52 protein-coding genes and 6 pseudogenes (1 of these 58 running past the window's edge) are annotated in these 56,615 nt (G+C 60.8%); 30 read left to right on the top strand and 28 right to left on the bottom strand.

Annotation, left to right across the window (positions count from 1 at the left end; translation table 11 throughout):
• Together N2A41_RS10185 and N2A41_RS10180 are read left to right on the top strand one after the other, a co-directional pair.
• A protein-coding gene (locus N2A41_RS10185) for a mechanosensitive ion channel family protein (protein ID WP_260110855.1) crosses the window boundary here: on the top strand, positions 1-1,593 show its 3' portion. It extends 558 nt beyond the left edge of the window; 1,593 of the gene's 2,151 nt are visible here — the last part of the coding sequence; the start codon falls outside the window, past its left edge; it ends in the stop codon at positions 1,591-1,593.
• A 432-nt stretch (positions 1,594-2,025) separates the two neighbouring features.
• Positions 2,026-2,442, top strand: a pseudogene (locus tag N2A41_RS10180) (helix-turn-helix domain-containing protein); the annotation flags it as partial.
• On the opposite strand, the pseudogene N2A41_RS10175 reads toward N2A41_RS10180, so the two are convergent.
• The 4 genes and pseudogenes from N2A41_RS10175 to N2A41_RS10160 form a co-directional block, all read right to left on the bottom strand.
• A pseudogene (locus N2A41_RS10175) lies at positions 2,440-2,759 on the bottom strand (OB-fold nucleic acid binding domain-containing protein); the annotation flags it as partial. The pseudogenes N2A41_RS10180 and N2A41_RS10175 overlap by 3 nt on opposite strands.
• A 521-nt stretch (positions 2,760-3,280) precedes the next feature.
• Positions 3,281-4,306: an ABC transporter permease gene (locus N2A41_RS10170; RefSeq protein ID WP_260110854.1), complete on the bottom strand. Its 1,026-nt coding sequence runs from the start codon at positions 4,304-4,306 to the stop codon at positions 3,281-3,283.
• Between the two features lie 42 nt (positions 4,307-4,348).
• On the bottom strand, positions 4,349-5,890 hold the full coding sequence (locus tag N2A41_RS10165; RefSeq protein ID WP_260110853.1) for a sugar ABC transporter ATP-binding protein: 1,542 nt from the start codon (positions 5,888-5,890) through the stop codon (positions 4,349-4,351).
• A gap of 79 nt (positions 5,891-5,969) precedes the next feature.
• The gene (locus N2A41_RS10160) at positions 5,970-6,932 is read right to left on the bottom strand and encodes a sugar-binding protein (RefSeq protein WP_017964330.1); all 963 of its coding nucleotides are present in this window, start codon (positions 6,930-6,932) and stop codon (positions 5,970-5,972) included.
• A gap of 348 nt (positions 6,933-7,280) precedes the next feature.
• Between N2A41_RS10160 and N2A41_RS10155 the strand changes: the two genes are divergently transcribed.
• Both N2A41_RS10155 and ilvB read left to right on the top strand, forming a co-directional pair.
• Positions 7,281-8,369: a LacI family DNA-binding transcriptional regulator gene (locus N2A41_RS10155; protein ID WP_222383982.1), complete on the top strand. Its 1,089-nt coding sequence runs from the start codon at positions 7,281-7,283 to the stop codon at positions 8,367-8,369.
• 425 nt (positions 8,370-8,794) lie between these two features.
• A complete protein-coding gene (ilvB, locus tag N2A41_RS10150; RefSeq protein ID WP_260110852.1) occupies positions 8,795-10,498 on the top strand; it encodes a biosynthetic-type acetolactate synthase large subunit in 1,704 nt (567 codons plus the stop codon).
• 184 nt (positions 10,499-10,682) lie between these two features.
• On the opposite strand, the gene N2A41_RS10145 is transcribed toward ilvB, so the two are convergent.
• A complete protein-coding gene (locus tag N2A41_RS10145; protein ID WP_260110851.1) occupies positions 10,683-11,033 on the bottom strand; it encodes a type II toxin-antitoxin system RelE/ParE family toxin in 351 nt (116 codons plus the stop codon).
• A gap of 2 nt (positions 11,034-11,035) precedes the next feature.
• Entirely contained in the window at positions 11,036-11,287 is a 252-nt protein-coding gene (locus N2A41_RS10140; protein WP_162117165.1) for a ribbon-helix-helix domain-containing protein, read from the bottom strand.
• Positions 11,288-11,559: 272 nt separating this feature from the next.
• Between N2A41_RS10140 and N2A41_RS10135 the strand changes: the two genes are divergently transcribed.
• Entirely contained in the window at positions 11,560-14,805 is a 3,246-nt protein-coding gene (locus N2A41_RS10135; RefSeq protein ID WP_260110850.1) for an adenylate/guanylate cyclase domain-containing protein, read from the top strand.
• A gap of 74 nt (positions 14,806-14,879) precedes the next feature.
• The gene (locus tag N2A41_RS10130; protein ID WP_222383978.1) at positions 14,880-15,560 is read left to right on the top strand and encodes a peroxiredoxin-like family protein; all 681 of its coding nucleotides are present in this window, start codon (positions 14,880-14,882) and stop codon (positions 15,558-15,560) included.
• Between the two features lie 73 nt (positions 15,561-15,633).
• Here the strand turns inward: N2A41_RS10130 and N2A41_RS10125 are convergent, their stop codons facing one another.
• The 4 genes from N2A41_RS10125 to N2A41_RS10110 form a co-directional block, all read right to left on the bottom strand.
• Positions 15,634-16,206: a cytochrome c gene (locus N2A41_RS10125; RefSeq protein WP_260110849.1), complete on the bottom strand. Its 573-nt coding sequence runs from the start codon at positions 16,204-16,206 to the stop codon at positions 15,634-15,636.
• 113 nt (positions 16,207-16,319) lie between these two features.
• Positions 16,320-16,652, bottom strand: coding sequence for a four-helix bundle copper-binding protein (locus tag N2A41_RS10120; RefSeq protein WP_260110848.1), 333 nt, complete (start codon positions 16,650-16,652; stop codon positions 16,320-16,322).
• A gap of 11 nt (positions 16,653-16,663) precedes the next feature.
• Positions 16,664-17,098, bottom strand: a complete 435-nt coding sequence (copM, locus tag N2A41_RS10115) for a CopM family metallochaperone (RefSeq protein ID WP_260110847.1) — start codon at positions 17,096-17,098, stop codon at positions 16,664-16,666.
• A gap of 39 nt (positions 17,099-17,137) precedes the next feature.
• Entirely contained in the window at positions 17,138-17,467 is a 330-nt protein-coding gene (locus N2A41_RS10110; protein WP_162119665.1) for a hypothetical protein, read from the bottom strand.
• Positions 17,468-17,618: 151 nt separating this feature from the next.
• On the opposite strand from N2A41_RS10110, the gene N2A41_RS10105 reads away from it, so the two are divergent.
• A complete protein-coding gene (locus N2A41_RS10105) occupies positions 17,619-18,122 on the top strand; it encodes a cytochrome b (RefSeq protein WP_260110846.1) in 504 nt (167 codons plus the stop codon).
• Here the strand turns inward: N2A41_RS10105 and N2A41_RS10100 are convergent.
• Positions 18,105-18,383, bottom strand: a complete 279-nt coding sequence (locus N2A41_RS10100) for a hypothetical protein (protein WP_260111139.1) — start codon at positions 18,381-18,383, stop codon at positions 18,105-18,107. The genes N2A41_RS10105 and N2A41_RS10100 overlap by 18 nt on opposite strands.
• Here N2A41_RS10100 and N2A41_RS10095 point away from each other — a divergent pair.
• The 7 genes from N2A41_RS10095 (at position 18,277) to N2A41_RS10065 (ending at position 23,179) form a co-directional block, all read left to right on the top strand.
• On the top strand, positions 18,277-18,690 hold the full coding sequence (locus N2A41_RS10095) for a hypothetical protein (RefSeq protein ID WP_260110845.1): 414 nt from the start codon (positions 18,277-18,279) through the stop codon (positions 18,688-18,690). The two genes, N2A41_RS10100 and N2A41_RS10095, sit on opposite strands and share 107 nt — an antisense overlap.
• A 94-nt stretch (positions 18,691-18,784) precedes the next feature.
• A complete protein-coding gene (locus N2A41_RS10090; protein ID WP_260110844.1) occupies positions 18,785-19,012 on the top strand; it encodes a hypothetical protein in 228 nt (75 codons plus the stop codon).
• Entirely contained in the window at positions 19,009-20,475 is a 1,467-nt protein-coding gene (locus N2A41_RS10085) for a TolC family protein (RefSeq protein WP_260110843.1), read from the top strand. The genes N2A41_RS10090 and N2A41_RS10085 overlap by 4 nt, the downstream gene beginning before the upstream one ends.
• A gap of 13 nt (positions 20,476-20,488) precedes the next feature.
• Positions 20,489-21,835: a multicopper oxidase family protein gene (locus N2A41_RS10080; protein ID WP_260110842.1), complete on the top strand. Its 1,347-nt coding sequence runs from the start codon at positions 20,489-20,491 to the stop codon at positions 21,833-21,835.
• Between the two features lie 35 nt (positions 21,836-21,870).
• On the top strand, positions 21,871-22,350 hold the full coding sequence (locus tag N2A41_RS10075) for a cupredoxin domain-containing protein (protein ID WP_260110841.1): 480 nt from the start codon (positions 21,871-21,873) through the stop codon (positions 22,348-22,350).
• 23 nt (positions 22,351-22,373) lie between these two features.
• Positions 22,374-22,661, top strand: coding sequence for a copper-binding protein (locus tag N2A41_RS10070; RefSeq protein WP_017964313.1), 288 nt, complete (start codon positions 22,374-22,376; stop codon positions 22,659-22,661).
• A gap of 56 nt (positions 22,662-22,717) precedes the next feature.
• Positions 22,718-23,179, top strand: coding sequence for a DUF411 domain-containing protein (locus N2A41_RS10065; protein WP_260111125.1), 462 nt, complete (start codon positions 22,718-22,720; stop codon positions 23,177-23,179).
• A gap of 31 nt (positions 23,180-23,210) precedes the next feature.
• On the opposite strand, the gene N2A41_RS10060 is transcribed toward N2A41_RS10065, so the two are convergent.
• Together N2A41_RS10060 and N2A41_RS10055 are read right to left on the bottom strand one after the other, a co-directional pair.
• Positions 23,211-23,579, bottom strand: a complete 369-nt coding sequence (locus N2A41_RS10060; RefSeq protein WP_260110840.1) for a hypothetical protein — start codon at positions 23,577-23,579, stop codon at positions 23,211-23,213.
• A 134-nt stretch (positions 23,580-23,713) separates the two neighbouring features.
• Complete coding sequence (locus N2A41_RS10055; protein ID WP_260110839.1) at positions 23,714-25,222, bottom strand: winged helix-turn-helix domain-containing tetratricopeptide repeat protein; 1,509 nt, start codon at positions 25,220-25,222, stop codon at positions 23,714-23,716.
• Between the two features lie 68 nt (positions 25,223-25,290).
• Between N2A41_RS10055 and N2A41_RS10050 the strand changes: the two are divergent.
• Positions 25,291-25,374: pseudogene (locus tag N2A41_RS10050) on the top strand (glycerol-3-phosphate 1-O-acyltransferase PlsY); the annotation flags it as partial.
• Between the two features lie 47 nt (positions 25,375-25,421).
• On the opposite strand, the gene N2A41_RS10045 reads toward N2A41_RS10050, so the two are convergent.
• Positions 25,422-26,333 carry an agmatinase gene (locus tag N2A41_RS10045; protein WP_260110838.1) on the bottom strand — a complete coding sequence of 304 codons (912 nt, stop codon included), beginning with the start codon at positions 26,331-26,333 and terminating at the stop codon, positions 25,422-25,424.
• A gap of 215 nt (positions 26,334-26,548) precedes the next feature.
• Here N2A41_RS10045 and N2A41_RS10040 point away from each other — a divergent pair.
• From N2A41_RS10040 to N2A41_RS10030, 3 genes and pseudogenes are all read left to right on the top strand, one after another.
• Positions 26,549-27,715 (top strand): annotated as a pseudogene (locus N2A41_RS10040) (MFS transporter).
• A gap of 117 nt (positions 27,716-27,832) precedes the next feature.
• Positions 27,833-28,321 (top strand): MarR family winged helix-turn-helix transcriptional regulator, encoded by a 489-nt coding sequence (locus N2A41_RS10035; protein WP_260110837.1) that lies wholly within the window; start codon positions 27,833-27,835, stop codon positions 28,319-28,321.
• A complete protein-coding gene (locus N2A41_RS10030) occupies positions 28,321-29,001 on the top strand; it encodes a GNAT family N-acetyltransferase (protein ID WP_260111124.1) in 681 nt (226 codons plus the stop codon). The genes N2A41_RS10035 and N2A41_RS10030 overlap by 1 nt, the downstream gene beginning before the upstream one ends.
• 14 nt (positions 29,002-29,015) lie before the next feature.
• Here N2A41_RS10030 and N2A41_RS10025 read toward each other — a convergent pair whose 3' ends face one another.
• Positions 29,016-31,862 carry a M16 family metallopeptidase gene (locus tag N2A41_RS10025; RefSeq protein WP_260111123.1) on the bottom strand — a complete coding sequence of 949 codons (2,847 nt, stop codon included), beginning with the start codon at positions 31,860-31,862 and terminating at the stop codon, positions 29,016-29,018.
• A 311-nt stretch (positions 31,863-32,173) separates the two neighbouring features.
• Between N2A41_RS10025 and N2A41_RS10020 the strand changes: the two genes are divergently transcribed.
• On the top strand, positions 32,174-33,154 hold the full coding sequence (locus tag N2A41_RS10020) for a substrate-binding domain-containing protein (protein WP_260110836.1): 981 nt from the start codon (positions 32,174-32,176) through the stop codon (positions 33,152-33,154).
• Between the two features lie 73 nt (positions 33,155-33,227).
• Here N2A41_RS10020 and N2A41_RS10015 read toward each other — a convergent pair whose 3' ends face one another.
• From N2A41_RS10015 to N2A41_RS10005, 3 genes are read right to left on the bottom strand one after another with little or no spacing between them, the layout of a single operon-like run.
• Positions 33,228-34,493 (bottom strand): ABC transporter substrate-binding protein, encoded by a 1,266-nt coding sequence (locus tag N2A41_RS10015; RefSeq protein ID WP_260110835.1) that lies wholly within the window; start codon positions 34,491-34,493, stop codon positions 33,228-33,230.
• Positions 34,494-34,519: 26 nt separating this feature from the next.
• Positions 34,520-35,356: a carbohydrate ABC transporter permease gene (locus N2A41_RS10010; protein WP_260110834.1), complete on the bottom strand. Its 837-nt coding sequence runs from the start codon at positions 35,354-35,356 to the stop codon at positions 34,520-34,522.
• Positions 35,353-36,258, bottom strand: a complete 906-nt coding sequence (locus N2A41_RS10005) for a carbohydrate ABC transporter permease (RefSeq protein WP_260110833.1) — start codon at positions 36,256-36,258, stop codon at positions 35,353-35,355. Before N2A41_RS10005 ends, N2A41_RS10010 begins: the two co-directional genes overlap by 4 nt.
• Before the next feature lie 106 nt (positions 36,259-36,364).
• Here N2A41_RS10005 and N2A41_RS10000 point away from each other — a divergent pair.
• A protein-coding gene (locus N2A41_RS10000) for an IS630 family transposase (protein WP_222282285.1) occupies positions 36,365-37,311 on the top strand; the annotation gives its coding sequence in 2 pieces (ribosomal slippage) (positions 36,365-36,703 and positions 36,706-37,311; 945 coding nt in all).
• Between the two features lie 12 nt (positions 37,312-37,323).
• On the opposite strand, the gene N2A41_RS09995 is transcribed toward N2A41_RS10000, so the two are convergent.
• The 3 genes from N2A41_RS09995 to N2A41_RS09985 form a co-directional block, all read right to left on the bottom strand.
• The gene (locus N2A41_RS09995; RefSeq protein ID WP_260110832.1) at positions 37,324-38,508 is read right to left on the bottom strand and encodes an ABC transporter ATP-binding protein; all 1,185 of its coding nucleotides are present in this window, start codon (positions 38,506-38,508) and stop codon (positions 37,324-37,326) included.
• A complete protein-coding gene (locus tag N2A41_RS09990) occupies positions 38,505-39,335 on the bottom strand; it encodes a metallophosphoesterase family protein (RefSeq protein ID WP_260110831.1) in 831 nt (276 codons plus the stop codon). The genes N2A41_RS09995 and N2A41_RS09990 overlap by 4 nt, the downstream gene beginning before the upstream one ends.
• A gap of 218 nt (positions 39,336-39,553) precedes the next feature.
• Positions 39,554-39,949, bottom strand: coding sequence for a hypothetical protein (locus N2A41_RS09985; protein WP_260110830.1), 396 nt, complete (start codon positions 39,947-39,949; stop codon positions 39,554-39,556).
• Between the two features lie 146 nt (positions 39,950-40,095).
• Here N2A41_RS09985 and N2A41_RS09980 point away from each other — a divergent pair.
• Both N2A41_RS09980 and N2A41_RS09975 read left to right on the top strand, forming a co-directional pair.
• A pseudogene (locus N2A41_RS09980) lies at positions 40,096-40,384 on the top strand (hypothetical protein).
• Between the two features lie 156 nt (positions 40,385-40,540).
• Positions 40,541-40,729 (top strand): hypothetical protein, encoded by a 189-nt coding sequence (locus tag N2A41_RS09975; RefSeq protein WP_026154148.1) that lies wholly within the window; start codon positions 40,541-40,543, stop codon positions 40,727-40,729.
• A 21-nt stretch (positions 40,730-40,750) separates the two neighbouring features.
• On the opposite strand, the gene N2A41_RS09970 is transcribed toward N2A41_RS09975, so the two are convergent.
• Complete coding sequence (locus N2A41_RS09970; protein ID WP_222383959.1) at positions 40,751-43,123, bottom strand: alpha-amylase family glycosyl hydrolase; 2,373 nt, start codon at positions 43,121-43,123, stop codon at positions 40,751-40,753.
• Between the two features lie 261 nt (positions 43,124-43,384).
• Here N2A41_RS09970 and N2A41_RS09965 point away from each other — a divergent pair, with 261 nt between their 5' ends.
• The 6 genes and pseudogenes from N2A41_RS09965 to N2A41_RS09940 all read left to right on the top strand — a co-directional run.
• Positions 43,385-45,511, top strand: a complete 2,127-nt coding sequence (locus tag N2A41_RS09965) for a calcium-binding protein (RefSeq protein WP_260110829.1) — start codon at positions 43,385-43,387, stop codon at positions 45,509-45,511.
• 232 nt (positions 45,512-45,743) lie between these two features.
• Positions 45,744-46,046 (top strand): hypothetical protein, encoded by a 303-nt coding sequence (locus tag N2A41_RS09960; RefSeq protein WP_222335196.1) that lies wholly within the window; start codon positions 45,744-45,746, stop codon positions 46,044-46,046.
• A 41-nt stretch (positions 46,047-46,087) separates the two neighbouring features.
• A complete protein-coding gene (locus N2A41_RS09955) occupies positions 46,088-46,594 on the top strand; it encodes a winged helix-turn-helix transcriptional regulator (RefSeq protein WP_222383958.1) in 507 nt (168 codons plus the stop codon).
• A 13-nt stretch (positions 46,595-46,607) separates the two neighbouring features.
• Positions 46,608-47,873 (top strand): beta-ketoacyl-ACP synthase II, encoded by a 1,266-nt coding sequence (gene fabF / locus N2A41_RS09950; RefSeq protein WP_222383957.1) that lies wholly within the window; start codon positions 46,608-46,610, stop codon positions 47,871-47,873.
• An 82-nt stretch (positions 47,874-47,955) separates the two neighbouring features.
• Complete coding sequence (locus N2A41_RS09945; protein ID WP_222383956.1) at positions 47,956-48,384, top strand: DUF4864 domain-containing protein; 429 nt, start codon at positions 47,956-47,958, stop codon at positions 48,382-48,384.
• Between the two features lie 105 nt (positions 48,385-48,489).
• Positions 48,490-48,696 (top strand): annotated as a pseudogene (locus N2A41_RS09940) (acyltransferase family protein); the annotation flags it as partial.
• Between the two features lie 2 nt (positions 48,697-48,698).
• Here N2A41_RS09940 and tgt read toward each other — a convergent pair.
• The 5 genes from tgt to coaD all read right to left on the bottom strand — a co-directional run bounded on the left by tgt (position 48,699) and on the right by coaD (position 52,641).
• Positions 48,699-49,829, bottom strand: a complete 1,131-nt coding sequence (gene tgt, locus N2A41_RS09935; RefSeq protein ID WP_222383954.1) for a tRNA guanosine(34) transglycosylase Tgt — start codon at positions 49,827-49,829, stop codon at positions 48,699-48,701.
• Complete coding sequence (gene queA / locus N2A41_RS09930; protein ID WP_017964288.1) at positions 49,830-50,912, bottom strand: tRNA preQ1(34) S-adenosylmethionine ribosyltransferase-isomerase QueA; 1,083 nt, start codon at positions 50,910-50,912, stop codon at positions 49,830-49,832.
• Positions 50,913-50,987: 75 nt separating this feature from the next.
• Entirely contained in the window at positions 50,988-51,497 is a 510-nt protein-coding gene (locus N2A41_RS09925) for a peptidylprolyl isomerase (RefSeq protein WP_003559389.1), read from the bottom strand.
• A 29-nt stretch (positions 51,498-51,526) separates the two neighbouring features.
• Entirely contained in the window at positions 51,527-52,099 is a 573-nt protein-coding gene (locus tag N2A41_RS09920; protein ID WP_017964287.1) for a peptidylprolyl isomerase, read from the bottom strand.
• 47 nt (positions 52,100-52,146) lie between these two features.
• Positions 52,147-52,641: a pantetheine-phosphate adenylyltransferase gene (coaD, locus tag N2A41_RS09915; RefSeq protein ID WP_017964286.1), complete on the bottom strand. Its 495-nt coding sequence runs from the start codon at positions 52,639-52,641 to the stop codon at positions 52,147-52,149.
• A gap of 90 nt (positions 52,642-52,731) precedes the next feature.
• On the opposite strand from coaD, the gene N2A41_RS09910 reads away from it, so the two are divergent.
• Positions 52,732-53,013, top strand: a complete 282-nt coding sequence (locus N2A41_RS09910) for a hypothetical protein (protein WP_222383953.1) — start codon at positions 52,732-52,734, stop codon at positions 53,011-53,013.
• Between the two features lie 123 nt (positions 53,014-53,136).
• Entirely contained in the window at positions 53,137-53,292 is a 156-nt protein-coding gene (locus tag N2A41_RS09905; RefSeq protein ID WP_003539654.1) for a hypothetical protein, read from the top strand.
• A 345-nt stretch (positions 53,293-53,637) separates the two neighbouring features.
• Here N2A41_RS09905 and gyrA read toward each other — a convergent pair whose 3' ends face one another.
• On the bottom strand, positions 53,638-56,472 hold the full coding sequence (gene gyrA / locus N2A41_RS09900; RefSeq protein ID WP_017964284.1) for a DNA gyrase subunit A: 2,835 nt from the start codon (positions 56,470-56,472) through the stop codon (positions 53,638-53,640).
• Positions 56,473-56,615: the final 143 nt, after the last annotated feature.

Below are 56,615 nucleotides of genomic sequence, written 5' to 3'. Positions count from 1 at the left end.
CTGATCGGAAGCCTCGGCGCGTTTATCCTCTTTCCATGGCCTGCCGTATTTCGCGATATCGCGCTCATTCTGCTATCAGCCGCGCTCATGGTGCGCCTTGGCGTGCTTGTGGGCCGCATTGTCATCGCGCCAGGCGCCCGCCTGCCGCATATGCGGCTTCTGACGCTTGTTACCTCGCTTGCCTGGTTCTGGTACTACTGGCTCCTCGGAATCGTCGCAGTGCTGGCGGCTGGCTGGGCCACCATTGAAGTGATCGGGACGATCGGCGCTTCACCGATCTTGGCCGATCTCTTTGCCGCAGTATGGCTTGTTGTCGTTTCAATCGCTTTGATCGTTATGATCTGGCTGCGGCACTTTCGTTCTGACGGGCCGCCCGTCAACCGGCTTGTCTGTGTCGGCTTCAGCGCGAGCATCCTGCTATCGTGGCTGTTATGGGTATCCGGGCTCCGCGGGGCATTCTGGACAGTGGTCGTCGTCACGCTTCTGCCGCTCACCGTTTCGGTGGCTCATGATATCATTCGTCGCATCATACAATCCGGCGACGAGCAGGCGGTGGAAGATCCGGCCATCGTCGGATGGTCTGCTGTCATCATGCAAACGCTGCGGAACGGCCTCATTGTGGTCGCCGCGCTGCTCATTGCCCGCGCGTGGAATGTCAATCTCAGTGATCTCGCCGCAGCCGAAACGGTGACCACGCGTTTGATCCGCGCAGGAATCCGCATTGTTATCGTGCTGCTGGTGACCGACGTTATCTGGAAGCTCGCAAGCACGCTGATCGACAGCCAGGTGGCGGTGGCGTCGCGAAGCGAGCAGGGGGGACATCAGGACGGACCCGACGCGCGCCGGCGTCAGCGGTTGAATACCCTCCTTCCCATTCTTCGCAATGTGCTGTTCCTGGCGATCGGCGCTGTCGGCTTCCTGATGATCCTGGATGCCGTTGGCATCCAGATCGGACCACTGCTGGCGGGCGCTGGCGTCGTCGGTATAGCCGTCGGCTTCGGTGCGCAGACACTCGTCAAGGACATCATCTCCGGCGTCTTTTATCTGTTCGACGATGCCTTTCGCATCGGCGAATACATCCAGGCGGCGAAATATAAAGGCACGGTCGAAGGTTTCTCGCTGCGATCGATCCGCTTGCGCCATCACCGCGGTCCGGTCACCATCGTTCCCTTCGGCGAACTCGGAGCGGTGCAAAACCTCAGCCGTGACTGGGTCATCGACATCATCACGCTCACCCTGAATTATGACAGCGACCTTGAGGAGGTCCGTAAGACCATTAAACGCATCGGCGTTGAGCTTCTGGAGGATGCCGAACTCGGCCCCAACATCATCGAGCCCTTGAAAATGCAGGGGATCGAGCAGATGGCGGATTATGGTGTGCAGATACGTCTGAAGTTCATGACGAAACCCGGCGAACAGTTCGGCGTTCGCCGAAAGGCGCTCGCCATGCTCAAGAAGACATTCGCAGAAAAAGGCATCCAGTTTGCAACGCCGACCGTCCATGTTTCCGGCGGTCCCGCCGATGCAGCGGCAACCGCTGCCGCCTCGGAGCTGCAAAGACCATCGAAAGCCATCCCGACACTTGAGGAGTAGCAACGGCGAGCTTTCCGTCGAATCCCGTCAATGCCCAACAGTCTGACCCGGACGTTGTCACCAAGTGGGCGTCGTCCGAGACACGGGTTTCGAAAGAGTCTGCTGGCTGGGATCAGCTGTTCCATGAGGGCACGTCCGCAGATGAACTCGTCGATGTGCTGGATCGTCAAGATGCAAATTCGAGCAGGCCGATTTTAAAAGAGTGGGTGCATAAGATGGATGACGAAGGTATGACATTGTAATCAAAAGGCATTCTATGGTTCCATAATCTATCTTATGCGACAAAGCATTGTAAGGGCTATTTAGTAATGCGACAGTTGGGCCAGTTAGAGATGCGACAGTCTCGCCTCTCGACGCACTGGTCAAAGCCAACGTTGGGAGCAAGGATGACGATCTTCAGCCTGGTCGAGACCATGAGCGGTTGGAGTCGTCATGTCCTTTATGATCACCATGTCGCAGAAAGAGTTGCATCGCCTCGAAGTCATCCAGAAGATCCGTGACGAACGCCTGAGCGTTGTCCAGGCTGCCGAACTGCTCGACCTCAGTCGAAGTCAGGTCCATCGGCTGCTGCAGGCTTATGACCGGAATGGTCCAGCCGGCCTTGTTTCCAAGAAGCGATCGAGACCAAGCAATCGGCGCCACAGCGAGGAGTTTCGCAATGCGGCGCTGGATCTCATCCGCGAACGCTATCTGGATTTCGGTCCGACGCTGGCGCGCGAGAAGCTGATCGAACTGCATCATATTTCGGTCGCCAAGGAGACGCTGCGGCAATGGATGACCGAGGCCGGCATCTGGATCTCACGGCGCGAGCGCAAGAAGCGAGTTTTCCAGCCACGTGGCCGTCGCGATGCCGCGATCCGCCAAACCCGATAGTCACCGCTTAGATCGAAGAGCTGCTGAGCGACCAGATGAACGACGTCGCCTTCTCGTTGAATCTTTCCGTTGATCGCCATCATCGACGAGCCGAGCACAACGCGGCGTCTCTTTTCGAAAGGCGATGGCCAGACGACGACATTCGCCGGGCCGGTTTCGTCCTCGATCGTCAGGAACATGACGCCCTTGGCGGAGCCGGGCTTCTGGCGGACAAGGACGAGGCCGGCCGTCATGAGCCAGCGGCCGTCGCGGGCGTTCATCGCTTCCTGGCAGGTGACGATGTTCCGTTTCTGCTTTTGCCGTCCGCTTTACGCATCTCTTTCAGACCCCACCATCTGCCGAATTTTGCGTTTAAGAGAACCAGGTTCTTTTCCAATCACGGTTCGCCTCGTTAAATATCCGGAAACCTCATCAACTAACAAAGCAAATGAAACATAAAACAATATAACAACAGGCGAAAATACAAGAAGGACACACAAATTTGCAAGCACTGGCCCGATCGCGAACTCAGAGGACAAAGTTGTCGCCACAATTACAAGAGGAATCCACGCAAATACGGACATTAAAAGCCCGGATATAATGGCATAAAATCCATATTTCTTCTCATTTATCATAAGGATTTTTATCAAGCTAAGTAGATATCTTCGCATCTTTTGTCCGTTATCGCTCATAAAAAAGAGCCTTTTTCTTTGCGGCTGATCACGGATTCATGTCCGTGAAAGCGGCAGTGCCCCTCACCCGCTCGATCTGATCTTGCAAATCGGATTATTTCAACGGGGCAAGGTCACGACACGCATGGCCCCCATCCACTGACCTAGTCCTGATTGGCAACCGCTGGCAAACTGCCTTCGTTCGAAAGACGAGTTTCGGTCTGCCGGGCGGCAAAGACGAGGCGGCGCTTTGCGCGGATCGCGTGCCATTGTTGGTCGATCAGGACGCCGATGAGGATCACGCCACCCATGACAGCGAAATTCAACGACGAAGGTATACCAAGGAGATTCACGAGATTCTGCAACTCCTGGAGCAGGACCGTTCCCAGCACGACGCCGACGATCGATCCCTCGCCGCCGCGGAGCGAAAAGCCGCCGAGCACGGCAGCGGCAATCGCGTAGAGTTCGTAGAACTGGCCATGGCTCGCCGGCGAGATCGAGCGCGTGTACATGGCGAAATAAATTGCCGATAGCGCCGTCAGCAGCCCGCAGATGACATAGGCCGACATCACCATGCGGCCGGTACGGATACCGGAATAGCGGGCCGCCTCCTCGTTCTTCCCGATCGCGTAAAGATAACGCCCGAAGACAGAGCGATGCAGCATGACCCACATGACCACGGCAATGATGACGAGTGCGGTGAAGGTGTTGGGAACGCCGTAAAACCGTCCCGCGGTCAGGAATTCGAGGTCAGGGAAATTTTGGCCGAAAGCAAAGCCCGCCGTTCCGTCGGCCGTATAGAAGCGCGCTGCCCCACGATAGATCAGGAGGCCGCAGAGGGTGACGACGAAGGGTTGCAGGTTGAGTCGGGTGATCAGCCAGCCGTGGACGGCACCGATGACGGCGCCGAGCGCGAGAATGAGCGGCAGCGCCAGCATCCATGACATATCCTGGACCGCGATGAAATCGACGAACAGCACGCCGAGAAGTGCGACGAGCGAACCCACGGAAAGCTCGATACCGCCGGTGATGATGACAAAGGCTTGGCCGATCGACAGGATGCCGAACAGGCCGATCAGGTTGGCGGTGTTCGCCAGGTTGATCGGCAGCAGGAAACGCGGGTTGATGATGGCGACGACGATGCCGACGACGACGATCAAAAGCAGCAGTCCTAGATCTTTTTTGATCATTCGAAATCCATCCCCGATACTTATTTCTATTGGCCGCAGCCGCTATTTTACCCTTTTGCCGACGGCAAGCAAAAGGACGCTTTCCTGGCTGATTTCGTCCTCTTCCAAAATGCCGGCGATCTGGCCCTCGTGCATGACGGCGATGCGGTCGGAAACGCCGATCACCTCTTCCATGTCGCTGGAGATCATCAGAACCGCGACGCCGGCATCGGCAAGCGCTCGCATCAGGCCGTAGATCTCATTCTTCGCGCCGATATCGATGCCGCGTGTCGGCTCGTCGAAGATCATCACCTTCGGGCTCATCGACAACCATTTGGCAAGCACCACCTTCTGCTGGTTGCCGCCGGACAGAGTGCCGGTTCGCGACGAAACTGAGGGCGCCTTGATACCGAGGCGAACGCGTTGTTTTTCGGCCGCCGCCCTCTCCCGCTCGGCAGAAAGCATGAAGCGGCTGGAGAGCTTGGGGAGATCGGCAAGGGTTATGTTCTGGGCGATCGGGAAATCAAGAAGAATGCCGTTGCGCTTGCGATCCTCCGGTACCAGGAAAATGCCACGAGCAACGGCGTCCCGGGCAGACCTGATCGCAATTTGCCGCCCGTCCTGCAGAATGGCTCCGCCGTAGCTACGGTCAATGCCGAAGAGTACCCTTGCAAGCTCGGTGCGGCCCGACCCCACGAGCCCTGCAAGTCCCATGATTTCTCCATACCGGATTTCCAGATCAACGGGACGGCTGGGATAGGCCTCGGTGCGCACGCCGCTAGCCTTCAGCGCAACCGAGCCGGGCGAGCGCTGCGGTTTTGCGGTCCGGCCCGCAAGCACCCGGCCGATCATCAGCTTGACCATCTGGTCGTGACCGATGTCTTTCTTCGCAAGCGTGCCCACAAGCGTGCCGTCGCGCAGGACTACGACCCGGTCTGCGACGCGCTCAACCTCGTGGAGGCGATGCGAAATGAAAACCACACTGATGCCATCGGCTTTCAGTGATTTGATAATGCTCAGGAGACGCTCGGTTTCGGCCAGCGGCAGGCTGGACGTGGGTTCATCGAAGATGACGAGCCTGGCGTTGATGGACAGCGCCTTGGCGATTTCCACCATCTGCTGCTCGGCAAGGGAAAGCGATGCCACGGGTGTGTCGGCGGAAAAATGAGCCCCTACCCGCTTCAAGAGCGGCTTCACCATGTCTCGCAGCCGATTGCGATCGACGAGCTTGAAAGGTCCGGCCTTCAGCGGCTCGCGGCCCAGGAAGATATTGGCAGCAACGTCGAGATTCTCAAAGAGATTGAGTTCTTGGTGAACGAAGGCGATGCCGGATGCGATGCTCGATTCCACAGTGAGGAAACGAAGCTCTGCTCCGTCGAGCAGAATCGCGCCTCGGTCGGGTGCTATCACGCCGCCGAGAATCTTCATCAACGTCGATTTTCCAGCTCCGTTCTCGCCGACGAGGCCGATGACCTCGCCCGGTATGATGTCGATCGACAGGCCCTCAAGCGCAACGACGCCCGGATAGGTCTTGCCAACGCCGGAAAGCGAAAGGAACGGCGTTGCAAGCGCGTCCGGTGACGGGAAGTCGGAGCTGTGGTTCATCGCCTGTCCATAGCTGCTAATGCTGTCGGCATGGGACGTCCCTCGCGGCAGCGGCGAGTGCCGCCGCCGCGACGGAGAGCTATTTTCCAGCCATGGCCTTCAGGCTGGCGGCATATTTGTCAACGTCATCCTTGCCGATGATTACCGTCGGTATGATGATCAAGCCGTTGCTAGGAACGCCTGACTTGTCGCCCTTGAGGTAGGCCGCCATCAGCTTCATGCCCTGATAGGCCCATTCGAACGGCTGTTGCACGACGGTCGCTGCGACCGTGCCTTCCTTGACGCCGCCGAGCGTGATCGGATCGTCATCAAAGCCGACGACGGTGATCTGGCCGAGTTTGCCGGCGTCGCGCAACGCCTCATAGATGCGCGGCGTATTGTAGGAGTAGAAACCGACCATGCAGGTGACGTCGGGGCTGGCCACCAGCGCGTCCTCGACGTTCTTCTTTGCGCGGGTCTGGTCGATATCGTCGCCGCGTACATCTGTCAGCTCGATCTTCGTGCCCTTCAGGCCGTCCTTCATGCCCTGGATGCGTTCCTTGGCATTGTCGGCGCCGAGCAGGCCAACGAAGCCGATGCATTTGCCGCCGTCCGGCATCGCTTTCTTGGCGATTTCGGCGGCCTGCATGCCGGCGTCGATATTCGATGAGCCGATATAGGCGACGCGGTTGGTCTGCGGCGCGTCGCTATCTGTGGTGAAGAGAGCAGTCTGCGATCCGATCTTGTTCAAGCCGTCCGTCTGGGTCTTGGGATCGACTGCGGAAACCATGATCCCCTTAACGCCGGCACTGACCAAGTCTTCCATAAGCCGTTGCTGAACGGCGACAGATGCCTGCTCAGGGTACTTCAGCTCCATCTGGTAGTCGGGCATCTCGCCCTGCGCCTTCTTCACGCCCGCCTCTGCGGCTTTCCAGAAGTCGGATGCACCGTTGACGACAAATGCGAGTGTCGGCTTGTCGGCAGCATGCGATACGGCAATCGGCGCCGCGCTCAGCATCAACCCGGCGAAAAACAAGGCTGCATTGCGTTTCAGCTGTTTCATAATACACCTCCCGAGGGGCCGCAGTTGCACGGGCCCGTTTCCGATTTACGGCCGGCCGGATGCGCGCCCCCTCCCAGGGCCGTCGCAAAGCGACGAGTGGCATAGGTTCCGATCGCTCCCTGACGGTATACAAGAAATTTAATTAGTAAATAGTATTATCAATGCAGATCAAAACATTTCATCGGGCAATGGCTGGGATGGTAATTTTGTACTGGCATTGCCAACAATCGATAGTGTTGCAACAATTCATGCAATTGCCAGCGCTTTCAGATAGATGCTAATATTAATTAGCAAAAACGACGATCAACAACCCTGAACGGTTATCCCAAGCAGAGACAGTTTCCACGAATGCGAAAGCCCAAGACCGAAAATAAGCCTGTGCGCGTGACGATGATGGACATCGCGGCGGCGGCTGGCTGCTCGCAGGCGGCCGTCTCCTTCGTCCTCAACGACACACCCGGCACCCGCATCTCACAGCAGACGCGTGATCGCGTATTGGAGGCGGCGCGCGCGCTCGGCTATATGGAGAAGACCTATACGACGAAGGCCTCTTATTCGGGACTGGACAACGTCATCGGTTTCGCCGTGGATCAACTGGCCACCAGCCCGGAAGCGATCGTTGCGATCGAAGGCGCGCGGCAAGCCTCCTGGAACGCCGGCAATGTCCTTCTGGTAACCCAAACGCTCAGTGATCCCGTGATGGAGCCGAAAGCAATCGAGGCGTTAACGAGCGGAGGCATATCGGCGCTCATATATATGACAATCTATACCCGCCAGGTGGAGCTTCCTTCCTATGTCCGCAAGCTTAATATCCCGACGGTCCTGCTGAACTGTTATACGGCGGACCATGCCTTTCCCGCCGTGGTGCCGAGCGAGATCGCGGGGGGGCAGAGCTCCACCCGCCATCTGATCATGCACGGACACCATCGTATCGCGACGATCACCGGCGAAATCTGGATGCAGGCGGCGCAGGACCGGCTGACGGGATATCGCCGCGCGCTAGCGACCGCCGATATACCTTTCGATCCGGAATTGGTTATTGAAGGCGACTGGTCGGCCGGTGCCGGCTATGCCTCCACGATGAAACTGCTTGCTCTGAAAGAGCCGCCCACCGCGATCTTCTGCCAGAACGACCGCACTGCCATCGGGTGTTACGAAGCGCTCAAGGATGCAGGGCTTCGCATTCCCCAGGACATGTCGGTGGTGGGTTATGACGACGAAGAAATTGCGCGACATCTCGTACCCCCTCTGACGACCTCGGTCCTTCCACATCTTGCCATGGGGCAATGGGCAATCGAACATCTCAACCCGGAAAATACGCCCGGCAAGCGCTATCCCATTGCGAAGCTCGAATGCTCGCTCGTCAAGCGTCATTCCGTCGCCGCGCCGCGGGCCGAGGCGCGACAGATCCTCGATGGCGCATATACGTCGCCATAGCGTTCGCGCCGGGCCACTCATCCGCTGAGTGGAGCCCAGCTCGCTCGGAACCCCTGACCGGCGCACATTGGAGGAAGTGGTCGAAATCACTTCCCGAGCGATAGAACGGGCAGAACTTGCCCTTTGGTCAATAGGCTTGCGAACGGATCGCCCTGCCCTTGCGTCGTCACTGACCGAACCACCGATCTCAAATAATCTCAACCACAGATACAATCTACGCAGAGGCGACGTTGACGACGTGTAGATTTGGAGCTAGCTCTAGCGCCCATGAAAATCGCAATGGTTCTCGTAGTGGTGATATCGCGCATGGGCAGGACGGTCTGATCGTCCGGCAATAGCCACCCATGCGCCGAAAACTGGTCCCTGACGGGGCCTTTTTTTATGCCCCGTCGCACCCATCACCTCACTCACGACGGAACCCAGATATGACCGGCGAGAAAGCCAACTCTTCCCTTAACCCTTCTGATCGTCGCATGAACGGCGGCGAGATCGTTCTGCAAGCGCTGCGCGACAATAGTGTCGAACATATTTTCGGTTACCCCGGCGCAGCGGTGCTGCCGATCTATGACGAAATCTTCCAACAGGAGGACATCAAACATTTCCTGGTACGCCATGAACAAGGCGCCGGACACGCGGCCGAAGGCTATGCCCGCTCGACCGGTAGAGTTGGCGTCATGCTGGTGACATCGGGACCGGGCGTTACAAATGCGGTTACCGCACTGCAGAATGCCCTTATGGACTCCATTCCGATCGTCTGCCTCGCTGGCCAGGTGCCGACTAGTCTGATCGGCACGGATGCTTTTCAGGAATGCGATACGGTCGGCATCACTCGTCCCTGCACGAAGCACAATTTCCTGGTCAAACACGTCGACGATCTGGCCAAAACGATCCACCTGGCTTTCCGGATCGCGGCGGCCGGTCGGCCCGGCCCTGTTCTCGTCGACATGCCGAAGGACGTGCTGTTTGCCAGCGGAACCTACGTCGCACCTGACAAGGTAGCTCCCCCGCCGAGCTACCAGCCCGCAATGCGAGGCGATCAAAACGCGATCCGCTCGGCGGTCGTGTTGATGGCCGAAGCCCGACGACCCATCATCTATACGGGCGGCGGCATCATCAACTCCGGACCGGAGGCGTCGAGATTGTTGCGCGAGTTTATCGACCTCACCGGCTTTCCGGTAACGTCCACCATCATGGGGCTTGGGGCCTATCCGGCTACCGGGCCGAACTGGCTACGGGTCGCCGGACAAGACGGATCGCACGAAGCGAATATGGCAATTGGCGATTGCGATCTGATGGTCGCCATCGGCGCGCGGTTTGACGATTTTGCGATCTCGCGCGTCCATGAGTTTTCGCCTCGTTCGAAGAAGATCCAGATCGATATAGATGCCTCGTCGATCAACAAACGCGTTCCCGTCGATATCGGCATTCAGGGCGACGCGGCGCATGTGCTGGCGGATATGATCCATGCCTGGCGGTTGCTCTCCACCATGCCCGACCAGAAGCGGTTGCGGGCGTGGTGGTTGCAGATCGATCATTGGCGAGCCCACCATTCGTTTTCCTACGAGCGGCTGGACCATGCAATCATGCCGCAACATGCCCTGGAGCGCCTGCATGCACTGACAAAGCCGCACGACCCGATCATCGCCACGGAGATCGGTCAGCAGATGTGGGTGGCGCAGTTCTTCGGTTTCGACAAACCCAATCGCTGGATTACCTCGGGGGGATTGGGGACGATGGGCTTCGGTCTTCCTGCCGCTCTGGGGGCGCAGCTCGCACATCCCGGGCGCCTTGTCATCGACATTGGCGGCGACGCGTCGGTGCAAACGACGATGAAAGAGCTGTCGACGGCCATACAGCATCAAGCGCCGATCAAGATTTTCGTCTTGAGCGATGAGCATCCGGGCATGGCGCAAGAATGGGATCCCATGCCGGATGGCAACGGTCGATCGTGCTCTTATTCGGCTTCGCTGCCCGATTTCGCCAAGCTTGCGGAAACCTATGGTGCCATCGGCCTTCGTTGCGAGAACCCGGCCGAACTCGACGTCAGGATCGAGGAGATGGTCGACGCGGACCGGCCGGCGCTCCTTCACTGCCGGGTTGCGAGGTTCGCCGGCACCAATCGGCAGTAAGGGCCGGTGATCGAACAGGGCAAAAGCAAGCCGTGCGATCCTGCGAACCGTAGTCATCGACGATGCTGGCCAAGGACCTCATGATCGAGACTGGCGTCTCGATCATGTCTTTGTACCGTTCGATGGGATCGATTTTCTCCAGCCCGCAGACACGCCGACCCCCCTCCGATTCAAAGATACTGTGTCATGACTCTTTGTTTGAAAGCGCGGCCAAGTCCTCTTTAAGCCGCACCGGTAAATCCATCCGTTCGTGAAGAATGATCATGACGCCGAGATCACCGTTCTCAAGCTCACGAAAGAATAGGTAGTGATGCTCATAGCGGCTGAAATAGGCCCGACGCCTGATGTCTGCGGGAACCGCCAGACGTTGCGGAAGCTGTCGCCAGATCAGCCGATCTTCGCATAAACGCTGCAAATAAACATGCAGCCCGAGAATGTACGCATCTGCCTGCTTTTCTCCCCACGCCTCGAAAGTGTCGCGCCAAATCTTGTCTTGCGCGGCGTCAGCGCGTGGATAAAACCGATAAGCTGCCATGCTCAGCGGCGCTTGTTGCGGCGGATAACGTCTTCAGCGGAAACGGCGACAAACTCGCTGTCGTCGGCACGCATCGCAGGTGCAAGTTCCTTTTGCAGGCCATCCCATGCCTCGTCGCGCGTTTGCAAATCGCGTCGGATCAGGGCGCGAATGTACTCGCTCGCATTCTCATAGAGACCGTCGTCACCGATCTGCTGTTGAATGTGGTCTTGCAGCGCGCCGCTGACCTTCACATGAATGCTGCCTGATGCCATCGGCTTACCCTTTTGCTCTTCTTCTATCGTGGGAAGCGTAGCATATATTGTCAATATTCATCACAAAGAATTGGATTGCGATATGATCTTTCGAACCCGCTCGGCAGCCTGGCTTTCTCAGGCATCATTTGAACAAGATCATCATCGTCGGTCCGCCGCTTGTTTAGCGCTTGCGGGCTCAGGGCAGCAGGTTCATGCTTGTCCCTGTTTTGAGGCCCGCTGATTGCGGCTGAAATAGCCGTAACAGTTTGGGCTTTCGTGAGACGCATGCGATGGAGTGTGCCGGCTGCGGTTTCGATATTCAGAGCGGTTTTGCTTTCTGTCCGCGATGCGGCGCAAGGCAGCCGCTTTCCTGCGCCGCCTGCGGCAATCCCTGTCAGCCCGATTTTGCCTTCTGCCCCCAATGTGGCGCGCCGATTTCCGGTAAAGTCCAACCCGCGCCGAAGCCTAAGATCGAGACGGTACTGTCTAAATCGGAGGGCGACGCCGACCGGCGGCCGGTAACCGTGCTCTTCGCCGATCTCTGCGGCTTCACGACGCTGAGCGAGCAGATCGACCCCGAAGTCATGCGGGTGCTGCAGAACGAATTGTTCGAAGAGATGACCCAGGCAGTCGAGGCCTATGGCGGCTTCGTCGACAAGTTCGTCGGCGATGCGCTGCTGGCGCTGTTCGGCGCGCCGGTCGCTCATGAGGACGATCCGGTCCGGGCGCTCGGTGCCGCACTCGATATGATCGGTCGGGCGACGCAGGTCGGCGAGCGCTGGCACGCCCGCGCCGGCTTGCCGCTGCGTCTGCATATCGGCATCAATAGCGGCCCTGTCGTTACCGGCGGCTTCGGTGCGGTCAGTACAAAATCCTATTCGGTGACCGGCGACACGGTAAACACCGCCCAACGCCTGCAATCCATGGCCGGCGAAAACGACATCCTTGTCGGGCCGCTGACCTATCGCCTCACCCGCCATGCGTTTGCCTTCGAGAGTCTCGGTGCGCAGGCGTTGCGCGGCAAAAGCGGAAACGTCCTTGTCCATCGGCTGACAGGGCTGTCGGAAGCGCCGCACACGGCGCGCGGGCTCGAGAGTCTCGGCCTTCAGGCGCCGATGATCGGACGGGATACGGAAATGTCGCGGTTGCTGACATGCCTCGATCTTGCCTGCGGTGGTGCTGCGCAGCTTGTCCGCCTGATCGGCGAAGCGGGCATCGGCAAGTCGCGGCTGGTCAATGAATTCGTCGCGATAGCCAGCAATGCCGCCCGTTTTCAAGGCCTCGCCATCCGCAAAGCGACCTGCTCTCCCCTCGGCGAACAATCCTATGGAACGCTCGGCGCGGTCGTGCGCAGCGCCTATGGCATCGGCGAGCGAGACGATCTCGACAGGGCGCGGCAATCGCTGGCAACAGGGTTCCGCGCGCTCGATCTGACGCAGGAGGAGGTCGAGGGACTTTTGCCGCTCTTTCTGCATGTCCTCGGCCTCGGCGATCCCGATGGCGCGTTGCGGCACATCGAGCCGGAGCAGCTGCGGCGGCAGATCTTCTATGCCGTCCGCACCGTCTTCGAGCGGCGGCTGGCGCAAGGTCCCCTGCTGCTTGTCATCGAGGATCTGCACTGGGCGGACGCTGCCTCGCTGGAAGTCCTTCGCTTCATGATGGACCGGCTGGAGCGCAGCCGGTTGATGCTGCTCGCGATCTACCGGCCGACATCGCAGACCGACCCACTGGACTCCAATCGTGTCAGCGTCACCGTGCAGCGTCTTGCCCCACTCTTTGCGGCCGACGGGCAGAAGCTGCTTGCTGCGTTTTTTGGCGAGAGCTATGCCAAGTTGCCGGTGACGATGCGCAAGCGCATCCTCGACCGCGCCGGCGGCAATCCGCTTTTCATCGAAGAAATCCTTCGGGTGCTGATCGACATGGGCACGTTGCACAATGACGGCCAGCGCTGGCATGTCGCAGCGGAAGACACGGATGTCGATATGCCGGTGAACCTGCAAGCCCTGTTGCTTGCCCGCGTCGATCGTCTGCCACAGGAGATCAGACGGCTGGCCCAAGAGGCGGCGGTGGTCGGCCCGAAATTCGATACCGCCCTGCTCCGCACCATCGCCACCGACCCAGCCGCCATCGATGCCGCATTGGATCATCTCTGCGATGCCAATATCATAGAGGAATTGCGTGGGCCGGATGCCGGCGGGCCGCCGGGCTATCGCTTCAGCCAGACGCTGATGCATGACGTCATCTATCACAATCTCCTGCTGCAACGGCGCATGGAGCTTCATCAACGGATCGGCCGGGTTCTGGAACGTCAATATGGTGCAGCGCCCGACCGGCCCGAGCATCTGGCGCAGCTCGGCCATCACTTCAGCCTGACCACCGAAAAGGCCAAGGGCGCTACCTATCTGATGGCGGCGGGCGATCTGGCGCGCAAGGCCTACGCCAATGACGACGCAATGCGCCTCTACCGTCAGGCCCTTGCGGCCTTCGCAAACGAGGCGGAGGTGACATCGGAGCAATTGGCGCTGTTGGAGCGTCTTGCCGATCTCTGCGGCCCAGCGGGCCTGCGCGACGCCGCCTTGAACCATTATCAGCGAGCGCTGGCGATCCACCGCACCAAAGACGATCCTATTGCCGCAGCGAGGATATTGCGCAAGATCGGCCGTTTGCATCTCGATGCAGGACGCCGCGATCTAGCGGAGACACATTTGGCCGAAGCCGAAGCGATGATCGCAACGATCGATGCGCCGGTCGAACGTGCTCATGTCCTGCAGGAGCGCGGCCATCTGGCTTTCCGCATGGGGGATCAGGCCGCTGCCGCCGCGTGGGCGACGCAGGCGCTGCAATGCCTGCAGACGCTGCCGATCGACGGGACGACCGAGGCCGGACGGGAGACAGCGCGAGCGATGGCGGAGGCGCTGAATACCAAGGGTGCGGCCTTTGCGCGGCTCGGACGTCGCCGCGAGGCCGTACAGGAAGTGGAGCGCAGCCTCTCGGTTGCCGAAAAGGCCGATCTGCAAAGTGCTGCCTGTCGCGCCTATTCCAATCTCGGTGTTCTCTACACGATTGTCGATCCTGCCAACGCCATCAGAATCTGCCGGCGCGGTCTGGAGGTTGCGACCCGTATCGGCGATCTCAGCTTCCAGGCGCGCCTTCTCGCCAACCTCGCGGTTGCATGCTGTACCTTCACCGATCGCTGCGCCGCCGAGGGTGTACCGGCGGCGGAGAAGGCCGTCGAAATCGACCGGGCGCTTGATCAACGCGACCATCTCTCCGTGCCGCTGATCGTGCTGGGCCAGATTCATCAGTGCCACGGGCAGCCGAAGCTAGCTCATAAGTATTACGAGGAAGCCCTTGAGGTTGCGAAGGAAATTGATGAACCGCAACTGCTCTTTCCGTGCTATGATGGCTTGGCGACACTCAGCCTTGAGCATGACGACATGGACGAGGCGGAACGGTATTTCACGCTGGCGCAGGATGTGTGCATCCGCCACAACCTCGATCCAGGCACGCTCGTTGTCTTGCCGTTTCTCGACTGACCTGTCCTCGTTGCAGTGATCGCCGGAGATCGATTTGGCAAATCGATTCAAAAACATAAAGGGAGGAACGAAACATGCAGGAGAACCACGCCGCAAGACCATTGCAGCCGGGAGATCGCGCGCCGAACGTGGTGCTGGATGCGATCACCCGCCAGGGCAAGGTCGCCATCGACGATTTTCGCGGCCAGAAGCCGGTGCTCGTCGGGTTGTTCCGCGGATTGCATTGCCCCTTCTGCCGCCGGCAAATCGCCGCCATGGCCGAACTCACCGGCGCATTGCAGGAGAAGGGCATCGATAGCCTGACCGTCGTCAACACGCCGATCGAGCGCGCCCGCCTTTATTTCCGCTACCATCCGCTTCCCAATCTGCTGGCGGCCTCGGACCCGGAACGGGTATCGCACAGGGCCTTCGGCCTGCCGAATCTGCAGTTCACCGAAGATGAGAATGAGTGGCCGCGCAAAGTCAGCATGAACACGGTGATGTCGATGCGCATCGACATGCCGGGCGAGCTTCCAGCGCCTATGGACCCGATGGCGGCGTCGGAATTCCTCGACAAGGCGGACGGCTATGAGTTTACCGAGGATGACAAGCAGATGATCGCCACCGGCCACGGCCAACTCGTTGGCGAATTCCTGCTCGATCGGGATGGCGTCGTGCGCTGGTGTTTCACGGAAGTCGAGGAGGATGGCCGCCATATGTTCGGCGGTCCTGCCCCTCGGGAAGTGATGTCGGCAGCGTCGAACATGGCTGTTTGAAGCGAATGAGGCCGTGTTTGAAAGGTCGGGCGCTTGAACAAGGCGAGCCATTCCCGGTCCCGCATGATCGCCCTTATTCCATCCTGAACCTGGCGTGGCAGGTCGTGCAGGTCTGAAGCATGAGGTGGAACGCGTGTTCCGCCGGCATTGCCAGCAGCTCCTGCTCGTTGCGAACATGAGTGCCGAAAGGACCGCCGCCCATGGCCTCTCCGGGCTTCATGCGCATGCTGGCAGTCATCGGCCCGGGGTTGTTCTGCGCGGCGGCATCCAGTGCGACGGCGTAGTCGCGCAGATCGTTGGCGATGCGGTCGAACCGGTCGCGCTCTTCGAGGATGTTCGGCCTGGCCTTCGACTGCGGCCCGGCCTTCGACTGCAGATTGGCGGCCTCGGAGGCGAAATGTGCGGAGAGAACGCTCCCGGACTTGTCACGGATGGTGTCGGCCGCCCATTTGAACTCGCTGGCCTTATAGGCGGCCGGATCCTTGAACATGCCGGAGATCGTCTTCGCCGCGGCGGCCATGGCCTTCATGTCCGCCTGTCGACGGGAGACGAGGTCCTCCGCGGCTGGCGACGGAACCCCCGCCATCAGCACTGCTCCCACGATGGAGAGCAGTCCAACCTTCTTCATGTAAGCGGTCTGTTTCATAAACGCTGCGTTCCAAACCGAGCCATGCCAATTGCTTTCGGATATCCGTGGCTTCACCGGATATCCGTTCTCATCTGGGCAGGAAGAGGGCGGACGGAGACCGCCCTCCCCGATCACGCGGCCATCTTGCTGCAGCTATCGGCGCAGCGGCGGCAGGCGTCGACGCAGCTTTGCATGTCGCCCACCCGCTCGCAGTCTTCGGCGCACTGGCCGCAGATTTCCGCACATTCCCGGCAGACATGCTTGTGGTGCTCCGAGCCGATCAGCATGAAGTGCGCTGAGGTCCGGCAAATCTCCGCGCATGCCATCATCAGCTTGAAGTGCGGGGGCTTGGTGTGTTCGCCACCCAGTTCCAGACAGTGGCCCATCGCCATCGACAGGCATTCGCTGTAGCAGGCGAGGCAGTTGTCGATGCAGGCTTTCATTTCAGTCGACAGATGATGCATGGCGCAATCTCCTATTTGACTTCCTGGTCCACCCACTTGGACATCTCTTCGATCTCCTTTTTCTGGGCTTCAATGATCTTTTGAGCCATCTGCTTGGCCTCTTCGTTGTCGCCGTACTTAAGCTCGACCTCCGACATGCTGATGGCCCCCATGTGGTGGGCGATCATGCCGCAGACGAAGGAGACATCGGCGTCCTTCTTCATCATCCCCTGCATCATGTTCATGTGCATGTCCTTCATGCCGCCCATCGACGCCTTCTGGTACTCGGTCATGTCGCCCATCGGCATGCCGCCCGACATGTCCATCTTCGACATGTCGGTCTTCATGCTTTCGGACTTGCATTTCTCCGGATAGGCCATCGTCGACTGGGCGGAAGCGCCCGACAGCAGGATTGCGAAGGAGGCGGCGACTGCCGAGCACAAGGCAAGCTTGGTGAACGTCTTCATGTTTCGATCTCCGAAATCTGTTTGATTGTTTGGTCCGTGTCAGCCCGCCTGAAATCGGGGCGGCGGATCGATCGCACGGATCAACAGGAGCGGCCTGTCGACGGACTGCGTCGCTTCATGCTTCCCCGGTTCAAAGCGCGGAGCCGCGACCTTGGCAAGTTCCGGAAGGATCGGACAGCAGTGCATCGCCGAACAGCACCCGGCTTGCGGGACGTAGGCATGCCGCGCATGGTGATCACGCTCCCCCACGACGGCACAGTGCTGGTTTTGAAAGGTGCTCGGCACCGCGGCCATGCCGAAAGGATTCGCCGCCACCAGGAGAGCGACGACCAAAAGCTGAGCGTACCGGAAGATGCTTTCAGGTCTCATAAGGCTGGGTTCCCTTCCGGCGCCGAACTGTGCGGCAGCGGCAATGTTCCACAGTACCAGTGATCTGTGGCGGCCTTGCGTTTTGGCAACGGCCGATGAGGAAGCATTAACGATCGCCGGCTAGTCTGCGCCTCGCGCTCGGAAAAATTCGATGAAACCTGGTTATTCGCTAGCCCAGATAGGACTTCACTGGCTGATCGCCCTCCTGGTGCCGGTCCAGTATCTGACGGGCGGCAGCATCGAGAGAACCCACCACGCCGTCCACATGGGGATGACGCCATCGCCTTGGGACGTCGTCCAGCACCAGTTCCACAACTACGCGGGAATGGCGATTGGCCTGCTTATGGGCCTGCGGCTGGCTCTTCGTGTCCTTCACCCGCCCGAGACCGGCGCGCCCGGCACATGGACCGGGCGAGCCGCCGCGACGCTTCATCATGCCTTCTACGCCGCAATCATCGGACAGGCCTGCATGGGATTTGTCGCGAGCTACTTCTGGTTCGAGATCGCGCCGTACCACGTCGTCGGGTCGAAGATCATCCTGGCGATGGTGGCGCTGCATCTCACGGCGGCGATTTGGCACACGCTCGTCGCCCGTGACGAGACAGTCGACCGGATGGTGTTCCCGCGCCGGAAGCGGTCAGCCGAGGATCTGTAACGTGGCGAACATCAGCACGACGCAGCGGCCGCTCATGGCTGAGAACACCAGGACTGAACGGGACGGGCGGTTCCGTGCCACATAAAGGACGCGAACATCGACGACAGATGAGTCGCAATTGAAATCGATCTGCTTTGCATGTAGTTCGAGGAGCATGGGCAAGATGTACCGAATCGCAATGAGCAGGCTGCTCATGATGATGCGGCTGGTGATTATCGTATCACTGGCAGGGTACTCGCTATCGAACGCCAGCGCCGCCATGCATGGCTCCTCCTTCCCCGAGGCGGCAGCGGTACAGTCCGAGTCCGATGCAATGCAGCATCTCGATAGCCATGACATGACGAAGATGGCTGCTCATGACCATTCGCAGGGCGACGTTGGTGATGACGCAGATGGCGTATCGAAGCTGGTCAAGCAGGAATGCTGCAAGGATTTCTGCGGCGGACTTGGCATCATTTGTGAAGGTCCGGACGTCGGCGGACCCATCGTCAATTCCATCCGGGAATTTATTGACGACCGGACGACACTTGGGGAACTTCCGACTCTCCACCGTCCCCCCAATATCTGAATAGAGACGCGCCCGCTCGATCGGGTCCAGTCGGTCGCCTGCCCCGCATTCGGGCGGGCGCACCGTAGGCTATCTCTTATTCGGAAATTTCATAATGAAACCCTCGCTTTTCGTGGTGGGGCTGCCGCTTCTTGTCGGCGGCTGCGCATCCACGCTTCCTCCCGACGTGGTGGCGTCCCCCGTAGCGGTCGAACAGCCGTCCGCGCGCCCGGCCGCATACCGGTCACCGATCTCGGGCTACGTCACCAGGCAGCCCGTCGATCCCAAGCCATGGCGTAGACAGAACGATCTGCAGTCTCCAGCGAATGGAGACGCCTCATGATCGAGCCAAGAAGAACATTGGTGGCGCTGATATTCCCGATGGTGTTGAGCGGCTGCGCCACAGACGCCGAGTATTCCAGCACGGAAGCCGGCTTCACCGCCGTTTTCAACAAGACCGCCACTGTCACGGCGAAAGAGACCGTCTGGATCCAGAACCAGAACCAAGCCCGGTCGGCGGCCGCGCAGGTCAGAAGCCTGCTCGCGCGAAAAAAGACCCTCGACGTCGAAACATCCGTCCAGATCGCGCTGCTCAACAACAAGGGTCTGCAGGCCGCCTACGCCGATCTTGGCGACAGCGCCGCCGACGTCTGGCAGTCGACGATGTTCCTCAACCCGACCGTCTCCATCGGCACGACCGGCATGGGGACGCCGGAGCTGGGGGCGTTCAAGACGATCGAGGGAACGATCACGACGAACATCCTGGCGCTTGCCACGAGGAACAGGGATATCGCGATCGCCGACACTCGCTTTCGGCAGTCGCAACTGACCGCGGCCGTGAAGACGCTTCAGGTCGCTGCCGACACCCGGCGGGCCTGGATCGGCGCGGTCGCGGCCTGGGAGAACGTCGCGCAGCTCCAGCGTGCCCAGGCCGCGGCGGACGCCGCTTCCGAGCTCGCGGAGAAGCTGGGCGAAACCGGTGCGATGACCAAGGGCGCCCAGGCCCGCGAATATGTGTTTGTTGCTGAACTCGCCGGAGAGACAGCGAAGGCCCGGCTGGCGGCCCGTCTCGCCAAGGAGGAGTTGACGCGGCTGATGGGCCTCTGGGGCACCGACCTGGACTACCAGGTGCCCAACGGTCTGCCGCCGCTACCCAAGTCCGTCGTCGGGCGAGGCACCATCGAGGCCGAAGCACTCCGAAATCGGATAGACCTCCAAGTTGCAAAGCTCGAACTCGAAGCCACCGCCAGGTCGTATGGCCTGACCGAGGCAACGCGCTATGTCACCGACCTCCAAATTCTGACGGGCTTCGAAACGGAACGGGAAATCGAGGACGACGAGAAGAAGACCAGGACGACCGCTCAGGTCGAACTGGAGTTCGCAATCCCGATCTTCGATACGGGCAAGGCCCGGATGCGCAAGGCTGAAGTGGCATATATGCGGGCGGCGAATCTGCTGGCGGAGAAGGCCGTCAATGTCCGGTCGGAGGCGAGATCGGCATACGAAGCCTACCGCTCGAACTACGATATCGCGCGGCACTACCAAAACGACGTCGTACCGCTTCGCACCAAGGTCGAGGAAGAATCCTTGCTGACCTACAACGGCATGATCTCGAACACGTTCGAGCTACTCACCGACACCCGTGACAAGATCAACTCCATCCTGCTCTCCGTCAACGCAAAGCGCGACTTCTGGCTGGCCGAAGCCAACCTCGCGCCTGCGATCTACGGCGGCGGCGCGACGAAGGCGTCGGCAGAGACCGAGGTCGCCGGTGCTTCCGAAAGCAGCGCCGGCGGCGGTCATTGAGAAAGGACACACCATGTTCAACAGACGACAACTTTTTGGAGCCAGCGCCGCTCTGCTCACCACAGCCGCCTGGACGAAGACGTCGGCGATGGGGCTGCCCGACGCACCGACAATGGAATCGGCGGACATGCAGCCGCCACTCCACCCGGCCTCAGGTCCGGACTATCAGCCGGTGGTCACCCTCAATGGCTGGACCCTGCCCCACAGGATGAACAACGGCGTCAAGGAGTTTCACCTCGTCGCCGAACCAGTCGAGCGCGAGATGGCCGACGGCATGACCGCCTATCTCTGGGGCTACAACGGACAGTCTCCGGGGCCGACCATCGAGGCGGTCGAAGGCGACCGCGTCCGCATCTTCGTGACGAACAAGCTGCCGGAGCACACGACGATCCACTGGCACGGGATGCTCGTGCCATCGGGCATGGACGGCGTCGGCGGGCTGACGCAGCCGCATATTCCGGTCGGCAAGACCTACGTCTACGAGTTCGACCTCGTGAAATCCGGCACTTTCATGTACCACCCGCATTCCGACGAGATGGTGCAGATGGCCATGGGCATGATGGGCTTCTTCGTGATCCATCCGAAAGATCCCAAGTTCATGCGCGTCGACCGAGACTTCGTCTTCCTGCTCAACGCCTACGACATCGATCCCGGCTCCTATGTGCCGCGGATCATGGAGATGACCGACTTCAACATGTGGTGCTGGAACAGCCGCGTGTTCCCGGACATCAGCCCTCTGGTCGTTTCCAGGAACGACAGGGTGCGGGTGCGCGTGGGAAACCTCACCATGACGAACCATCCGATCCATATGCACGGCTATGATTTCGAGGTGACGTGTACCGACGGCGGCTGGGTGCGGCCGGAAGCGCGGTGGCCGGAGGTGAGCATCGACATCCCCGTCGGCGCGATGCGTGCCTATGAGTTCGATGCCAAGTATCTCGGCGACTGGGCGATCCATTGCCACAAGTCGCACCACACGATGAATGCCATGGGTCACGACATCCCGACCTTTATCGGTGCGGACAAATCGAAGGTCGCCGAGAAGATCAGGAAGCTGCAGCCGGAATACATGCCCATGGGCACCAAGGGCATGGCCGACATGGGCGAGATGGAAATGCCCATCCCCGAGAACACGGTTGCCATGATGACCGGCTGGGGGCCGCATGGTCCGATCGAAATGGGCGGCATGTTCTCGGTCGTGAAGGTCCGCGAGGGTATCTCGGCGGACGATTACTCAGATCCGGGTTGGTACGAAAACCCACCCGGGACCCAGGCTTGGGAATGGACCGGCGAATTGCCGGACGCGACCAAGGCCAAAGACGCGAAAACGCAAATCACGCCGAAACCGAAAAACGGCTGAGGCTCAACCTCCCACATCCAAAAAAGGATTTACGCATGAAGAATTATGTATTGGCACTGGCGCTGTTCGCCCTCGCAACCCCTGCCCTGGCTTCCGGCAATCACGCCGGCGGCCACGGTGAAAAAATGGCTGTTGGAGAACCCGGCGACAAGGCCAAGGCGACGCAGACGGTCCGCGTCACGATGAAGGAAACCGAAGACGGGAGGATGATATTCACCCCTGCCGTCTTCAATGTCCGCAAGGGGCAGACGGTCAAGATCGCGATCAAGAATGCCGGAACTGTCGACCACGAATTCGTGCTCGATCAGGAAGACAAGATTCTGGAGCACAAGAAGGTCATGGAGAAGTTTCCGGAGATGGAACATGCCGACGCCAATTCCATCCGCCTTCCGGCCGGTCAATCCGGCGAGATCGTCTGGAAGTTCACCACCGACGGCGAGTTCAAGTTCGCCTGCCTGATCCCCGGCCACTATGAAGCCGGCATGCACGGCGACGTCACCGTCGCCGGGAAATAATCCGCGAAAAAGGAGCCAAGAACATGAAAACTGCCATGATCAAAATCAGCCTAGCCGCCCTGCTCTCTGCCAGCGCGGCCTTCGGCGCGTTTGCCCAGGAATTCACCAAGGGTGTCGTCAACAAGGTCGACACCAAGGCGAACAAGGTCACTATCAAACATGAGGATCTGAAGAACCTCGACATGCCTGCGATGACGATGGTCTTCCGGGTCGAAGACCCGGCCCTGCTGGAAAGACTGAAGGAAGGTTCGAATATTGAGTTTGTCGCAGAGCGCGTGAATGGCAAGCTCACCGTCACTGAAGTAAAATAGTGGGCTCCTGCCGCCCGGCCCCGATCCGGGCGGCAGGACATCACGGAGTGGAGACGATGTACAGGAGAAGCTTCATTACAATGGCGGCATTCGCCCTGGCGTTCTTTGGCAGAGAGGCACACGCCGCCGCGCCGGCGAAGATGACGGTCTACAAGGATCCCAGCTGCGGCTGCTGCCATAAATGGTCGAAGGCAATGGCGGCAGCGGGATTTTCGGTTGAAGCCCGCGACACCGACGACCTTGCAGCGCTGAAGGCGCAGTTGGGCGTGCCGGCCGACGTGCAGGGATGCCACACCGCCGTCATCGAGAAATACTACCTTGAGGGACACGTGCCGCTCGAGGCCGTCCGACGCCTTTTGCAGGAGCGGCCGCCAGTCCGAGGGCTGGCCGTGCCGGGCATGCCACCTGGCTCCTTGGGAATGGGCGACGATCCGCAGGCATTCTATGCGGTGTATGCGGTCCCCTCGGGAACCGGCGCGCCATACGTGTTCATGGAGGTTCGTCCCCGGAAGGGCTGATGCCCTCGATCAATCAAGGCCGAGATGGCGCTCAGGAAACTGGAGCGGCACAGAGCGCCGCCCAGAGATCATGCTTCCAGTCCGTTCCTGCCCGCGCCGACACGTCAACCGTATAGTCGGCTGAATTGATCCGCACCATGGCGGGCGAAACGCAGCGCACGCTCGCCTCGTGTCTTCCTCCGTCCCGATAGATCACTGTCCCGCCACCGTCGAATTCCGAGAGTGTGATGACGACGTCGAAATCAAAGGCGGGATCGCGGGCAGGCCCGCCCCCGGCCAGACCGAGACTGACCGAGCGGCCGCTGCCGAACGAAGCGGTGTGGAAGACGACATGCCCAGACGCCGCCGACATGGATGCGGACTGCGCGCAAAGGATCAGAGACAGAAGGACTCGGCGCATTTCCCCTCCCGTGGTCAACGCATCCCGATCCTATCATATGCGCGGAGGCTCTGCGACGATGCAGAGCCTCGCGGGCAGGTCTTTATCGGTGACGCGGAAGTCGACCGGCCGGCCGTCTTTGAGGCGCGCCGGCATCACTCGGGGAGCCCGGCCTTGCGGTAGCCGTCAATGAAATGTGCAAGCGTCCGAGCGTCACGAAATGGCTCGGTCGCAGCCCAATGGCGGATTGAAAAACGCGGGTTGGCAACAAGGAACAGTTCGACCTCGGCGCGCGCCTCGTCGAGCCGGCCGAGCTGGGCAAGGCTTGCTGCCAGGAAACGGCGTGAGCTCGTGCGATAGGTCTCGTCGCTGCGCAGCGTCTCGACAGCGGCTTGGTATTGGCCGGCGGCATATTGCGCCTGGCCGAGCGCCAGATAGTACCAACTTGCCGGAAACGGGTTCAGCCGGAAGGCATTGGCGATATGCTCGAGACCCTCCCCGACCCGCCCAGCCAGGACCGTGATGTCGGATAATGCCGCAAAGGTATCGGCCTCGTTCGGGTCGAGCTCGATCGCCTTGGCGAATCCCGCATCCGCCTCGGCAAAGCTGCGCTCATAGGCGAGCAGATAAGCCAGGACCCAGCGACAGCCGGCGTCATTGGGGTCGATCGCGACGGCCTTGCGCGCCAGCTCTAAAGCGAGGCTTCGGGTGGGTTGCGTTGGTCCGGCGGAATGCACCTCTCCCATCCAGTGGTTCATGGCAAGCCAGCGATAGGCCTCGGCATAGTCGGGATCGAGCGAAATCGCGCGCGTCAGCATGAGATGCGCTTCCCGTGCCGCCTGCGGCGTGTCATCCATCAGCCTACGCGCCCGCACGCAGAGATCGTAAGCCTCGAGATTTTTTGGCCGGTTGCGCGGCGGCGGTGCGCGCAGCCGGCCGAGCAGCGCCTCGACGATCTTGGCCGTCACCTCGTCCTGAACGGCAAAGATATCGTCCAGGCTGCGATCGAAGCGTTCCGCCCATAGATGATCGCCACTTGCCGCATCGACCAGCTGAGCGTTGATGCGCACGCGCGCTTCAACGCGTCTTGCGCTGCCCTGCAGCAGGTAGCGCACGCCAAGCTCCTCGGCGATCTCGCGCACATCCATCGCCTTTCCCTTGTAGGCGAAGGCCGAGTTGCGGGCGATGACGAACAGGCCCGGTATCCTGGAGAGGTCTGTGATCAGGTCTTCAGTCAGCCCATCGGCGAAGGATTCCTGTTCGGGATCGTTGCTGATATTGAGGAAGGGCAGCACTGATATCGATGGTTTGTCGGGCAACGGCAAAGCTTTTCGCTTCACGCCGCTGAGCTGAATGACGGCGCCTACGAAGCGGTAGCCGACGCGCGGCACTGTGGAGATCCATTCACCGCCATCGGTAGCCGGACCGAGCAGCTTGCGCAGCTGCGCGATCTGGACCGTGAGGTTGCCTTCCTCGACGATCCTGCCCGGCCAGGCCGCATCCATCAACTCGGCCTTGCCGAGGATTTCGCCGGGCCGCGCGACGAGTGCTGCAAGCAGCTTTACCCCGCGGTGGCCAACGGCAACGGGATCATCATTCCGAAGAAGCGTTCCCGCAGCCGGATCAAGCACAAACGGACCAAAAGCAAAGCGTGACCCCTGCATAGGGCGCATCCTAGAGTCTTTAAAGCTTGGATGGAACTGTTCGTCCGCTTAGGTCGCATGGTATCGACGGCATTTACGTGATTGCACGACATTGCGCCAACATTCGGCGGCTTCTGGCTGGGACGGAGCCACGTCTTGGCAAGGTCGCCTAGAGGCGAAATGCAGCACCATGCACTGCTTGCTCAGAGGAAGCAGGGTTTCAATATTGCCGGACGATGGCGCCGACCGCATTGACGAGAATGCGCGCGGCGGTTAGCGCCGACAGGCCGTCTATGTCGGCGGGAGGATAGAGCTCGACAAGGTCGAATCCCGCAATCCTCGCCCGCCTGCCGAGGCCAGCGATCAGATCGATCACCTCAGTGTAGGTGAGGCCGCCGGGAGTACGCGCCGCCACGCCCGGCATGATGCTGGGATCGATGCTGTCGCAATCGAGGGTGACGACGACCTGGGCTCCTTCCGGAATATGCTGGAGGGCAGCTTCGACGCCCTCAGCGTGAACCTCACGAGCGGTCACGAAGCGGCTGCCATAGTGCTGAGCCGCCTCGACGTCGGTGGCGCGCGCGCTGCCGACACTACGAAGACCGACTTGCACCATGCCGGCGACATGCGGCATCTCGCTCGCCCGACGCATCGGACTTGAATAGCCGTAGCGCTCGCCATGCACGTCATCGCGCCAGTCGATATGGGCGTCGATCTGCAGGACCCAGACCGGCCCTTGATCCGCAAAGCCAGCGAGGAAGGGAAAGGTCACGGAACAGTCGCCACCGAGCAGGATCGGGATAGCCGGCAATTCCAGCACCTCGCGCGTCTTCGCCACGATCCGGGCCCGGTTGCCGGCATTATCGTGCATGGTGGTCTGGATGTCGCCGGCGTCGATGCATGAGACCGGCCCACCGTCGAACAGCGGCCCTCCGAGATCGAAATCCCAGTGCTCGACGAGCGGGGCATCGTCCTGGCTCGCAGCGCGGATCGCATGAGCGGCCAGGGCGTAGCCGCTGCTGTCCTTGCCGGGATAGGTGCTGCCGTGAGCGGCTGCGAAGATCACCACACGGGGCAAACGCCCATCGGCAAGGTGACAGGGTAGGCCGAGAAAGAAAGGTGAAGCGGTCATTCCAGATGGTCCTGATGATGTCCGGCGGAATTTTCGTGGTGATGGCTTGCGGTCGGGGCAAAATTTGATGCTGACCTGTTTAGTCCCTTTGGACGTTTTTGAGAACTTTTTGGAAAAACTTAAGTACGACGCTCCCCGCCTCCTGCAGAATTCATCCTCATTGAGGTTGAGGTTTACCCGGACCTTCAATCATACGGTCTGACGAGGACATCTGCATGGCTGCCGAAAGCGTCACATCACCGCGCGTGGATCGGATCCCCTGGGCCGCAATGGCGGGTATCATCGCGACCGTCACGGTGTTCGCCGTGGCACAGGGGCTGACCTATCCGTTGCTGAGTTTCATCCTGGAGCGGCAGGGAACGACATCGGGCCTGATCGGCTTGTCGGCGGCGATGACGCCGCTGGGTTTCATTATATCAGCGTCGTTCATTCCGGCGCTTTCGCGGCGTGTCGGCGGAGGGCGGCTTGCGATCCTGTGTTCGATCCTGGCCGCTCTCACCCTGTTTGCAATTGCATGGATGCAGGACGTATGGGCCTGGATGCTGCTGCGCTTCCTGCTCGGCTTCTTCGCCAATCCGCTTTACGTGATCAGCGAGACCTGGCTGATCTCGCTCACGCCGGCGCCACGCCGGGGCCGTATCATGGGCCTCTATTCATCGATCGTTTCGGGTGGCTTTGCCATCGGCCCACTGTCGCTCGGCCTTACCGGCGCCGAGGGTTGGCCGCCCTTCATGATCGGTATTGCGGCCTTCCTTTTCTGCGGCCTGATCGTGCTTGCGGTCGCCCCTCGTCTGCCCGGCATGCCTGATGAAGGCGAGGCAACATCGGTCGGCGGTTTCTTCCCACTGGCGCCGCTGCTGTTGTTTGCGGTTTTCACGGCTGCCGCCTTCGAGCAGATCCTGCTTTCCCTGTTCGCTGTCTATGGCACAGCGCTCGGCAGCGACGAAGAGCGCATCGCGTCGCTCATCACCTGCTTCATCGCGGGCAATGCCGTGCTGCAGATTTTGCTCGGGCGCATCGCCGAGCGGTTCGGCTCGACGCGGACGATGTTATTCTGCGTCTTGGCTTGCCTGGCCTGCTGCCTGCTGCTGCCAGCGGTCTTCGCCACGTGGCTGATCTGGCCGCTGGTTTTCGTCTGGGGCGGAGTCTCGTTCGGGATCTACACCCTGTCGCTGATCCAGCTCGGCGAGCGGTTCACCGGCTAAGCCTTGATCGCCGGCAATGCGGCCTTCGCCTTGGTATGGGGTATCGGCGGCATCGTCGGCTCGCCGGCAACAGGACTGGCGATGCAACTGATCGGACATCAGGGCCTGCCATTATCCCTTGGCCTGCTCAGCTGTGTGCTGGTGGTGTTTTTGATGGCTAGGAGATGGCGAGGCTGATCGAGGCACTGGTTCGTGCCGCCCTGCCCCCGAATTCATCTGCCGGCCCTTTCCGCAGAAGAATTGCAATTTAATGCATTACATGTTATATAACATGCCATACAAATGGAGATCGGCATGGTCGAGGATGTGGTTCGAACACTGGGATTTCTGTGTATGGGCAGCCGGCTGCGGCGCATCGGTGAGAGGTTGCAGGCCGATACGCAGCAGGTCATCGACGAAGCGGGCCTCGGCATCCAGGCGGGCCAGTATCCGTTCCTTGCGGCGATCGACCGGGCCGGGCCGCTGACGATCGGCGAGCTTGCGCAGGCGGTGGGCATCACCCAGCCCGGCGCAACCCGAACCATCGGCCAGCTTCTCGAACTCGGTTACGTCGACATGCAGCCGGCACCGGATGATCAGCGTCGCAGACTGGTCTCGCTGACCGACAAGGGACAGGACCTCATCGATCATTCAAAGAAGGTGATCTGGCCGCGCATCGCCGCCGCCGTTGCCGATCTCTGCGGCGATCTCGACGGACCGATCCTCGAACAGCTGGCCGCTATCGAGGACAGGCTTGCGGTGGCACCGCTTGCGCGCCGCAGCCCTGTCAAGGAGGAAACATGATGAGACATATTCTCGACCGGCCGATCTGGAGCGCGCTGGAGACCGCACATGCCGATCTCGCAGAAGGCAATGAGAAGGCACGGCGATACCCCCCGTCCATCGTCCCCTTCGCAGCGTCCGCCGACGACACGCCGGAGAGCCTCGACGCCCTGGAGAGCCTGCCTTCGCAGGCGGAGAGCATGATCCTCGTCGAATCAGGTCCGATCGCCATTCCACCGGGTCTTGCCGTCGTCACAGAAGCATCGCTGGTCCAGATGGTAGCCGGGCGGCCCCATGAGAGGCTTTCGGATTCCCGCATCCAGCCGCTCACCGAGGCCGATGCCGCCGACATGCTTGATTTGGCGACACTGACCAAACCCGGGCCGTTCACCCTGCGAGCCCAGAGCCTCGGCAGCTTCTGGGGGATCAGAAGCGAGGGCCGCCTGGTGGCGATGGCCGGGCAGCGGATGCGGCAGACTGGCTTCATCGAGCTCAGCGGGCTTTGCACCCATCCCGATTTCCAGGGGTGCGGCCTCGGCACCCTGCTCTTCCGTTTCGTCGCCAGCGAAATCGCATCCAGCGGCGACACGGCCTATCTGCATGCCTATGCGGCGAACACATCCGCCATTTCGCTTTACAAGACACACGGCTTCGCGCTTCGCTCGGAGATGAACATGCGTGTGGTCAAACGCCGGTCCTGAGCGGTGCTCACCACCTAACGTACAGCCACCGGCAGCACTTCGAATTTCCAGAATTTTTCCGGGCTGAAAAAGGCCGCGGCAAACGCGCGGATATCCCCGGCGGTGACCTTACCGTAGCCGCTGAGACTATCGCGTATCCGGTCCAAACGACGCGAGTCCGTCTGGGCGTGGTGCAGATATGCGATCCAATATTCGTTGCTCTGCTGCTGATGCTTCAAAGTCTCGATGATGGGTTCCCGGGCGCGCGCGAGTTCGTCTTCGGAAATGTCATGCGACCGCAGATCATTGGCGGTCTCGTCGACAAGTGCATAGAAGCGCGCAACCTTTGCCGGGTCGGTCTCGACGTAGAAATATGCGTAGCCGTAGCCGGGAACTTCCCTTGAAAGTTCAACATCGCCCTGCATGGCATAGCTTGCTCCTTCCGCAATGCGAAACTGGTCGATCAATCTGTTTTGGAAAATCTGGGTGGCAATATTGGCGGTGAAGGATCGCGGCAGATCGGAGAACAAATCGCCGATGGAAGCCCCTACGGCGGCGGCGGCATTATCTGCCCTGCCGCTATGGGTCTGTAAAACGGGTTTCTCGGTCGTTGCCGGAAAATGCACGTCGTCCCGAGCGTTGCTCGACCCCGTCTCCGGGCGCGGCGGCAAAGCGCCAAAGGTTTCAGCCGTCAGCTGGATTGCGTCGTCCACCGTCACGTCGCCAACGATGGTGATGTCGATGGGACCATTGGAAACCATAGGCCGGAACAGCGCCTCGAATTCGTCTGGCTTGGCGGCGGACAATTGCGCGCGGTCGGGGAAGGTCCAGCGCGGGTCGCCGGAATGCACGAGACCTGCGAAATCGCGGCTGAAAACGCCGCTAGGCGACGCGTCATACTGATCGAGGCCGCTCAAATAGGCCTGCTGCACACGCTTGAACGCCTCGGGGCGATAGGCGGGATCGGAGGTATATGCGCTCATCAGCTGCAGCTGCGTCGCAAGATCTTCAGTCCGTGTACGACCGTCGAACCGGAAGGAACTGTCGCCAACCGAGAAGTCGACGCCGACAATGTTGGCCGTCAGCGCTTTCTGTATATCCTGGTAATCCATGGCCTTTACGCCAGACAGCACAACGGCCGGAGATGCCCAGATCGCGGCGGAACGGTCGTGCGGCAGGTCCAGCCGACCGCGGCCGATATCTTCGCGCACCAGCACTTCGTTGGCACGCAGCCTGGTTGGCTTGACGGTAAGCCGTGCGCCGTTGGAAAAGCGCACCATGGTCAAGCCGAGATCTTCAACCGCACGGCGTTCGACCACAGCGCCCGGTTCGCCGAAATGGGTGTAGGGCCAGGCGACGTCAGTTGCACCGGATGGTGCCGAGACGGCAATGGCATTTGAAGCGTCATAGACTTGCCGAACCGTTTCGGCCCCGCCCTTAGGTGATTGGTCGGTCTGTAGCACGACCTGCGGACCGTTGCCGGAGAAAGCAGGCTGCAAGGCCCGATTGACCTCGTCCGCCGTGACGCCGCTCGTCATGGTCTCGAACATTGAGAGGTCTTCGGCGGGCGAGGTGAAGACTTGATCGTCATCGACGCTGCGAGCCAGCATGGAAGCAATGTCGGTGGTCATCCGCGTCGCGGCTCCGGCAGCAGCAGCCTGCAGGGCCGAGCGATATTCGCGGATTTCGCGATCGATCTCCGCCTGCGCAACGCCGAACTCCTGGATTCGGCGCTGTTCCTGGTCAATGGCCGTGAGCGCCGCCTGCCATTTGTCCGGCTCCGAATTCGCCGCGATCAGGACGATATGGGCGGAATCGAGGAGATCCTGGGAGCCGACGTCCGCACTGATGAAAGGGGCATCCGCCTTGCTGGCCACGGCGCTCACCCGACGTTTGAGCACCAGAAAACCGAGATCCTCAATAAGCCCAGCGCGGCGCTTGGCGAAGGTGTCAGGCGCGGCGTCATAGGGACGCGTCCAGGCGATCTGTATGCTGGTCATGCCGCCGGGAACGACGATGACCTCGGCGCTTTCGCCCTTCGTCACCAGCGCGCCAAGATCCGCTTTTGTCGGCGCCGGACCCACGGCCTTCCAGTCGCCGAAGCGCTGCCGGATTTCGACTTCCATGGCAGCGGGGTCGATATCGCCCACCACTATCAGCGTTGCCCGGTCGGGTCGGTAATTGGCCCGGTAATAATCACGGACGAGGTCCACGGGCGCATTGCTGATGATGTCGGCTTTACCGATCGGCGCGCGTATGGTCGCGCGCTGGCCGGCGAGCAGCGAATTCATGATTCCGAGTGACGCGCGATACTGCGGCGTGTCGCGCAGCCGCTCCTCCGACAGAATGACGCCGCGTTCGCGATCAAAAGCGCTGGCATCGAGGGTCAGCTCGCTCGCCGTTTCTCGCATCAGCATCAGGCCCGTCGAAATCGTGTCTGCATCGACCTCGGGCAGATCGAGCGCATAGACGGTCTCGTCATAAGAGGTATGGGCGTTGGTGTCCGGTCCAAAGGCCAAGCCCTTGCGCTGCAAGATACGGATCATCTCCCCTTCGGCGACATGTGTCGAACCCTTGAAGGCCATGTGCTCGAGAACATGCGCCAGGCCCTGCTGGTCGTCGTTTTCGTCGAGCGAACCGGAGCCAATGCGAAAGCGGATAGCTGCCTGTCCGGGCGGCGTGGCATTGCGCGTGATCGCAAACCGCATACCGTTGGCGAGCGTGCCGAAATGCACATCGGACTCGGCTTGGATGTCGCTTTGCGTTTGTGGCCAGGGCACGGACGGGGTGTCCGCATAGGCTGGCAACGCGAAGTTTGCAACGAGCGAGGCCGTCGCAAAAAACCACCACGCCGTGGAGCATTCCATTTTTTTGTGAGACATTCTTGTCCAAGTGATGAGAATGAAGAGGGTAGATGGCGTCAACCTTACTATTCCACAGGTTGCATTCCCCAGCAACTTCCATGTGTGTGAACGGATGAAATGAATAAGAAGTAGATAACTCTGCTTAGAACAGGATGATTTTAGGCCCGGTCGGCCTAAAATCTGAATCCTGTTCTCAATTAAAGAGTTAGAGCATGATGTCGTCCGAAAACCGCTCACACTTTTCGGCATCATGCTCTGAGTGTCAGACCAATGTCATCGAACCCGCCTAAAGGATTGCGCCTCGATGCTGTCACCAGGAGGCGCTTTCGATGGCGACATTGCAGCAGGTCGCATTCCGGGCAGGATGCTCGCTGGCGACCGCAAGCCGTGTTCTCAACCGCAACGGCCCGGCCAGCGATCTGATGGTTCGCAAGGTGCGCCGTGCGGCTGCGGAACTCGGCTATCGCCCGGCCGGCCTGTCCACCGGTCGGCTCGGACGCAGGCCCGTGGTCGGCGTGCTGATCCCCAGCATCACCAATCCGGTCTTCGCCTCTTCGCTGTCGAGCATCCAGAACCGCATGCTGGTGGCCGGCCATGGCGTCTTGATCGCCCAGTCAAATTACGATCCGGCGCGCGAGGCCGATGCCGTCGCCGCATTGTTGAACGACCGGCCGACCGGGCTGATCCTCACGGTCTGCGATCCCTCCACCAGCAAGGCGCTGCTTGCGAAGCTGCCGCCGACGGTGCTGCTCAACAACCTGCCGACAGCGCAGTTTCCGGCGGCCGTCACCGCCGACAATCGCGGCGCCGGCCGCGAGGTCACGAAATTCCTGATCAGCAAGGGCCATCGCCGCATTCTGTTTCTCTCCGGCAATTTCGCCGCCTCCGACCGCGCGCGGCTTCGCCACCGGGGTTATCTCGACGCCATGGCGGAAAGCGGGCTCGCGCCGCTCGATGCCGTGCAGATCCCCTTCGTCAGCGGCTATGACCAGCTCGATCTCAGTGCCGCGATGACCTCGCTTGCGCCGACGGCGATCATCGCCTCCAACGATCTGCTAGCACTCGGCGTCATCGGCGCGCTGAAGCGCGAGGGGCTGTCGGTGCCTGGGGATGTTTCGGTCGCCGGCTTCGACGGCATCGCCATCGGCAGGCTGATCGATCCGCCGCTGACGACCATCGAAATGCCGGATGCCAGCATGGGCGCGACGGCCGCTTCGCTGCTTCTCGACATGGCCGAGAATGCCGCGCCCGCCCGCCATCTCGACGTCGCCTATACGCTGCGTCGTGGCGGCACGGTGCGCGCCATCTGAGAAGTTTGCCAGAAACAGCAGGGCCGCCAGGCGCATGGCGTGGCGGCCCTTAACCTATTGCCCGATGAGGCGCTTAGCTGCGCGGCAGCATGTCCTCGACGTCAGCGGCTGCGTCGTCGAGCGCTTCCTTCGGTTCGGCCGACTGGTCGACGATGCGCGAGAGATTGTCGACGATCGTCTGCGTGACCTTGACGCCGTTCGAGCCGGGGAAGGCATACCACGGGATCATCACCGGCATCTGGCTGAGGCCTGCCTGGAATAGCGGGTTCTGCTTGTAGAAGTCGCCGAGATAATCGGCCGACTTTGCGGCAAGCTCGTTGTTCGGGACATAGCCGGTGCCGGGCACGACGACGGAAGCGCCATAGGGACCGGCGGCGAATTTGGCGAACTTCCAGGCGGCATCCTGCTTGGCGGCGTCATGCGTCAGGATGACGACGGCATTGCCGCCGGTCGGCAGATGTCCGTTCGCCGGATCGATCAGCGGGATCTTGGCGGTGCGCAGATCGAACTTGTTGCCGACATTCTTGATCGTATTGCGCAGCGCGCCTGTCGTCTGGAACTCGAAGCCGACCTTGCCGGCTGCGAAAGCCTGCTCGCCGGCGGCCTTGGTGAACACAGGCATGCCGCCTTCTGTCACCAAGCGATGCAGGACCTCGACGGCCTTCTGGCCTTCCGGACCGTTGAAGGCGACCTTGCTTTCGTCGTCGCTCAGCATCTTGCCGCCGGCGCCGAAGAGCAGTGCCGAAAACATCCAGTCGTCGCCCTGCCAGCGGAAATCGATGCCGTCGACACCGTTGCCGAGCGCCTTGATCTTGCCGCCGAGCGCGATGACCTCGTCCCAGGTCTTCGGCGGATTTTCAGGGTCGCCGCCGGCCGCCTTCACGAGATCGGCGTTGTAATACATGATCGGGTTGGAGGTGGCGAAAGCGAGGCCCACCTGCTTGCCCTTGACCTCGGCGAGCTTGAGGATCGTGTCGGAAAAGCCCTGCTCGGCCATGTTGCCATCCTTCTGGACGAGCGGGCCGAGATCGACGGCGACGTCGCGCTCATCGAGCATGCGCAGGCGGTTGAGGCCGATGAAGGTGATATCAGGCATTTCGCTGGTGCCGACCTGGCGAAGGATCGTCTGGATGCCTTCTTCATAGGTGGCCGACGGGCTGGCGAACTGGATCTTGATGTCGGGATTTTCTTCCATGAACTTCTTCGAGATCGTGTCCATCACGTCCTTGAAGAAGCCCGGCATCGGGTAGTGAACCGTCAACGTCGTCTCGGCGTGCGCGGGAAGCGCGATTGCCATCGAGACGGCCGCTGCGGCGAGAAGCTGGGTGATATGTTTCATCGCTCGTTCTCCTGGGTTGAAACCGGTCAGCCTTTGAGACCGGTCATGGTGATGCCCTCGACGAAGCGCTTCTGCGCAAGCAGGAAGGCGATGACGAGGGGAAGGGTAATGATGAGGGTCGCCGCCATCAGCGCGCCGTAGTCGTCGCCGGCCTCGGCGGCGCGGAAATACATCAGGCCCAGCGGTGGTGTGGCATAGTCCTGCTTGCTGATGACGATCAGCGGCCAGTAGAGATCGTTCCAGTGCGCGACGACCGAGAAGATGGCGAAGGCGGTAACCGCCGGCCAGGCATTCGGCACGATGACGCGGGCGACGATGCCGAGTTCCGACATGCCGTCGAGACGCGCGGCATGGATCAGATCATCCGGCATGGCGCGGAAGAACTGCAGGAACATGAAGATCGCGAAGACCGAAATGGTGAAGGGCGCGACAAGGGCGGCATAGCTGTTGAGCAGCGCGGCGCGGTCGAAGGCAACATAGAGCGGCAGCGCGGTCGCATGGATCGGCACCAGAAGGCCGAGCATGACCAGCACCATCATGGCGCGGGCGGCGCCGAAGCGCATCTTTGCCATGGCGTAGGCGCAAGGGATTGCTACCAGCACCTGGAAGAAGAAGATCAGCCCGCAGACGACGACGCCGTTCCACAAGAGCCGCGCCATCGGCACCCGGCTCAAGGCCTTGGCGAAATTCTCGGCATAGGTGAGATGCGCCGGGATCAGCGACAGCGACGAGGTGAAAATGTCGCTTTGGGCCTTGCCAGCCGTCGAGATCATGAAAACGTAGGGCGACAGGAAGATGATCGCGCCGAGCGAAAGCAGGGTCAGGCGGATGATCCTGCCGAGGGAAAAAGCGCTCGTCATCATGTGTAATGCACCCGGCGATCGAGAATGCGGTACTGCAGGAACATCAGAACCACCAGGATCAGCAAAAAGACCACCGTCATCGCCGAGGCATAACCGACGCGCAGATAGACGAAGCCTTCCTGGTAGATCGTGAAGAGCAGCACCTCCGACGCCTTGTTCGGGCCGCCCTCGGTCAGCGTCTTCACAGTCTCGAAGACCTTGACTGAATTGGTGATGCTGATGGTGATGACGAAGAGCGTCGTCGGTCCGAGCATCGGCCAGGTGACGAGCAGGAAGCGGTCGAGGGAGGATCTGGCGCCGTCCACCTCGGCGGCCGCGTAAAGCTCGCGCGGGATCGCCGTCAGCCCGGCCAGGAACAGCACCATGTTGAAGCCGGCCGATTGCCAGACGCCGATGATCGAGACGCTGTAAAGCACGGTGCCGGAGCTGCCCAGCCAGTTCGGACCGGGAAGCCCGACGAGGGCGAGCAGTGCGTTGAGCGGGCCGATTGTGGGGTGGAACATATATTGCCAGACGGTCGCCATGGCGACGATCAGCGAGGCGACCGGGAGGAAATAGGCGGTGCGGAAGAAGCTGCGCGCCTTAGTCTCGCTCTCGATCAGCATGGCGATGCCAAGGCCGAGAAGGATCGAAATTGGTGCGACGATCGCGGTATAGACCGTCGTATTCCACAGCGACTTGCGAAACGTGCGGTCGGTGATCAGGTGCGCGTAATTCTCGAAGCCGACGAAACGAAACTTGCCGTAACCGAGTTCGAAATCGGTAAAGCCGAGCACGATGACTGATACCACCGGCAAAAGCACGAAGAGAAACAGCAGGATCATCGCCGGCATGACCAGCATCCAGGCGATACGGGCCTCGCTGCGCCGATGCGCAACGGCGGCATCGTACGGCACGGCCATGGAGACAATGCTAGAGCGGGATTGTTTTAGTCGGAATCGGAACAGGGATTCCCTTTCTGGTGCAAATCAGATTCACCATTCTGGCCGGTGCAGGAGGCCGGTCTGGATGGCGAAACCTTTTTCGGATGATCTTCGGGAACGCGTTGTTGGCGCAGTAACGCGCGAGGGCCTGTCGTGTCGAGCGGCGGCAAAGCGCTTCGGCATTGGCATCAGCACCGCGATCGACTGGGTCCGGCGCTTGCGTGAGACGGGCAGCGCGGCTCCCGGCCAGATGGGCGGGCACAAGCCACGGGCGATCTCAGGTAAACATCGGGTCTGGTTGATCGATCGCTGCCACATGCAGGCGTTCACCTTGCGCGGGTTGGTGGCGGAACTCGGAGAGCGCGGCCTGAAAGTGGATTACAGCGCCGTCCGGACCTTCGTGCATGAGGAAGGGCTGAGTTATAAAAAAAGACGTTGGTCGCCAGCGAGCGCGAGCGGCCCGATGTTGCCGCCCGGCGGGCGCGCTGGCTGAAGCATCGCCATCGCATCGATCCATCTCGCCTTGTCTTTATCGACGAAACCTGGACGAAGACGAATATGACGCCGCTCAGGGGCTGGGCGCCGCGCGGCGAACGGCTGTTGGGCCATGCGCCCTTCGGCCACTGGAATACCATGACTTTTGTCGCAGCCCTCAGGGCCGACCGCGTCAGCGCACCGTGGATCATCGACGGCCCGATCAATGGCGAACGCTTTCGCATCTATGTCGAGAGGGTGCTGGTACCGGAGCTCAAACCCGGCGACATCGTCGTCATGGATAATCTCGGCTCGCACAAGGCCGGCGCTATCCGTGCCGCCATCCGCAAGGCCGGCGCCAGATTGTTCTTCCTGCCGCAGTATTCCCCCGATCTCAATCCGATCGAAAAACTCTTCGCCAAGATCAAGCACGAGCTGCGCAAGGCGCAGGCTCGAACCCGACAGGCCATCGACGACGCGCTGGCAGCCACCCTTCAAACCGTCTCGCCGAAAGAGTGCCAAAACTACTTCAAGGAAGCCGGATATGAACGGACATAAAACAATCCCGCTCTAGCCATGCGCCCTCTCCCGTTGAGAGTCGCCCGCAATCAGCCCGGCATCGCCTGTTGCAACGCTGCCGGCCAGCCGGCTGCCGTCTTCGGCAAAGATCAGTGTGCGGCCGGGCGAAAGCCGTAGCCCGACCGAATCGCCGGCCTCAAGGCCGGAAGCTTCGGCCGGTTGAACCTTGGCAACGATCGTCTCGCCGATCGCCTCGAGCCGGCAGTGGAGGATGACTTCTGAGCCCAGGAATTCGACGCGTTCGATCCCGGCAGCAAGGCCGTCATGCCGGCTCTTGGAAAGAAAGACGAATTCCGGGCGAATGGCGAGCGTGACCGGCATCTTGCCGCCGGGCGCATTCTCAAGCGTCAGGCGCAGGCCGCCGCAGAGAATGACCCCGCCTTCCGCAAAGGCCGGCAGCAGATTGATGCGCGGCTGGCCGATGAAGCGGGCGACCTCGATATGGGCGGGATCATCGTAGATGACCTCGGGGCTGGCGATCTGCAGCAACTTTCCGCCCATCATCACGGCAACACGATCGGCCATGGAAAGCGCTTCCGCCTGGTCGTGGGTGACATAGAGCGTCGGCACGCCGGCGCGGCGATGCAGGTCGACGATCTCGCCGCGGGCGTGAACGCGCAGATTGGCATCGAGATTGGAGAGCGGTTCGTCCATCAGGAAGATGCTCGGCTGGCGCACCATGGCGCGGGCCAGCGCCACGCGCTGACGCTGGCCGCCCGACATCTGGCCGGGCTTGCGGTCGAGCAGGTGATCGATCTTCAGCGATGTCGCCATATCCCTGACATCGCGGGCGATCGCCCTGCGGGTGGCGCGCTGGCCCGGCATCAACGACCCGATGAAGGGCAGCCGCTGCATCCTCGACAGCCGGCGCATCGCCAAGGGCACGGCGATATTCTCAGAGGCCGTCAGATGCGGATAAAGCGCGTAGGACTGAAAGACCATGGCGATGTTGCGGTCGGCGGCCGCAACGCCGGACATGTCGAGCCCGCCGATCAGGATTTCGCCCTGGTCGGCATGGTCGAGGCCGGCAAGCACGCGCAGCAGCGTGCTCTTGCCGCAGCCGGAGGGGCCGACCAGCGCGATGAATTCGCCGGCGCCGACATCAAGGCTCACGCCATCAAGGATCTGGTTGCCGCCGAAAGCCTTGGTGATGCCGCGAAGCGAGAGCGCGCTCATTCGACGGGCTCCCGCGGTTTGACCGCTTGGGGATAGACCTCGTGCACGACATCGTCGAGCACATGCGCAGTCATGCCGGGAACGGCGACGATCGTGCTTTCGACAGCAGTATCGAACTCGTGGACAACGGCACCGATCAGGCGCTCGCCCGGCATTTCGCGCTCCATCTTGTCGATGATGAAGGCGACCGACGGACCCCATGTCAGCTGGGTATTGTCGAAGCGACCCTGCCAGGCCCAGTGGAGATGGCCGCTTGCAAACAGCGCCACGTCATGGGCAGCGATCAGATCATAGAGCCGCCGGCGCTGAGACGGGCGAACACTCCAATATCCGGGATCGCCTTCATCTGGCGCGTCGACGAATAGCGGCTTGTGCGCAAAAAGCGCAACGCGTCGCCCTGCCCTGGCGGAAAGCGCCTGAGCTAGCCATTCGAACTGGGCGTCCTCCTCCTCATCTTCGTGACCAAGAAGCAGCGAGTTCAACCCGATGAAGCGCCAGCCACCCGCATCCTCCAGCCAGCGGTCGTCGCCGGCAAGGCTGCGCCAGCGGGACAGCCGCTCGGCATTGACGGGCTGATCCGATCCCTTGAGGTGGCCGACATCGTGATTGCCGGGGACGATCAGCATCGGGATCGACACCTGGCGCATCAGATCCATCGAAAAGGTGATGTCGTCGTCCTTATCGGCGCCGTCGACGGTGAGATCGCCGGTATGGACGATCAGGTCGGCGCCGGTCGCTTCGATCCAGCTCAGAAGCGGTGCCCAGTTGCCGTTGAAATGCGGCTTGCCGGGACTGAAATGGGTGTCGGTGATCTGAATGATTTTCATGGGCGCGTCTCCGAGACCTCGGCAGCGCGTCACCCGCGCTCCCTTCTCCTGCCCTCTCTAGAAGGCTCCCATGTCAATCACACAGCTGAGGTTTTCAGCTGTTTCTCAGTTTTGACATCAATCTGTCATGCAGACCAAGGCAGCGCGTGGAAACCGGAGCAGCCTTGGCCGGTGTTTGGAATTAAGAACATGCGGGCGCCTGCAACATTGCGTTGCAATCAGTGCCGTGGCGCGTTTGCGGGAATGGACGATACCGTTGCCGATACAGGGTCGCTTGCAGGAAAGCTGTCCTCGAGGCCTTCGTCGAGTTCCTCTTCCAGCGTTTGCCTGTCGCCGGCCGAACGCGCGCTCGGCTGGCCGATCAAGCCCTTGCTGCCTTCGTCGAAATTGCCGTTGCTCAAGGCATCGTAACGGTTGATGCTGCCGTCGGCTCCGCCGCCGGCAAAGGCGGTCAGCTGAACCATCATGACCTTGGCGTGCTCGACCGCCGTCGTATCGTCGAGCTCGCCATGGGAGTTGTCGAATTTGACGGAAATCGATTCTCCTCCCTCGCCCAAGAATTCCACGGTGAAGATGTCGCCGGCTTGTGTCACCCGAGTATCGATCAGCTGCATGGAAACCTCCTGTGTTCATGCACCTCAACGGCCATCCAGGTCCGGAGTTCCATTTCAATGCAAGCGGCCGGCCCTCGCGACGATTGACCGGCTCGGGAACAAATAATGCGGATGCGAGCTCGTTCGAGGTTCAACAGGTCGCGTCCATGTCGATGTCACTACTGTCGCCTGCTGAAAAACGCTCGTTCTGCGATATTCCGGCAGATCGGAAACGCACAATGATATCGAGCTATTCGGAGGCGTTGCGCAAACTCGCCAGATCGGCCGAAGTGATCGGACGGGCCGACATGCTGCCAGCGCTGATTGAGATGGCGGACGGATTGGAGAGCATGCGAGACAAAGGCCGGCGCCGAAGTGCTGGCGCACACAGTGCGGCTGGTCCGCACGACCGAGGGAATGCTGGCGTCGATGTCCTCGTCGTCAAACGTCCATTGAACGTTCCTGAGAACGATCGCGGCTGTCCGGCTAGGCCGATGGCGATCTCCTTTGCCGAAGACCGGCATTTATGGTTAATTTATTAATAATTGCGGGATTATGAATGGAACCAGACAACCTTTCCAACTGTTGATGCTGCGCCGTGGAGGAACCCCGATGATCCTGAAAATCCTTGCACCCAAGATCGACGCCGATTGCCATGACACCGGCACCTATCCCGATGGGATCTTTGCCGAAAACCGGATCGATCTTTCCGCTCGCCGCGACGGCCGCAGTCGCTCGCCGCATGAGCGCGACTACGGCAATGACAGGAAAGTGGAAAACCTGCCGCTCGGCTTTGCCTGACCACACCGGACGTCGGAAGCGTCATAGCCTACGAAAGACCAGAACACCCGATGCCGGCAGCACGGCATTCAGCACTCCGGCCGTGGCTCTGATTCTCCCGCCGCCATTGCCGACGTTCCAACCGCCATATGTGCGAGCATCGCTATTGAAGATCTCCTCCCAGAGGTCGTCCCCCAGCCGTTCGCTGTGCAACCGATAGCCGTGTTCGAAGGGAGCGTCGTTCAGCGACCCCACGACAAGGAAATCCTCGCCGTCATTCCATCGATGAAATGCGATCACTCGATTTTCATCATGAACCAGGGGAATGGAGATGTTGCGGGAGCGAATGGCATCCTGGCGGATGCTGAGCGCGATCAGATCGCGATAACAGCTGAGCATCCCTGCCCCGTTGCCATCAGCTTCGCCGAGAATATTCTCCCGGTTCTCGAGGAAATCATTGTAGCGATAGGGCTTCTGGGCGCCGATTTCCTCGCCCATAAAGAACATCGGCGTCCCGGCGGATAGCAGCGTCATCGCAGCCGCGAATCGGGATCTCGCCTCTGCCCACGCCCTGGTTTCGCCGACAACAGGCGCGAAATTGACGGCGATAACAGCGGTTCGTGCCGATCCTTCACGATTGCCGCAATCATCATGCGACTGGTTGTAGACCACCTTGGATCGCGCGCTCGTCTGCAATGCGCCGGCAAGAGACGACATGGTCAGCGCCCGCTTGTCCCCGAAACCGGCATTCTTCAACAGCTGAGCCTGCGCGCCGCCGAGATATTCGACCAGGTTGTGATGAAAATCGCCGTACCAGGTCGCATCGAAGCCGAGCCCGTCGCCGGTCAGGCTTGGCTCGGTCATCGCCGACCAGTCCGAATAATCCTCGGCCGTCAGGAAAAGCTGCGGCTTGATCAGCCGCATCGTGCGGGTCCACTGCTTCAGAAACTTGGCCCCGAAGGCAGCGGCGCGATCGGCGCGTCGGCCATCGGCATGCAGCACCGGATATTGATGGATCGAACTTGTCTGATCGAGCCGGAAACCATCGATATGGCAGACGGAGACGAGAAATGCCGCGCTCGAAATGAAAAGCTGGCGCACGGCTTCCTCGTCGAAGCGGGGCGCCCATCCCGTGGAGATGTTGTCGATATAGCCGCCTGTCGGGTCGGCGTAATCGCGGGGGCGTCCCTCGTACCAATAATAGATATTGCGGGTGTGATCGTTGGAATCATAGGCCCATTGCGCCCGCTCGCCATCCGGATCGAAGTGGTTGTAACAGACATCGAGGATGACGGCGATGCCGCGCTGGTGGCAGACCTTGACGAACATCTTCAGCCGGTCGGTACCGCCAGCCCCCTGATCGGCGGCAAAGAAATGCGACGTGCCGTAACCCCAGTTGGCCCGCGTCTCGAATTCCGCAATCGGCAGCAGTTCCACAGCGTTGACGCCGAGCTCGGTAAGATGCTCGACGAAGGCAATGGCATCATCAAGCGTGCCGGGCGCGGCCTTACCGAAACCGAGGGCACCGACATGCAGTTCATAGATCACCAGATCCTCGAGCCGATCCGGAAGTTTTCGATCGCCGGCGAATTCGTCGGCCCAGAACGCCTCGGCGGCAAGCTCCTCCCCCGACGGCAGCACCACCCGCTTCGGGTCGCAGACCACCGAACAGCTTTGCGGTCCGTCCAATGCCGCCGGCGATCCGTGATAGATCGCTCCATCGGGATCGAAGTCTCCCGCGCCGATCTGCATGAGGGACCAGATATCGGTGCGGTAGGCGAGCGATCCATCATCCCTGGTGACGCGGTACATATAGGGCGTGCCGACCATGCGGTCGAAATCGGAAAGGCCGTGGTCCTCGCCGGTTTCAACGCTCCAGAATCCGTCAACGGTCCTTCGCATCCTGATGGTTGCGACCGCTCCGGTGCCGTCATCGGCGATGTAACCGACGGCGGGATCGGCAAGCACGAGCGAAACGGCCCTGGCGTTCGGCGCCCAGACCGAAAAACGAATGCCGTCTGCACCGTCGCGCCTTTCAGCCCGGTTCGCCCCCAGACGGCCAATCCATGTCAGATAATAGGTCTGCGGCGCCAAGTCCTGCCGGAGATCGAAGGAGCGTTCGCGAAGCGCCGAGGCCTCGTCGTCCAATTCGGCGGCGATCGCCCAAAGGCTTGAAACGCCGGGTCGATCGAGTTCGATCCCCCAGCGAAAATGCGTGCCGATCGCGTCATCGGGAAAGGGAACCCTGATGACAAAGACATCATAGCCATCCTCGTCACGAGAGCGCTGCATAGGAACAGACGTCCACTCGTTCGAGGGGCGGCCTTGCTCGTCCCAACTGCCGCGAAGGCGGACATTGTCGAACGCCATCGAGGGCAGGCCGCTGCGAAACCGGAATTGAACATTGACGGTCATCGGATCCTCCAAAACCATGTCGGATTTCGCCAGACTCTGCCTATGGGCCGTCCCACTCGGGCATGATCAGCCGGCCGAACGATAAAATGCAAGCGCAGATTACATAATAAATACAATCCGAATTGAGCCACATTCGCAACAATATATCATGGATAACGAGTCATCGTCGCACGATCCTCCTCGTGTATTAAATCGAATTGGCGCCAATAAATAGGGATTCATTCCCATTGCCACTTCCCTCGTAAACCGGGAGAAAAACTTATGGTTCAAGCCGTTAGAATAAACGATATTATTCGTTCCTTTGGAATTGACACGCATATCGACTACACCGACGGAAAATATTCCAACGTCGTAGAAGTGGTTAAGGCTCTCGACTATCTTGGCCTTGATACAGTTCGCGATCACGCCCCCAACTCGGCCTCCGATCGTAACGGCCAAACGCATCTCGGCGATGCCGCCGAAGCCGGCGTACAATTCGTCTTCAGCGCCCAGCGGGAAGTCGACCCCGCCACCGTGGCCCAGCGGCTGCATGATTTCGTGCAGGCTCATCCTGGATCGGTCGTCGGCATCGAAGGACCGAACGAAGTCAACAACTGGCCGGTCAGCTATCACAGCCTGAGCGGCCAGGCCGCAGCGGTCGCCTATCAGAAGGACCTGTCTGCCGCGGTCAACGCCGATCCCTTGCTGAAGAATATCCCCGTTCTCGGCTTTACCGGGTATACGGTCGCGTCGGCCTCTGACTACACGACGATCCACACCTATGCGAAGGATGGCGACCAGCCATATTCATGGCTTTCCCGAGAATCCGGCGTTCAGCGCGCTGCCGATCCGGGCAAGCCACTGGCGATCACCGAGACCGGTTACCACACCTCGCTCACCGCCGATACCAATGGCGGCTGGGAAGGCGTCAGTGAAGCGACGCAGGCAAAACTCCTGCTCAATACGCTGATGGACGGCGCCGCACTCGGATCGAAACAGACATTCATCTACGAGCTGCTGGACGCCTATTCCGATCCGCAGGGCGCCAATCAGGAAAAGCATTTCGGCCTTTTTCATCTCGACTATTCCGCCAAGCCGGCTGCGACGGCGATCCACAATCTGACCGAAATCCTTGCGGACGACGGCGCCGCGAAGGCGAGCTTCAGCCCGGGGACCCTCAATTATTCGATCGACGGTCTGCCGTCCTCGGCCCGCAGCCTGCTGACGGAAAAATCGGACGGAAGCTACCAGATCACCATCTGGAATGAGCCCGATATCTGGAACCAGTCCACTGATACCGCCATTCAGGCTGCGGACACGGCCGTCAAAGTCAATCTCGGCGCCTCGTTCGGCTCCGTGAAGGTCTTCGACCCGCTGACCGGAACGACGGCGATCAAAAGCCTCAGCAACGTCTCATCGCTGACGCTCGATGTCGTCGACCATCCCGTTATCGTCGAGGTAGCAGGCACCGGCGCCAGCACACCGCCGCCGGCCACCAACCATCTTTACGGCGGCACCGGCAACGACACCTTCACCGTGACCAATGCGAATCAAATCGTCGACGAAAGCCGGGGCGGCGGAACGGATACCGTCATGTCGTCGATCAGCTTCAGCCTCAAGGATACGGCGCATACGATCGGAAACGTCGAGAATCTGACGTTGACCGGCACCGCCAATCTGAACGGCACCGGAAATGGCCTGGTGAATGTTCTCGTCGGCAATTCCGGCAACAATATCCTCGATGGAAGCACCGGCGCCGACCACATGGCGGGGCGCGCCGGCAACGATACCTATGTGGTCGACAATGCCGGCGATTTTGCCGATGAAACAGCCGGATCCGGCAAGGACACCGTCAAGGCTTCGACTTCCTTCAGCCTGGCCGATCTGAAGCGCACGGCCGGAACGATCGAGAACCTTGCCTTGACCGGAACGGCCAATCTCAGCGCGACGGGCAACAACACGTCCAACGTGCTGACCGGCAACGACGGCAGCAACAGTCTCAATGGCGGCAAGGGCGCCGACCAGTTGAGCGGCGGGCTCGGCAACGACAAGCTGATCGGCAAAGCCGGCGCCGACATTCTGACCGGCGGCGGAGGCGCCGATTCCTTCGTTTTCGACGTTAAGCCCGACAATGTGAGCATCGACAAGATCCGAGATTTCTCCTCGGCGGCCGGCGACAAGCTGCTGCTCGACCATTCGATTTTCGCGGCACTCAGCCTATCCGGATTTTCGGATGAGAATTTCGTTGTCGGTACGAAAGCGCTCGAAGCTGACGATAGACTGATCTACGACCAGGCCAGCGGCATTCTATCCTTTGATGCGGATGGAAGTGCCGCGGGTGCGGCAATCCATATCGCCGATCTCGACAATTCTCCGGCGCTTCACTTCAAGGATTTCGTGCTGATCTGACCCGGCCAGGCCCGTCGCTATTCAGCAGCGGGCTGCCGCAACACGTGCGTTTCTAAAGCGCGTCACGATCTTTCAGATTCGCTCCTTTCGCTTTAACTCTTTGTTTTTACGCATATCGTTGCCGCAAAACCGCTGCACGCTTTTGCGCGACATGCTTTAGCCTCCTCTTGCCGGCATGAAAATCCCGGCCACATTCTCCGTTGACTCCACTCGTGCCGCAACGGAGAAGCCTTTGCCCTGGATCGCCTATATCGCCCACCTTATCGCCGCAGCATTTCTGACCAACGGCATCCCGCATTTCGTCAACGGAGTGAGCGGCCGGCGCTTCCGCATCCCATTCGCGCAAGGGGCAAAGCTTGGCTCGCCGACAGCCAATGTCGTTTGGGGCTGGGCGAATTTCGTCATCGCCTTCCTGCTGTTTGCCAATGTCGGGCCGCTCTATATCGGCACGCCGGGCGATACGATCTTCATGGCAATCGGCATGCTCGTCACCGGCATGCTGCTCGCCCGCATTTTCGAGGGCAACGCCACATAGTAACTTGCATGATGATAGTCACTGCTATAGTGACATTAGCCATGCAACGGACGAGCTTCAGTGACTTCAAATGCCCGGCGGCGCGCGCGCTCGACAGCGTCGGCGACTGGTGGAGCATGCTGATCCTGCGCGACGCCTTCCAGGGGCTTTCGCGCTTCGACGAATTCCAGAAAAGCCTCGGCGTGGCGCCGAATATCCTGACACGGCGGCTGAAACACCTGACGGAAAAGGGGCTGTTCGAACGGCGGCTCTACCATCAGCGCCCTGCCCGCTACGAATATCGGCTGACGGACAAGGGCCGTGATTTCTTTCCTGTTCTGATGACCCTGTTTTCCTGGGGAAACCGGCACATTCGTGAGGAAGACCTTGCCTTTCTCTTGGGCGATGCCGCCTCCGGTAAAGAGCGTCAGGCGGTGCTGGTCGATGCGCGGACCGGCGAACAGGTGACACCCGAAAACACCAGCCTGCTTGCAGGCCCTGCCGCCGACGATGAGGTGCACGAGCGGATCGCCCGCATGCGCGCCTGGTATCTCGGCATCGACGCATAGAAAGGAAAAGGAAATGGATCGTATCGTTGTCACCGGAATGGGACTTGTCTCGCCACTCGGCACCGGCGTCGATCCCGCCTGGAAGCGCCTTCTCGACGGCGGTTCGGGGCTGAGGGTGCTGGCGGAGGATATCGTCGGCGAGCTCTCGGCCAAGGTCGGCGGCATCGTTCCCGGTATCGCAGAAGATGCTGAGGCCGGCTTCGATCCCGATCGTTACATCCCGCCGAAAGACCAGAAGAAGATGGACCGTTTCATCCACTTCGCCATGGCGGCGACGGAGGAAGCAGTAAAACAGGCCGGCTGGATGCCGACCGACGAAGCCGAGCGCCAGCGCACGGCAACGATAATCGCGTCGGGGGTTGGCGGCTTTCCGGCGATCGCCGAAGCGGTGCGGATCGGCGAAATGCGCGGCGTGCGGCGGCTGTCGCCCTTCACCGTGCCCGCCTTCCTCGTCAACCTCGCCGCCGGCCAGGTCAGCATCCGCTACGGCTTCAAGGGGCCGCTCGGGGCCCCGGTGACGGCGTGTGCGGCCAGCGTCCAGGCAATCGGCGACGCGGCGCGGCTGATCCGCTCCGGCGAAGCGGATGTGGCGATCTGCGGCGGTGCCGAGGCCTGCATCGACAAGGTGAGCCTCGGCGGCTTTGCCGCTGCACGTGCCCTTTCCACCGGCTTCAACGAGACGCCGGAGCTGGCGTCACGGCCCTTCGACACGGCCCGCGACGGTTTCGTCATGGGCGAAGGCGCCGGCATCCTGGTCATTGAGACGCTCGAGCACGCGCTTGCCCGCGGCGCCACACCACTCGCCGAGCTCGTCGGCTACGGCACGGCGGCAGACGCCTACCACATGACCTCAGGACCTGAAGATGGCGACGGCGCCCGCCGGGCGATTGACGCGGCACTGCGGCAGGCAAAGATCCCCGCCTCCGAGGTCAAGCATCTCAACGCGCATGCGACCTCGACGCCGGTCGGTGACAGAGGCGAGATCGCGGCGATCGGCACAATCTTCGGCCGCAATGGCGGCATTGCCGTCAGTGCGACCAAATCGGCGACGGGGCATCTGCTCGGTGCCGCCGGCGGGCTGGAGGCGATCTTCACCATCCTTGCGCTGCGCGACCAGATCGCGCCGCCGACCCGCAACCTGGATCAGGCCGATCCAGCCGCCGACGGCATCGATATCGTCGGCAAGACGGCGCGGCCGCTGGCAATGGACTATGCGATCACCAACGGTTTCGGCTTCGGCGGGGTGAATGCCAGCGCCCTCTTCCGGCGCTGGTCGTAAAGTCCGCTTTTCTTGCGCCAGAAATCGCCTACACTTCTGCCTGTCGGGGGATCGTTTCCCTGACAGAGCCGGAGATCAATCCATGCGCGCCTTCTTCGCAGTTCTCATCCTGTGTGCCGCATCCGCCCTCTCCTCCGTATCGGCCCGCGCCGAAGATCCGATCGACACGACGCGGACGATGATCGAGGAACAGATCAAGGCCTTCCTCAAGGACGATGCCGAGACCGCCTATTCCTTCGCCGCGCCCGGCATCAGGGCGATGTATCCCGATAAGAACCTGTTTTTCGCCATGGTGAAGAAGAGCTACGAGCCGGTCTATCACCCAGGCAATTATGCCTTCGGGCGCTGCCGCTCGATCGACAACGGCGCGCTGATCTATCACGAGGTGCTGATTTCGGGCCGCGACGGCAAGGACTGGACGGCGATCTACCAGATCACCCGCCAGCCGGACGGCAGCTACAGGATCAATGGCGTGCAGATCATGTCGGACGCGGACAGCAAGGGCATCTAACGCGCTGTCTCCTCTCTTCGACGGGACCCAATTGATTTACACGGCTTCGTTGCGCTAACGATTTAGAAATCCTCCTGGAGTAACAAACTACCAACGGAGGGTTGTTATAGCCTGCTGCAGTCACTGCGGCAAAAGGGCTTTGACCTTCCGGCCTCTCCGGCATCAGGTATGGTCGTCGTGATAGCGATTTTCATTGCGGCTGGGATCGTTGCCATTCGCTTCGACGAGCCAGCGCGCAAAAAGCTCAAGACGATGGTTGCACCAAACCCGGCGTCTGCGGTCCCCTCGGCAAGCAACGCGGGAGCGGAGTAGCCTTACACCGGTTCGAGATCACCCCTCGCCCATTCCTCCTGTGTTTCCGCCATGAAATCGGCGAAGCGGCCTTCGGCGATCGCCTTGCGGATGCCCTGCATCAGTTCCTGGTAATAAGCGAGATTGTGCCAGGAGAGCAGCATGCCGCCGAGCGCCTCGTTGGAGCGGACGAGATGGTGCAGATAGGCACGCGAATAATCGCGCGAGGCCGGGCAGTTCGACTGTTCGTCGAGCGGGCGCATATCTTCGGCATGGCGGGCATTGCGGATATTGACCTTGCCGCGGCGGGTAAAAGCCAGACCGTGACGGCCTGAACGGGTCGGCATGACGCAGTCGAACATGTCGATGCCGCGGGCGACCGATTTCAGGATATCGTCCGGCGTGCCGACACCCATGAGGTAACGTGGCTTTTCCAGAGGAAGTACCGGCAGTGTCGTTTCCAGCATCTCCAGCATGACGTCCTGCGGTTCGCCGACCGCCAGGCCGCCGATCGCATAACCCTTGAGGTCAAGCTGGCTCAACGCCTCGGCCGAGCGGATGCGCAGCGCCGGGATATCGCCGCCCTGGACGATGCCGAACATCGCTTTGCCGGGCTGCTCGCCGAAGGCGACCCTGCAGCGCTCGGCCCAGCGCAACGACATTTCCATGGCGCGCTCGATCTCCTTCGGCTCGGCCGGCAGCGCCACGCATTCATCGAGCTGCATCTGGATGTCGGAGCCGAGCAGCCCCTGGATTTCGATGGAGCGCTCCGGCGACATATGGTGCAGGCTGCCATCGACATGCGACTTAAAGGTGATGCCCTGCTCGTCGAGCTTGCGCAGGCCGGATAGCGACATCACCTGGAAACCGCCCGAGTCCGTCAGGATCGGATGCTCCCAGCGAATGAGCTTATGCAGACCGCCGAGACGGGCGACGCGCTCGGCCGTCGGGCGCAGCATCAGGTGATAGGTATTGCCGAGGATGATATCGGCGCCGGTCTCGCGCACCTGGTCGAGATACATGGCCTTAACCGTGCCGACGGTGCCGACCGGCATGAAGGCCGGCGTGCGGATCTCGCCGCGCGGCATGGAGATCTGGCCGAGGCGTGCGCCGGCATCGGTCTTGTCAAGCGTGAATTGGAAGGTGTTGGTCATCTAGGCTTTCCGGAAGAGAAGGCTGGCATCGCCATAGGAATAGAAGCGGTAGCCCGCCTGAATGGCGTGGTCATAGGCGGCACGCATCGTATCGAGGCCCGAAAAGGCCGAGACCAGCATGAAGAGCGTCGAACGCGGCAGGTGGAAATTGGTCATCAGCATATCGACCGCCTTGAAGCGGTAACCAGGCGTGATGAAGATGCCGGTAGCGCCGGCCCAGGGCATAATCTCTCCGCTTTCCTCGGCGGCACTCTCGATGAGCCGCAATGAGGTCGTGCCGACACAGACGATGCGCCCGCCTCTTTCCCGCACGGCATTCAACTGGGCCGCAATCTCGGCGCTGACATAACCGCTTTCGAGATGCATCTTGTGATCGGCGGTATCGTCGGCCTTGACGGGCAGGAAGGTGCCGGCGCCGACGTGCAACGTGACGAAATGGCGTTCGATGCCGGCGCTATCGAGCGCATCGAACAGCCTGGGCGTGAAATGCAGGCCGGCTGTCGGCGCGGCGACGGCGCCTTCCTCACGGGCATAGATCGTCTGGTAGTCCTCGCGGTCGCGCTCGTCCTCGGGGCGCTTGGCGGCGATATAGGGCGGCAGCGGAATATGGCCGACGGCGGCGATCGCCTCGTCGAGCGCAGGTCCTGAGAGATCGAACAGCAGCGTCACCTCGCCGGCCTCGCCCTTTTCCTCGACGGTGGCATCGAGCGAACCGAGGAAACAGCTTTCGCCGGAATGGCCGAAGGAGATGCGATCGCCCTGTTTGATACGCTTGCCCGGCTTGGCGAACGCCTTCCAGCGGCTGGCGCCCACGCGCATGTGCAGCGTTGCGGAAACCTGCTGGCCGCCGGCGCCGTCGCGATGGCGGATGCCCTCGAGTTGGGCGGGAATGACCTTGGTATCGTTAAAAACCAACGCGTCGCCGGCCCGCAGGAACGACATGAGATCGCCGACGCGATGATCAGACAGGCGGCTTTCCGCATTCGGATCGACGACGAGCAGGCGCGCGCCGTCGCGCGGTTCAGCGGGCCTCAACGCGATGCGTTCATCGGGCAGGTCGAAATCGAAAAGGTCTACGCGCATCAGGGCACTTTCAGGCAAAGCGAAACCCGCCCCCGCGCAGCAATGCGCAAGGGCGGGTTTCAGCAGAAATCACAATCAGACGTCGGCGGCAACCCGCATGGAGACGATCGAGTCCGGATCAGAAACCGGCTCGCCGCGCTTGATCTTGTCGACATTGTCCATGCCTTCGATGACCTGACCCCAGACCGAATACTGCTTGTTCAGCCAGGGCGCGTCGGTGAAGCAGATGAAGAACTGCGAATTGGCCGAGTTCGGGTTCTGCGAACGGGCCATCGAGCAGGTGCCGCGCGTATGCGTGGTCGCCGAGAATTCAGCCTTCAGGTCCGGCTTCGAAGAGCCGCCCATGCCGGCGCGGCCGGGATTGAAGGTTTCCGAGCCCTTTTTGCCGAATTCGACATCTCCCGTCTGGGCCATGAAATCCTGGATGACGCGGTGGAAGACGACGCCGTCATAGGCCTTCTCGCGGGCGAGTTCCTTGATGCGGGCGACATGTTCCGGGGCGACCTGTGGCAAAAGCTGAATGACAACCTTGCCCTTGGTGGTTTCCAGAATGACGGTGTTTTCGGGATCCTTGATCTCGGCCATTTGCCTTCTCCTCTTGTTTCTCTCGTAACTTACTTCTTGCCCAGGGTGACCTTGATCATCCGGTCTGGGCTTTTGACTTCGCCGTTCTGGCCTTCGCCCTTCTTGATCTTGTCGACGTTTTCCATGCCGGAGACGACCTTGCCGACGACGGTGTACTGGCCGTTCAGGAAGGAACCGTCGGCGAACATGATGAAGAACTGCGAATTGGCGGAATTCGGATCCTGCGAGCGGGCCATGCCGACCGTGCCGCGCACGAACGGGGTCTTGGAGAATTCGGCCGGGATATCGGGCATATCCGAGGAGCCGGTGCCGGCGAGGCTGGCATCGAAGCCCTTTTCCATATTGCCGTATTTGACGTCGCCTGTCTGAGCCATGAAGCCGTCGATGACGCGGTGGAAGGCGACGTTGTCATATTCGCCCTTCTTGGCCAGCGCCTCGATCTGGGCGACATGCTTCGGCGCCACCTCAGGCATGAGCTGGATGACGACAGGGCCGTTCTTCAGCTGGATGGTGAGATAGTGATCGGCCGACTGGGCAAAAGCATCCCCCGCGAAGGAGGCGAGATACAACACGCCGGCAAATGCGAGATAAAAGAGTTTCATGTGAGCTCCATTGCGGCGGGTTCCGCCTAGTCTTTGCTTTGTTCTTACTAGTTTGAGCGCTTGGATGTGAGGGCCTGCAAGACGGCGGCCGGCACGAAAGCGCTGACATCGCCGCCCATGGCGGCGATCTGGCGGACCAATGTGGCGGTAATGGGCCGCGAGGCCGTGCCCGCCGGCAAAAAGATGGTCTGGATATCGGGCGCCATCGTCCGGTTCATGCCGGCCATCTGCATTTCATAATCAAGATCGGTGCCGTCGCGAAGACCGCGGATCAACAGCGTCGCGCCATGGGTGCGGGCGGCATCGACGACCAGATTGTCGAAGGCGACGACGGCGATGTCGCCGGTCTTGCCGGGCAGCGCCTCGGCCAGCGAACGGCGGATCAGCTCTGCTCTCTCTTCGAAGGAGAAGAGCGGCGCCTTGCCGGGATGGATGCCGATCGCGACGATGACCTTCTCGGCGACGTTCAGCGCCTGGACCAGAACATCCACATGCCCATTGGTGATCGGGTCGAAGGACCCCGGATAAAAAGCTGTCGTCATCTGGTCCGGCCGTTGGTTTGACGCCTTTTGTCACGGATGCCGGCTTGCCGCAAGTGATTTGGCCAGTCGTTCCGGACGACTGAACGGCGGATGAATGTGCCGTTCAAGGCGGTTTCAGACGGGATCTGCTTAACTTGGATCATCAAGGCAGCCGCTGCCATTCCGGCATCCGGCGCTCCCCGAAAGACCAAGTCCATGCTGATCGTGCTCGTTGCACTTGCCGTCGTTTTCTCTCTCGCCGCCGAGATGGTCTATGGCTATTTCGCCGATCAATACGAGGTGAGCTGGGTACGGCCGGAGCTCGCCGAGCATGCGGCGATCGTGCGCGCCCAGGGTCGGCTGCGCGAAGCTTCGAATCTGAACGCCAGATGAACGCGACATTCAAGGTCGCTTCAGATCGCCATTGGTAAACACCCGATCAACATCCGGCGGAACCATTTTCAGACGGATGCGTTCATTCAACCGATACATAGATGCGGCGCGGAAGGAATAAAAATGCCCGGCAAGATTACGATGATTAACGTGCTGTGGATGGTAATGGTCACGGGCATGCTGACCGCAACTGTCGCTCTCTATGATCAGAAGGTTGATACGTCCAAGGTTTATGGTCCCTATGCTTCGGCCCGGACGGCCGTGCTGGGCCAATACTGAGGGGCGAGAACGCAACTCCCCAGGAAAGGAATGCCTATGTTCACGATCTTGACAATGCTCACAGCCCTTATCAGCGTCATGTTCATCGTGTCTGTGGCCTCGACGATTTCAGCGCTCCGGCGCGAAGGCGAAGAGGTGAAGGCGCTGAACGAAAAACATAGAGCGTTCTGACATTCCTCTCTTCCCACCTTGAGCGACACCCTTCCGTCGCCAGGGCCAGTCAAAGCCGGATGCACCAGCGTCCGGCTTTTTCATTGGGCGTAGTCCTAAACCACTATCCGACTTGAAAAGAAAATGGCCCGCGTGAAAAGAAAAGGGCGGCTCGAAGCCGCCCCGTTCACTTGATCATTCCTCGGCAGGCCCGGCCGGATCGCCATCGGCAATCGGCGCCTCGCCGCCGCCACTTTCGGCAGCACCTTCGTCGGTAGTAGGGGCGCTTCCGGCGACCTCGACAGCCTCCTCCGTCTCCTCCTCCTCCGGCTCGCTGATGCGCTCGACCGAGACGACCTTCTCGTCCTTGGCCGTCGAGAAGATGGTGACGCCCTTGGTGGCGCGGCTGGCGATGCGGATGCCGCCGACCGGCACACGGATCAGCTGGCCGCCATCGGAGACCAGCATGATCTGGTCGCCGTCATCGACCGGGAAGGCCGCGACCAGCTCGCCGATCTCGGCGGTCTTGGACGTATCGGTGGCGCGGATGCCCTTGCCGCCGCGGCCGGAGATACGGAAGTCGTAGGAGGACGAACGCTTGCCGAAGCCCTTTTCGGAGACGGTGAGCACGAATTGTTCGCGTGCTCTCAGCTCTTCATAGCGCTCGTCGGAGAGCTGTCCCTCCTCGGTGACTTCTTCACCGACCAGCGCAATATCCTCTTCATCCACGCCCGTCGCCCGGCGTTCAGTGGCGGAACGCTTGAGATAGGCAGCGCGCTCCCACGGCTCGGCATCGACATGACCAACGATCGTCATGGAGATGATGCGGTCGCGATCGCCGAGATTGATGCCTCGCACGCCGATCGAGTTGCGGCCGGCAAAGACCCGGACATCGTCCACGGAGAAGCGGATGCACTGACCGAGTGCGGTCGTCAGCAGCACGTCGTCATGTTCGGTGCAGGTCTCGACGGAGAGGATTTCGTCGCCCTCCTCCTCGAGCTTCATAGCGATCTTGCCGTTGCGGTTGACCTGGACGAAGTCCGACAGCTTGTTGCGGCGGACCGTGCCGCGCGTCGTCGAGAACATGACGTCGAGATTGTCCCAGCTCGCCTCGTCCTCGGGCAAAGGCAGGATGGTGGTAATGCGTTCGCCGGGTGCGAGCGGCAGCATGTTGATCAGCGCCTTGCCGCGTGAGGTCGGCGTGCCGATCGGCAGGCGCCAGACCTTCTCCTTGTAGACGATGCCACGCGAGGAGAAGAACAGCACCGGCGTATGGGTGTTGACGACGAATAGCCGGCTAACAAAATCTTCGTCGCGGGTCGTCATGCCGGAGCGGCCCTTGCCGCCGCGGCGCTGGGCGCGGTAGGTGGTCAGCGGCACGCGCTTGATGTAACCGAGATGCGAGACGGTGACGACCATGTCTTCGCGGGCGATCAGATCCTCGTCGTCCATTTCGAGACCGCCATCGACGATCTCGGTGCGGCGCGGTGTGCCGAACTCGTCGCGGACAGCGATAAGTTCGTCCTTGACGATAGTCTGGATACGGACGCGCGAGGAGAGGATATCGAGGTAATCCTTGATTTCCTCGCCGATCTTGTTGAGTTCGTCGCCGATTTCGTCGCGGCCAAGGGCCGTCAGGCGGGCAAGGCGCAGTTCGAGGATGGCCCGGGCCTGCTCTTCCGAGAGGTTGTAGGTGAGATCCTCGTTAATGCGATGGCGCGGATCGTCGATCAGACGGATCAGGCTTTCGACATCTTCCGCCGGCCAGCGGCGGGTCATCAGCTCCTCACGAGCCGACTGCGGATCGGGCGCCTGGCGGATGACGCGGATGACCTCGTCGATATTGGCGACCGCAATGGCGAGACCAACCAACACATGAGCGCGGTCACGCGCCTTGCGCAGCAGGAACTTTGTTCTCCGGCTAACGACTTCTTCGCGGAAGGAGACGAAAGCGCGCAGCATGTCGAGCAGCGTCAGCTGTTCGGGCTTGCCGCCGTTCAGCGCCACCATGTTGCAGCCGAAGGAGGTCTGCAGCGGCGTATAGCGATAAAGCTGGTTGAGGATGACCTCGGCATTGGCATCGCGCTTCAGCTCGACGACGACGCGATACCCCTGGCGGTCGGATTCGTCGCGCAGGTCGGAGATGCCTTCGATGCGCTTGTCGCGCACCAGCTCGGCCATCTTCTCGATCATCGTTGCCTTATTCACCTGATAGGGAATCTCGGTGATGATGATTTGCTCGCGGTCACCGCGCATCGGCTCGATAGCGGCGACGCCGCGCATGATGACGGATCCGCGGCCGGTCTCATAGGCGGAGCGGATGCCGGCACGGCCGAGGATCTTCGCACCTGTGGGGAAATCGGGGCCGGGAATGATCTGCATCAGTTCCGGCAGTTCGATGGCCGGATCGTCGATCAGCGCGACGCAGCCGTCGATGACCTCGGAGAGATTGTGCGGCGGGATGTTGGTCGCCATGCCGACGGCGATGCCGCCGGCGCCGTTGACGAGCAGGTTCGGGAACTTGGCAGGGACCACGACCGGTTCGGACAGCGTGCCGTCGTAGTTGTCGCGGAAATCGACGGTTTCCTTGTCGAGATCGTCGAGCAGCGAATGAGCAGCCTTTTCGAGGCGGCATTCTGTGTAACGTTCGGCCGCTGGCGGATCACCATCGACTGAGCCGAAATTGCCCTGACCGTCGATCAGCGGCAGCCGCAGCGACCAGGGCTGCGCCATGCGGGCGAGCGCATCATAGATCGCGGAGTTGCCGTGCGGATGGAATTTACCCATCACGTCACCGGTGACGCGGGCGCATTTGACGTATTTCTTGTTCCAGTCGATGCCGAGCTCGGACATGCCGTAAAGGATGCGCCGGTGCACGGGCTTCAGGCCGTCGCGCACGTCGGGCAACGCGCGGCTGACGATGACGCTCATGGCGTAATCGAGATACGACCGCTGCATTTCCTCCATGATGGAGATGGGCTCGATGCCTGGCGGGAGCTTCCCGCCGCCGGGGGGTGTTTGCTCAGTCAAAACAGATCACGATCTCTTCTAGAATCACTGGAAGATTTATAGCGGAAAGCCTGTTGCCGCGCCAATTTCACAGCGCGTTTTGAACAGGCTTTTGCGGCTTAAAGAGGGTAAAACATGCAAGTTTCGCGGCCGGACCGGACAAA

It is taken from the genome of Rhizobium sp. SRDI969 (assembly GCF_025152725.1).
Classification (GTDB): Bacteria; Pseudomonadota; Alphaproteobacteria; order Rhizobiales; family Rhizobiaceae; genus Rhizobium; species Rhizobium leguminosarum_I.
Note: the sequence above shows the minus strand (reverse complement) of the source record. Positions and strands in the feature narration are given on the sequence as shown.

Coding starts and splice junctions, on each gene's coding strand:
- N2A41_RS10170 (WP_260110854.1), bottom strand. CDS start 4,306: ATGATCAAAAAAGATCTAGGACTGCTGCTTTTGATCGTCGTCGTCGGC.
- N2A41_RS10165 (WP_260110853.1), bottom strand. CDS start 5,890: ATGAACCACAGCTCCGACTTCCCGTCACCGGACGCGCTTGCAACGCCG.
- N2A41_RS10160 (WP_017964330.1), bottom strand. CDS start 6,932: ATGAAACAGCTGAAACGCAATGCAGCCTTGTTTTTCGCCGGGTTGATG.
- N2A41_RS10155 (WP_222383982.1), top strand. CDS start 7,281: ATGCGAAAGCCCAAGACCGAAAATAAGCCTGTGCGCGTGACGATGATG.
- ilvB (WP_260110852.1), top strand. CDS start 8,795: ATGACCGGCGAGAAAGCCAACTCTTCCCTTAACCCTTCTGATCGTCGC.
- N2A41_RS10145 (WP_260110851.1), bottom strand. CDS start 11,033: ATGGCAGCTTATCGGTTTTATCCACGCGCTGACGCCGCGCAAGACAAG.
- N2A41_RS10140 (WP_162117165.1), bottom strand. CDS start 11,287: ATGGCATCAGGCAGCATTCATGTGAAGGTCAGCGGCGCGCTGCAAGAC.
- N2A41_RS10135 (WP_260110850.1), top strand. CDS start 11,560: ATGGAGTGTGCCGGCTGCGGTTTCGATATTCAGAGCGGTTTTGCTTTC.
- N2A41_RS10130 (WP_222383978.1), top strand. CDS start 14,880: ATGCAGGAGAACCACGCCGCAAGACCATTGCAGCCGGGAGATCGCGCG.
- N2A41_RS10125 (WP_260110849.1), bottom strand. CDS start 16,206: ATGAAACAGACCGCTTACATGAAGAAGGTTGGACTGCTCTCCATCGTG.
- N2A41_RS10120 (WP_260110848.1), bottom strand. CDS start 16,652: ATGCATCATCTGTCGACTGAAATGAAAGCCTGCATCGACAACTGCCTC.
- copM (WP_260110847.1), bottom strand. CDS start 17,098: ATGAAGACGTTCACCAAGCTTGCCTTGTGCTCGGCAGTCGCCGCCTCC.
- N2A41_RS10110 (WP_162119665.1), bottom strand. CDS start 17,467: ATGAGACCTGAAAGCATCTTCCGGTACGCTCAGCTTTTGGTCGTCGCT.
- N2A41_RS10105 (WP_260110846.1), top strand. CDS start 17,619: ATGAAACCTGGTTATTCGCTAGCCCAGATAGGACTTCACTGGCTGATC.
- N2A41_RS10095 (WP_260110845.1), top strand. CDS start 18,277: ATGGGCAAGATGTACCGAATCGCAATGAGCAGGCTGCTCATGATGATG.
- N2A41_RS10100 (WP_260111139.1), bottom strand. CDS start 18,383: ATGGCGGCGCTGGCGTTCGATAGCGAGTACCCTGCCAGTGATACGATA.
- N2A41_RS10090 (WP_260110844.1), top strand. CDS start 18,785: ATGAAACCCTCGCTTTTCGTGGTGGGGCTGCCGCTTCTTGTCGGCGGC.
- N2A41_RS10085 (WP_260110843.1), top strand. CDS start 19,009: ATGATCGAGCCAAGAAGAACATTGGTGGCGCTGATATTCCCGATGGTG.
- N2A41_RS10080 (WP_260110842.1), top strand. CDS start 20,489: ATGTTCAACAGACGACAACTTTTTGGAGCCAGCGCCGCTCTGCTCACC.
- N2A41_RS10075 (WP_260110841.1), top strand. CDS start 21,871: ATGAAGAATTATGTATTGGCACTGGCGCTGTTCGCCCTCGCAACCCCT.
- N2A41_RS10070 (WP_017964313.1), top strand. CDS start 22,374: ATGAAAACTGCCATGATCAAAATCAGCCTAGCCGCCCTGCTCTCTGCC.
- N2A41_RS10065 (WP_260111125.1), top strand. CDS start 22,718: ATGTACAGGAGAAGCTTCATTACAATGGCGGCATTCGCCCTGGCGTTC.
- N2A41_RS10060 (WP_260110840.1), bottom strand. CDS start 23,579: ATGCGCCGAGTCCTTCTGTCTCTGATCCTTTGCGCGCAGTCCGCATCC.
- N2A41_RS10055 (WP_260110839.1), bottom strand. CDS start 25,222: ATGCAGGGGTCACGCTTTGCTTTTGGTCCGTTTGTGCTTGATCCGGCT.
- N2A41_RS10045 (WP_260110838.1), bottom strand. CDS start 26,333: ATGACCGCTTCACCTTTCTTTCTCGGCCTACCCTGTCACCTTGCCGAT.
- N2A41_RS10035 (WP_260110837.1), top strand. CDS start 27,833: ATGGTCGAGGATGTGGTTCGAACACTGGGATTTCTGTGTATGGGCAGC.
- N2A41_RS10030 (WP_260111124.1), top strand. CDS start 28,321: ATGAGACATATTCTCGACCGGCCGATCTGGAGCGCGCTGGAGACCGCA.
- N2A41_RS10025 (WP_260111123.1), bottom strand. CDS start 31,862: ATGTCTCACAAAAAAATGGAATGCTCCACGGCGTGGTGGTTTTTTGCG.
- N2A41_RS10020 (WP_260110836.1), top strand. CDS start 32,174: ATGGCGACATTGCAGCAGGTCGCATTCCGGGCAGGATGCTCGCTGGCG.
- N2A41_RS10015 (WP_260110835.1), bottom strand. CDS start 34,493: ATGAAACATATCACCCAGCTTCTCGCCGCAGCGGCCGTCTCGATGGCA.
- N2A41_RS10010 (WP_260110834.1), bottom strand. CDS start 35,356: ATGATGACGAGCGCTTTTTCCCTCGGCAGGATCATCCGCCTGACCCTG.
- N2A41_RS10005 (WP_260110833.1), bottom strand. CDS start 36,258: ATGGCCGTGCCGTACGATGCCGCCGTTGCGCATCGGCGCAGCGAGGCC.
- N2A41_RS09995 (WP_260110832.1), bottom strand. CDS start 38,508: ATGAGCGCGCTCTCGCTTCGCGGCATCACCAAGGCTTTCGGCGGCAAC.
- N2A41_RS09990 (WP_260110831.1), bottom strand. CDS start 39,335: ATGAAAATCATTCAGATCACCGACACCCATTTCAGTCCCGGCAAGCCG.
- N2A41_RS09985 (WP_260110830.1), bottom strand. CDS start 39,949: ATGCAGCTGATCGATACTCGGGTGACACAAGCCGGCGACATCTTCACC.
- N2A41_RS09975 (WP_026154148.1), top strand. CDS start 40,541: ATGATCCTGAAAATCCTTGCACCCAAGATCGACGCCGATTGCCATGAC.
- N2A41_RS09970 (WP_222383959.1), bottom strand. CDS start 43,123: ATGACCGTCAATGTTCAATTCCGGTTTCGCAGCGGCCTGCCCTCGATG.
- N2A41_RS09965 (WP_260110829.1), top strand. CDS start 43,385: ATGGTTCAAGCCGTTAGAATAAACGATATTATTCGTTCCTTTGGAATT.
- N2A41_RS09955 (WP_222383958.1), top strand. CDS start 46,088: ATGCAACGGACGAGCTTCAGTGACTTCAAATGCCCGGCGGCGCGCGCG.
- fabF (WP_222383957.1), top strand. CDS start 46,608: ATGGATCGTATCGTTGTCACCGGAATGGGACTTGTCTCGCCACTCGGC.
- N2A41_RS09945 (WP_222383956.1), top strand. CDS start 47,956: ATGCGCGCCTTCTTCGCAGTTCTCATCCTGTGTGCCGCATCCGCCCTC.
- tgt (WP_222383954.1), bottom strand. CDS start 49,829: ATGACCAACACCTTCCAATTCACGCTTGACAAGACCGATGCCGGCGCA.
- queA (WP_017964288.1), bottom strand. CDS start 50,912: ATGCGCGTAGACCTTTTCGATTTCGACCTGCCCGATGAACGCATCGCG.
- N2A41_RS09925 (WP_003559389.1), bottom strand. CDS start 51,497: ATGGCCGAGATCAAGGATCCCGAAAACACCGTCATTCTGGAAACCACC.
- N2A41_RS09920 (WP_017964287.1), bottom strand. CDS start 52,099: ATGAAACTCTTTTATCTCGCATTTGCCGGCGTGTTGTATCTCGCCTCC.
- coaD (WP_017964286.1), bottom strand. CDS start 52,641: ATGACGACAGCTTTTTATCCGGGGTCCTTCGACCCGATCACCAATGGG.
- N2A41_RS09910 (WP_222383953.1), top strand. CDS start 52,732: ATGAATGTGCCGTTCAAGGCGGTTTCAGACGGGATCTGCTTAACTTGG.
- N2A41_RS09905 (WP_003539654.1), top strand. CDS start 53,137: ATGCCCGGCAAGATTACGATGATTAACGTGCTGTGGATGGTAATGGTC.